At 43.6% G+C, this 51,526-nt stretch carries 47 protein-coding genes; 22 read left to right on the top strand and 25 right to left on the bottom strand.

Features of this window, described 5'->3' with window-relative positions; translation table 11 throughout:
* Positions 1-221: 221 nt before the first annotated feature.
* Positions 222-1,922, top strand: a complete 1,701-nt coding sequence (locus VPNCDNU1_RS19680; protein WP_104401912.1) for a glutamate decarboxylase — start codon at positions 222-224, stop codon at positions 1,920-1,922.
* A gap of 155 nt (positions 1,923-2,077) precedes the next feature.
* Here VPNCDNU1_RS19680 and VPNCDNU1_RS19675 read toward each other — a convergent pair whose 3' ends face one another.
* From VPNCDNU1_RS19675 to VPNCDNU1_RS19665, 3 genes are read right to left on the bottom strand one after another with little or no spacing between them, the layout of a single operon-like run.
* Complete coding sequence (locus VPNCDNU1_RS19675; protein WP_104401911.1) at positions 2,078-2,401, bottom strand: hypothetical protein; 324 nt, start codon at positions 2,399-2,401, stop codon at positions 2,078-2,080.
* Between the two features lie 42 nt (positions 2,402-2,443).
* Positions 2,444-2,785 (bottom strand): hypothetical protein, encoded by a 342-nt coding sequence (locus VPNCDNU1_RS19670; RefSeq protein ID WP_104401910.1) that lies wholly within the window; start codon positions 2,783-2,785, stop codon positions 2,444-2,446.
* A gap of 38 nt (positions 2,786-2,823) precedes the next feature.
* On the bottom strand, positions 2,824-3,144 hold the full coding sequence (locus tag VPNCDNU1_RS19665; RefSeq protein WP_104401909.1) for a hypothetical protein: 321 nt from the start codon (positions 3,142-3,144) through the stop codon (positions 2,824-2,826).
* 362 nt (positions 3,145-3,506) lie between these two features.
* Here VPNCDNU1_RS19665 and VPNCDNU1_RS19660 point away from each other — a divergent pair, with 362 nt between their 5' ends.
* Entirely contained in the window at positions 3,507-4,352 is an 846-nt protein-coding gene (locus tag VPNCDNU1_RS19660) for a hypothetical protein (RefSeq protein WP_104401908.1), read from the top strand.
* A 107-nt stretch (positions 4,353-4,459) separates the two neighbouring features.
* Here the strand turns inward: VPNCDNU1_RS19660 and VPNCDNU1_RS19655 are convergent, their stop codons facing one another.
* The 8 genes from VPNCDNU1_RS19655 to VPNCDNU1_RS19620 all read right to left on the bottom strand — a co-directional run bounded on the left by VPNCDNU1_RS19655 (position 4,460) and on the right by VPNCDNU1_RS19620 (position 11,616).
* Positions 4,460-4,936 carry a hypothetical protein gene (locus VPNCDNU1_RS19655; protein WP_104401907.1) on the bottom strand — a complete coding sequence of 159 codons (477 nt, stop codon included), beginning with the start codon at positions 4,934-4,936 and terminating at the stop codon, positions 4,460-4,462.
* Between the two features lie 8 nt (positions 4,937-4,944).
* Positions 4,945-5,439 (bottom strand): hypothetical protein, encoded by a 495-nt coding sequence (locus VPNCDNU1_RS19650; protein WP_104401906.1) that lies wholly within the window; start codon positions 5,437-5,439, stop codon positions 4,945-4,947.
* A gap of 221 nt (positions 5,440-5,660) precedes the next feature.
* A complete protein-coding gene (locus VPNCDNU1_RS19645) occupies positions 5,661-7,382 on the bottom strand; it encodes an ABC transporter substrate-binding protein (RefSeq protein WP_104401905.1) in 1,722 nt (573 codons plus the stop codon).
* An 80-nt stretch (positions 7,383-7,462) separates the two neighbouring features.
* Positions 7,463-7,735 carry a DUF2160 domain-containing protein gene (locus tag VPNCDNU1_RS19640; RefSeq protein WP_101111607.1) on the bottom strand — a complete coding sequence of 91 codons (273 nt, stop codon included), beginning with the start codon at positions 7,733-7,735 and terminating at the stop codon, positions 7,463-7,465.
* Positions 7,736-7,746: 11 nt separating this feature from the next.
* A complete protein-coding gene (locus VPNCDNU1_RS19635) occupies positions 7,747-8,547 on the bottom strand; it encodes a carbohydrate ABC transporter permease (protein ID WP_101111606.1) in 801 nt (266 codons plus the stop codon).
* Positions 8,548-8,558: 11 nt separating this feature from the next.
* Positions 8,559-9,422, bottom strand: a complete 864-nt coding sequence (locus VPNCDNU1_RS19630) for a carbohydrate ABC transporter permease (RefSeq protein WP_104401904.1) — start codon at positions 9,420-9,422, stop codon at positions 8,559-8,561.
* Positions 9,419-10,522: an ABC transporter ATP-binding protein gene (locus tag VPNCDNU1_RS19625; protein WP_104401903.1), complete on the bottom strand. Its 1,104-nt coding sequence runs from the start codon at positions 10,520-10,522 to the stop codon at positions 9,419-9,421. The genes VPNCDNU1_RS19630 and VPNCDNU1_RS19625 overlap by 4 nt, the downstream gene beginning before the upstream one ends.
* Before the next feature lie 5 nt (positions 10,523-10,527).
* The gene (locus VPNCDNU1_RS19620; RefSeq protein WP_101111603.1) at positions 10,528-11,616 is read right to left on the bottom strand and encodes an ABC transporter ATP-binding protein; all 1,089 of its coding nucleotides are present in this window, start codon (positions 11,614-11,616) and stop codon (positions 10,528-10,530) included.
* Positions 11,617-11,962: 346 nt separating this feature from the next.
* Here VPNCDNU1_RS19620 and VPNCDNU1_RS19615 point away from each other — a divergent pair, with 346 nt between their 5' ends.
* The 3 genes from VPNCDNU1_RS19615 (at position 11,963) to VPNCDNU1_RS19605 (ending at position 16,523) form a co-directional block, all read left to right on the top strand.
* Entirely contained in the window at positions 11,963-13,858 is a 1,896-nt protein-coding gene (locus VPNCDNU1_RS19615) for a sigma-54-dependent Fis family transcriptional regulator (RefSeq protein ID WP_104401902.1), read from the top strand.
* 355 nt (positions 13,859-14,213) lie between these two features.
* Positions 14,214-16,091: a S8 family serine peptidase gene (locus VPNCDNU1_RS19610; RefSeq protein ID WP_104401901.1), complete on the top strand. Its 1,878-nt coding sequence runs from the start codon at positions 14,214-14,216 to the stop codon at positions 16,089-16,091.
* Positions 16,092-16,175: 84 nt separating this feature from the next.
* A complete protein-coding gene (locus tag VPNCDNU1_RS19605) occupies positions 16,176-16,523 on the top strand; it encodes a hypothetical protein (RefSeq protein WP_145959474.1) in 348 nt (115 codons plus the stop codon).
* A gap of 14 nt (positions 16,524-16,537) precedes the next feature.
* On the opposite strand, the gene glpD is transcribed toward VPNCDNU1_RS19605, so the two are convergent.
* Positions 16,538-18,100 (bottom strand): glycerol-3-phosphate dehydrogenase, encoded by a 1,563-nt coding sequence (gene glpD / locus VPNCDNU1_RS19600; protein WP_104401899.1) that lies wholly within the window; start codon positions 18,098-18,100, stop codon positions 16,538-16,540.
* A 293-nt stretch (positions 18,101-18,393) separates the two neighbouring features.
* On the opposite strand from glpD, the gene glpK reads away from it, so the two are divergent.
* Positions 18,394-19,884 (top strand): glycerol kinase GlpK, encoded by a 1,491-nt coding sequence (gene glpK, locus VPNCDNU1_RS19595; RefSeq protein ID WP_104401898.1) that lies wholly within the window; start codon positions 18,394-18,396, stop codon positions 19,882-19,884.
* Positions 19,885-20,008: 124 nt separating this feature from the next.
* Here the strand turns inward: glpK and VPNCDNU1_RS19590 are convergent, their stop codons facing one another.
* Complete coding sequence (locus VPNCDNU1_RS19590) at positions 20,009-21,241, bottom strand: aspartyl protease family protein (RefSeq protein ID WP_104401897.1); 1,233 nt, start codon at positions 21,239-21,241, stop codon at positions 20,009-20,011.
* Between the two features lie 372 nt (positions 21,242-21,613).
* Between VPNCDNU1_RS19590 and VPNCDNU1_RS19585 the strand changes: the two genes are divergently transcribed.
* The 4 genes from VPNCDNU1_RS19585 (at position 21,614) to kdgR (ending at position 26,891) form a co-directional block, all read left to right on the top strand.
* Positions 21,614-22,621 carry an ABC transporter permease gene (locus VPNCDNU1_RS19585; RefSeq protein ID WP_104401896.1) on the top strand — a complete coding sequence of 336 codons (1,008 nt, stop codon included), beginning with the start codon at positions 21,614-21,616 and terminating at the stop codon, positions 22,619-22,621.
* 2 nt (positions 22,622-22,623) lie between these two features.
* Positions 22,624-23,787, top strand: coding sequence for an ABC transporter permease (locus VPNCDNU1_RS19580; RefSeq protein ID WP_104401895.1), 1,164 nt, complete (start codon positions 22,624-22,626; stop codon positions 23,785-23,787).
* Complete coding sequence (locus tag VPNCDNU1_RS19575) at positions 23,787-25,505, top strand: dipeptide ABC transporter ATP-binding protein (protein WP_104401894.1); 1,719 nt, start codon at positions 23,787-23,789, stop codon at positions 25,503-25,505. Before VPNCDNU1_RS19580 ends, VPNCDNU1_RS19575 begins: the two co-directional genes overlap by 1 nt.
* A 597-nt stretch (positions 25,506-26,102) precedes the next feature.
* Positions 26,103-26,891: a DNA-binding transcriptional regulator KdgR gene (kdgR, locus tag VPNCDNU1_RS19570; RefSeq protein WP_104401893.1), complete on the top strand. Its 789-nt coding sequence runs from the start codon at positions 26,103-26,105 to the stop codon at positions 26,889-26,891.
* Positions 26,892-28,091: 1,200 nt separating this feature from the next.
* Here kdgR and VPNCDNU1_RS19565 read toward each other — a convergent pair.
* Positions 28,092-28,988, bottom strand: coding sequence for a LysR substrate-binding domain-containing protein (locus VPNCDNU1_RS19565; RefSeq protein ID WP_104401892.1), 897 nt, complete (start codon positions 28,986-28,988; stop codon positions 28,092-28,094).
* Between the two features lie 559 nt (positions 28,989-29,547).
* On the opposite strand from VPNCDNU1_RS19565, the gene VPNCDNU1_RS19560 reads away from it, so the two are divergent.
* Entirely contained in the window at positions 29,548-30,591 is a 1,044-nt protein-coding gene (locus VPNCDNU1_RS19560) for a helix-turn-helix domain-containing protein (RefSeq protein WP_237324177.1), read from the top strand.
* Between the two features lie 49 nt (positions 30,592-30,640).
* Here the strand turns inward: VPNCDNU1_RS19560 and VPNCDNU1_RS19555 are convergent, their stop codons facing one another.
* The 6 genes from VPNCDNU1_RS19555 to VPNCDNU1_RS19530 all read right to left on the bottom strand — a co-directional run bounded on the left by VPNCDNU1_RS19555 (position 30,641) and on the right by VPNCDNU1_RS19530 (position 35,371).
* Positions 30,641-31,663: an alpha/beta hydrolase family protein gene (locus VPNCDNU1_RS19555; protein WP_104401890.1), complete on the bottom strand. Its 1,023-nt coding sequence runs from the start codon at positions 31,661-31,663 to the stop codon at positions 30,641-30,643.
* Between the two features lie 112 nt (positions 31,664-31,775).
* The gene (locus VPNCDNU1_RS19550) at positions 31,776-32,360 is read right to left on the bottom strand and encodes an NAD(P)H-dependent oxidoreductase (RefSeq protein ID WP_104401889.1); all 585 of its coding nucleotides are present in this window, start codon (positions 32,358-32,360) and stop codon (positions 31,776-31,778) included.
* 51 nt (positions 32,361-32,411) lie between these two features.
* Positions 32,412-32,945, bottom strand: a complete 534-nt coding sequence (locus VPNCDNU1_RS19545) for a cysteine hydrolase family protein (protein WP_104401888.1) — start codon at positions 32,943-32,945, stop codon at positions 32,412-32,414.
* Between the two features lie 14 nt (positions 32,946-32,959).
* Positions 32,960-33,373, bottom strand: coding sequence for a GFA family protein (locus tag VPNCDNU1_RS19540; RefSeq protein ID WP_104401887.1), 414 nt, complete (start codon positions 33,371-33,373; stop codon positions 32,960-32,962).
* Positions 33,374-33,390: 17 nt separating this feature from the next.
* Positions 33,391-33,993 carry a LysE/ArgO family amino acid transporter gene (locus VPNCDNU1_RS19535; protein WP_104401886.1) on the bottom strand — a complete coding sequence of 201 codons (603 nt, stop codon included), beginning with the start codon at positions 33,991-33,993 and terminating at the stop codon, positions 33,391-33,393.
* Between the two features lie 190 nt (positions 33,994-34,183).
* A complete protein-coding gene (locus VPNCDNU1_RS19530) occupies positions 34,184-35,371 on the bottom strand; it encodes an MFS transporter (RefSeq protein ID WP_104401885.1) in 1,188 nt (395 codons plus the stop codon).
* Positions 35,372-35,574: 203 nt separating this feature from the next.
* Here VPNCDNU1_RS19530 and VPNCDNU1_RS19525 point away from each other — a divergent pair, with 203 nt between their 5' ends.
* On the top strand, positions 35,575-36,456 hold the full coding sequence (locus VPNCDNU1_RS19525; protein ID WP_104401884.1) for a LysR family transcriptional regulator: 882 nt from the start codon (positions 35,575-35,577) through the stop codon (positions 36,454-36,456).
* Between the two features lie 32 nt (positions 36,457-36,488).
* Here VPNCDNU1_RS19525 and VPNCDNU1_RS19520 read toward each other — a convergent pair whose 3' ends face one another.
* From VPNCDNU1_RS19520 to VPNCDNU1_RS19500, 5 genes are all read right to left on the bottom strand, one after another.
* Positions 36,489-37,844 (bottom strand): histidine-type phosphatase, encoded by a 1,356-nt coding sequence (locus VPNCDNU1_RS19520; protein WP_104401883.1) that lies wholly within the window; start codon positions 37,842-37,844, stop codon positions 36,489-36,491.
* Positions 37,845-37,862: 18 nt separating this feature from the next.
* Complete coding sequence (locus VPNCDNU1_RS19515) at positions 37,863-38,939, bottom strand: ABC transporter ATP-binding protein (protein ID WP_167404843.1); 1,077 nt, start codon at positions 38,937-38,939, stop codon at positions 37,863-37,865.
* A 10-nt stretch (positions 38,940-38,949) separates the two neighbouring features.
* Positions 38,950-40,938: an ABC transporter permease gene (locus tag VPNCDNU1_RS19510; protein WP_104401882.1), complete on the bottom strand. Its 1,989-nt coding sequence runs from the start codon at positions 40,936-40,938 to the stop codon at positions 38,950-38,952.
* 139 nt (positions 40,939-41,077) lie between these two features.
* Positions 41,078-42,034 (bottom strand): extracellular solute-binding protein, encoded by a 957-nt coding sequence (locus VPNCDNU1_RS19505; RefSeq protein ID WP_104401881.1) that lies wholly within the window; start codon positions 42,032-42,034, stop codon positions 41,078-41,080.
* A gap of 449 nt (positions 42,035-42,483) precedes the next feature.
* Complete coding sequence (locus VPNCDNU1_RS19500; RefSeq protein WP_104401880.1) at positions 42,484-43,167, bottom strand: helix-turn-helix transcriptional regulator; 684 nt, start codon at positions 43,165-43,167, stop codon at positions 42,484-42,486.
* Between the two features lie 177 nt (positions 43,168-43,344).
* Here VPNCDNU1_RS19500 and VPNCDNU1_RS19495 point away from each other — a divergent pair, with 177 nt between their 5' ends.
* The 10 genes from VPNCDNU1_RS19495 to VPNCDNU1_RS19450 all read left to right on the top strand — a co-directional run bounded on the left by VPNCDNU1_RS19495 (position 43,345) and on the right by VPNCDNU1_RS19450 (position 51,477).
* Entirely contained in the window at positions 43,345-43,740 is a 396-nt protein-coding gene (locus tag VPNCDNU1_RS19495; protein WP_104401879.1) for a RidA family protein, read from the top strand.
* Positions 43,741-43,884: 144 nt separating this feature from the next.
* A complete protein-coding gene (locus VPNCDNU1_RS19490) occupies positions 43,885-44,019 on the top strand; it encodes an entericidin EcnAB (RefSeq protein WP_101111556.1) in 135 nt (44 codons plus the stop codon).
* A gap of 171 nt (positions 44,020-44,190) precedes the next feature.
* The gene (locus VPNCDNU1_RS19485) at positions 44,191-45,195 is read left to right on the top strand and encodes a Gfo/Idh/MocA family protein (RefSeq protein WP_104401878.1); all 1,005 of its coding nucleotides are present in this window, start codon (positions 44,191-44,193) and stop codon (positions 45,193-45,195) included.
* Positions 45,196-45,222: 27 nt separating this feature from the next.
* Positions 45,223-46,713, top strand: coding sequence for an SgrR family transcriptional regulator (locus tag VPNCDNU1_RS19480; protein ID WP_104401877.1), 1,491 nt, complete (start codon positions 45,223-45,225; stop codon positions 46,711-46,713).
* Positions 46,714-46,777: 64 nt separating this feature from the next.
* A complete protein-coding gene (locus tag VPNCDNU1_RS19475; protein WP_104401876.1) occupies positions 46,778-47,365 on the top strand; it encodes a Crp/Fnr family transcriptional regulator in 588 nt (195 codons plus the stop codon).
* Between the two features lie 65 nt (positions 47,366-47,430).
* Positions 47,431-47,877 (top strand): methyltransferase family protein, encoded by a 447-nt coding sequence (locus VPNCDNU1_RS19470; RefSeq protein WP_104401875.1) that lies wholly within the window; start codon positions 47,431-47,433, stop codon positions 47,875-47,877.
* 176 nt (positions 47,878-48,053) lie between these two features.
* On the top strand, positions 48,054-48,560 hold the full coding sequence (locus VPNCDNU1_RS19465) for a GNAT family N-acetyltransferase (RefSeq protein ID WP_104401874.1): 507 nt from the start codon (positions 48,054-48,056) through the stop codon (positions 48,558-48,560).
* 386 nt (positions 48,561-48,946) lie between these two features.
* Positions 48,947-49,960, top strand: coding sequence for an acyltransferase family protein (locus tag VPNCDNU1_RS19460; protein ID WP_104401873.1), 1,014 nt, complete (start codon positions 48,947-48,949; stop codon positions 49,958-49,960).
* A 241-nt stretch (positions 49,961-50,201) separates the two neighbouring features.
* On the top strand, positions 50,202-50,639 hold the full coding sequence (locus tag VPNCDNU1_RS19455) for a hypothetical protein (RefSeq protein WP_371410804.1): 438 nt from the start codon (positions 50,202-50,204) through the stop codon (positions 50,637-50,639).
* Between the two features lie 94 nt (positions 50,640-50,733).
* Positions 50,734-51,477 (top strand): sporulation protein, encoded by a 744-nt coding sequence (locus VPNCDNU1_RS19450; RefSeq protein WP_104401872.1) that lies wholly within the window; start codon positions 50,734-50,736, stop codon positions 51,475-51,477.
* Positions 51,478-51,526 lie beyond the last annotated feature (49 nt).

Here is a 51,526-nt window from a genome sequence, read left to right as displayed (position 1 = left end):
TGCCGGTGGATACTTTTTTTCTGATAAATGAAAAGCGATCGCTGCGAATAGGGGGATACAGCGACCTAACCTTCAGTCGGTCTTAATCTAAATCCTATTCTCTGGTTTTGAGATCAATTCTATGACTTAAAGAAATATCCCCATATGAGTTTGAACTCATACATTTCCTTTCCTACGCTAAGTTGAAATCTAATACACACAACGTAATCAGAGAGCTAGTGATGGGAAATCAAAAAGACATAAAATTCCAAACTGCAAATACACCAACATATGGTCGCAGCCTTTTCCGAGAGGAGACACCCAATAATAAAATGCCCGAGATGGAGCATGATCCTCAAGCGGTGTATCGCTTTATCCGAGATGAACTTCAATTGGATGGAAACCCAACATTGAATATGGCTTCTTTCGTGACGACAGTGATGGATGAAGAAGCCAACCAACTTATTAAAGACAACTTGGGTAAGAACTATATTGATGGTGAGGTGTACAACCGAACGTTGGAGATTGAACAGCGTTGTGTACGCATGTTGCTTGATTTGTTTAACGCACCCAACGACATGAAAACAGCGGAAGAGTTGGCACATAACAAAGATATTCCAAGTGGGTGGGGAACGGTGGCAATAGGCTCCTCAGAAGCCCTAATGTTGTGCGCGCTTTCTCATAAAGAACAATGGAAAAAAAACCGAAAAGAGAAAAACCTTTCCTATGATAAACCCAACATTGTCATTGGTTCAGATGTACATATTACGTGGGTAAAATACGCACAATACTTCGATGTGGACATCAAGTGGATTCCGATCACGGAAGAAACCAACTACGTCATTACCGCAGAAGAAGTCAGAAAGGCAGTGGATGAAAACACCACCTGCGTTGTTGCGGTGATGGGGACTTCATACACTGGGCAAAATGATCCAGTTGAAGCCATCAATAACGTGTTGGTCGAGCTTAAAAATGATCCACTTAACCCGTTAGATGTGCCATTGCATGTAGATGGAGCCAGTGGTGGATTTATCGAACCCTTCCGTGATCACAGTGAAACGCCCGAATTAAAATGGGACTTCAAACTAGAGCAGGTAAAAACCATCAATGTTTCCGGTCATAAATTTGGGCTAGTTTACCCAGGTGTAGGTTGGGCGCTTTGGAAAGACTTCCATGAGATCCCAGAAAAACTGTTCGTAACCACTAATGTGCTTGGATTTGATGAATCCACCTACAGCCTGAACTTCTCTCGTGGCAGCTCAATGGTGCTGGCGCAATACTACAACTTTCTTCGTTTAGGTAAGCATGGCTACAGTTCGGTGGTTCAGAACTTAATGTCTCTTGCTCAAGATTTATCGGCTGGGCTTCAATCGTTGCGATTGACGGTCACAGAGCAAGACAAAGAAGCTGGAGACAAGGCACCAGTGACGACAATATTCGAAAACAAGCCGATATTTAAAGTGGTTAATCACGCAGAATATTTCCCAGCATCAGCTGTTAGATTGAATCTAACTTATGATGATCAGCCATTAACAAATGACGATACCAAAAACTATATTTACTCCGTCCATGATGTTTCAGACAAGCTGAAACAGTTTGGGTGGGTGGTACCTGCATTTTCAATGCCTCTTGAAAAGCGCCCACCAACGCAAGAGCAAATAGTCGAAACACCGCAAATTGCTGTTATGCGTATGGTTGTGAAAGAAGGTATTAGCCGCGATATGGTCGGTATCCTAATCCAAAACTATATCGACTCGGTGATTAAGCTTGAAGAGCAAGTCAGATCGATTAAGGATTCGACTAAGACATACAAAGCGACGGTGACATTCGATGCTGACAGTGCTAAATCGTCTAGTGATCTGGTAGAAAAAGCGTGCGTTAAAGTGACTTACTTGCAGTTATCTGAATCCCGCGAACGCAGCGTAATTGCAGGTGCGAAGTAGCTCTAATTTAGAGGAAACGTGGCAATATTAAGACACTTAAGCCCCAAACATGTGTTTGGGGCTTTGTTCATTATTTTGATATTCAATCAGCCATTTCTTCAGCAGTGGTATAGCCCTTTAAACGAGAGCTATGCGCTGATTTTGGAGAGAGCGAATTAGTTTAGATACAGATCCTTTATTTTGAACCAGCCACCCTCACAGCCTTGTATTGTTACGGTCAGTTTATGCCCAGACGCCTTCGCGGTAAGGATCATAGATTTGATGACACCATCAGATGTAGCGACACCTGCCCATCCATTATTTCCAGGGCATTGATTGGAGCGAATTGCGTTGGGAAACCCTCCATTTAGTTGCAGCGCAATAGCACCATTGGGGTTAGCGAAGATCTTTCCCACCGTGTTGGTGTCTTGGGAATAAGGTGTTGCGTTCGCACTTCCAAAAAACAGTATTGTGGAAATACATAAAGCCTTTTTAAACATAGATCCTTCCGTAATTGATTGATTCACGAGTTTTTGAATGGTTTACCGTGAGTAAACGACGCTATACAGCTCGCATACTGAATTGCCAGAGCCCGCCCATTTCTTTTCAGGGTTGGCGTAAAGCGTGACAGGAGTGTTTGCCTGATATGCTGCTAGAAGCATGCTCAATGTTGATTCATATCCCGCGCTCGATTTGTCAATGAAGTAACCGTGCGAGCATGAGGTACTGTTTGCGTTTAGTTGAACGTATACATCCCCATTACCAAATTTGGTATAAGCAATGAGCCTTTTTATAGAACCAGTAGGCGATGCTTCTGGTGTAAATGCGTGAGCGATGTTAATTAAACTCATGGATATAAAGAGCGCAGATAGAATGGTTTTCATAGTAACGACCGTAAGATGGTTTGGTTCGATAAGTTGGTTTATTTCATTTGTACAACTGTGTAGTTAAAAGTCGGGTAGCTGCCATAGCATTGTTCGACTACACTAAACATCACTTTCTTTCCGGCTGCAGATGCCGTCATGAGCAAGCTTAACGTTTCCTTTCCTGAAGCAGCACTATCTTTATTCCAACGAATAGATGTCGAACGACATTTCGATGGACCCACTGCCGTATCCAAGGTTGCATAACAGGTCCCATCGTTAAGGTGGCATCCTAACTGAGTGATCTCGCGCCATCCAGAGTTGGCCGTTGCGAATTGGGATGTCAGAAGAAGCACAGATAGGGTCAAAAGTCGTTTCATAGGGTTACCTTAAAGGTTTAATTGATTGATTTAAATTATTGATAATATTGAAATTATCATAATTGTGATTGCTTTTGAGTATGCCACGGTAGATAGATGCTTTATGGTTATTGTTTAAGAAATTCAGCCTAAATCTCAGTTATTTATGAGAAAAACCAGATTTTTCTAACCGTATGTGTATGACGATCAGTCGATAGGTTTCAATTGACCTTTCTTCCCAATATAACCAGCGCTACCTCATCAGCATAAATTAGCAATGCTCAGTTATACCTACTAGAACTGATAGTTTTAATTATTTATAAAATAAATAGAATAACAACTCTTTAAAATATCAATAAATAGAGTTGTTAGATTATTAAGAAATGAGTATTAAAAGAATAGGGTTAATTATTGGATCCACTATAATAGTTCTACTAGCGATATATAGGGTAATAGATAATGATCGGTCGGGTTTATCACTGATTGATTGCAACCAAGATAAATATGTAGATACATCCATAAACTTTTATGTAGATGCAGATATTCTTAGTAATACGGAAGATACGATTATTAAGAAAAGACTTAGCAAGTTTGTTAAAGAATCAAACGAGATATTACGGAAATCTTGTATTCCGATAAAACGCCATGCTGGAGAAATAACATTCATTGATACCAGTATGGTGAATTTAAACGAAATACGTTTTAGTGATCCGGTAGCTATGGCAAAGAATATACTTGAATCTGCAGGGTACGAAGGCGTTATAGAGCAGCATGATCAACAGCCTGGTGTTTATTTAGCTATTGTTTATGGTAATAGATATAAATCGAGAACAGAAAATTTTGATGGGATGGTTAATTTCAACCTGAGTAAGAGTGCGTTTATACTATCATACAATGCTGCTAGTCATGTATTGGAGCACGAGCTTGGTCATTTAGCAGGAGCGCTGCATCAAAACTCTGATATTGAATATATTAAAAAACATTATATTCATGATGAAAGTTTTATTAAATCGTACACCGGTGGATATCAATGCTCAGGAAAAACGACATTAATTTATGTAGGTGTTGGGGGAAGTGGAACTTTCCTCGATAACCTGAAAGTATATTCAAGCCCTGATATAAAATTTAATGGAAAGCCTTGTGGTGATGAAGCTAATGGGGATAACAGAAGAATAATGATTGAGCATTCGATTGAAATAGATAATGCCAGACAAGCCTTAGGAAATTAGAGAGCCTCCTTTATCTTTTAGGTATTGAGCTTTGAGACGGGTCTGGATTTAGGGGGATACTACATATAAACATCCCCTTATAATGGATTTTAGATGGTTAATAGCGCTTATAAGAACTCAATATTGTTAATCAATCTTATAAACTCCACAAGACTTCTATGTGTGTCTAACGACGAATTGGCTTTTTTGTATATGAAGTGAAATGAAATAGAAGCATCTAAATGAGAAAAAGTTACTTCTGAAGTAAAGGTATTACTGTATGTTGGAGAATGTACCAACCAGCCTACAACATCATTTTTTTCAATTATAACTGAGCCATGGTTTTTCATTCTCTCATGAGTGTTGTACATATCTACGTCATCTTGTGAGACAACCAAACATGCTTTATCACATCGCTGTTCGGAAATGATCAAAGTTCCAAGTTCTGTTACATACGTCCAAGTCTGCTCGCCATTGTTACTTTGATAGGCAGGAATAGCGAAATGAGTGGGGATATCTATCTTGAATCGGTCTGTCCCGATAGCTGATGCAAACGAGGAAAAACTGATTAAATAGCATAAAGTTATAAGTAGTGATTTTGTCATTTCAAGGTCTAATCCGTAACGGTTAAGTATCCATATGTTGTGATGTTATAGACAGTTGTATCTTTTCTATGGGGGATTTCATTGTTTTGATAGCGAATCACTTTTTTTGTGCCTTTGGTTCTGATTAGCATCTGAACGTTATCCCAGAGGTCATACCCTTTCATAGTTGCTGCCGGTACAGACATATTATTTAAGTCGTGTGGAAATGGTCTAGCCATAATACAACCGTGACTTCCTGAGCTACGATGGTAGCCAAATCTAATTCCATCTCGCCATTTTCCGTTATCTTTGAACTGATCATTGACTTGTTTATCGACATAAAAAAGACCAAAATATTCTCTAAATCCACTTGGGTTCTCTGCGATGACCCATTTTCCTTTTGGAAGTGGATCATGCTCATCCCAGCCGCCTGAAGTGGCTGACATTTCTATCCGTTTTTGTGTTGCCGTATCCTTCACCACAACTTTTTTATTCTTAATACTAAACGTTACTTCTATTGGCATAAATTTACTCCTTTCATATAAATGCTATTTGTTTCATATTTATCTTTACAAGACATTTAAATAAAAAAGGTAGAATCAATCGCAATATAGTTATGTTAGCACCCAAAAAAAGCCAGCAATGCCCTACACATTGCTGGCTGGTTTGCTTCTAGATTCCCTGAGCCAGAAGCAAATAAGGTGATCTGAACTTCATATTCAGAAGCGACTTATCTAGCAGCCACTTACTTAGAAGCGATCAGATCTTTGTACGCCATGGTTTTACCCTGTGGTTTCTCGTTGGCCAATTTGGCTTTTGGAGAACCCGGTTGAGCTAACCAGTATTCCGCGCCTTTTTCTGGGTTGAGTTTAGGACCACACTCACCTTGAGCTTTACTACGCTCTAGGCGGCGAAGTACTTTGTCTTGTGCTTTCGCCAAGCCATTCAGTGCTTCTTGTGGTGTTTTCTCGCCGCTTGCTGCTTCCGAAACGTATTGCCACCAAAGCTGCGCCAGTTTTGGATAATCCGGTACATTTGTACCTGTTGGTGTCCATTGCTTACGAGCATCACTGCGGTAGAACTCGACCAAGCCACCCAAGTTAGGTGCTGCATCTGTCATCGCCTGAGAGTTGATGTCCGACTCACGAATTGGCGTTAGGCCAACCAATGTCTTCTTCAAGCTTACAGATTTAGACACAACAAACTGCGCGTACAGCCATGCTGCCTTACGGCGATCAAGTGGTGTACTGTTCAAGAAGGTCCAAGAACCTGCATCTTGGTAACCCAGCTTCATGCCGTCTTCCCAGTATGGACCGCGTGGCGAAGGTGCCATGCGCCATTTTGGTGTGCCGTCTTCGTTTACCACTGGCAAGCCCGGTTTGGTCATATCCGCAGTAAAGGCGGTGTACCAGAAGATTTGCTGCGCGATAGAACCTTGTGCCGGAACTGGGCCCGCTTCACCAAAGGTCATACCTTGAGCTTCTGGTGGCGCGTACTTCTTCAACCAATCCACGTATTTTGTCGTCGCGTAAACGGCTGCAGGACCATTCGTTGCACCACCGCGAGACACATCAGAACCAACAGGCTGACAGCCTTCAATACGAATGCCCCACTCATCGACAGGTAATCCATTTGGAATCCCTTTGTCGCCTGCACCGGCCATGGAGAACCAAGAATCGGTGAAACGCCAACCTAAGGATGGGTCTTTTTTACCGTAATCCATATGGCCGTATACGGGCTCGCCATCGATAGTTTTTACTTTGTCTGTAAAAAACTCAGCAATGTCTTCGTATGCTGACCAGTTAAGCGGTACACCCAACTCATAACCGTAAGCATCTTTAAACTTCGCTTTCAAATCCTCGCGCTCAAACCAGTCGGCACGGAACCAGTAAAGGTTGGCAAACTGCTGGTCTGGAAGTTGGTATATCTTGCCGTCTGGCCCCGTGGTAAAGCTCAGACCGATAAAGTCTTTCAGATCCAGCATTGGGTTAGTCACCACGGCACCTTCACCCGCAATGAAATCACTGATAGGGACCACTTTACCGTAACGGAAGTGTGTACCAATCAAGTCGGAGTCATTGACGTACGCATCGTAAATGTTACGGCCTGTTTGCATTTGGGTTTGCAGCTTTTCTACTACATCACCTTCTTGGATCAAGTCATGGTTAACTTTGATTCCTGTGATCTCGTAGAACGCTTTCGCCAAGACTTTCGCTTCGTACTCGTGAGTGGTAATGGTTTCGGAAGCAACATTGATCTCCATGCCTTTAAAAGGCTGAGCGGCATCAATGAACCATTGCATTTCTTCCTGTTGCTTATCAACAGAAAGGGTCGATGGCGTAAATTCAGACTCCAGCCACTTCTTTGCCGCTGCCATATCGGCAGACGCCATTGGTGATACGGCTGTCATCAGCAGAGCCAGAGACATACAACGTCCTAAGTAGGTTTTCTTCATATCCTTTTGCATTACTAATAACTCCTGTTATTTATATATTTCACGTTATAACGTTATGTTTTTACATACCTTTACGTATGCTTATCGCGTCATCATCCCCATTTCAGTACGGTACATAGCCAAATTACAGAGACAGTAAAAGGCACCCAAATATTGATTTCACTAAGCCCAACGAACCCCAAATGAATGAAAGCTCCGCTCAGTAACCCAATAAAAAGTCTGTCGCCACGTGTGGTCGAAATAGGCAAAAAGCCTTTGCGCTCTACACACGGGTATTTGATTTCCAAAATTGTCATAGTGATAAGGATCAAAGCGATCCCTGTAAAAAACAGTGCTGATGGAGTAGTCCATGCCATCCAATTCATGATGTGTCTCCTTAAACTCGTCCGAGGGCGAAGCCTTTCGCCACGTGGTTACGCACAAACCAAATTACTAAGATGCCCGGCAGAATAGTAAGCACACCCGCGGCAGCTAATACGCCCCAATCAATACCGGAGGCACTGACGGTTCGGGTCATTACGGCAGAAATTGGTTTGGCATCGACCGAGGTGAGCGTTCTTGCTAAGAGCAACTCGACCCAACTGAACATGAAGCAGAAGAAGGCGGAAACCCCAATGCCCGAGCGAATCATAGGTAAGAAAATCTTGACGAAGAATTTCGGGAAGGTGTAACCGTCTATGTAGGCGGTTTCATCAATTTCACGAGGTACGCTCGACATAAACCCTTCAAGGATCCAAACCGCCAAAGGCACGTTAAACAGACAGTGTGCGAGTGCGACGGCAATATGGGTGTCAAACAGCCCAACCGATGAATACAGCTGGAAAAATGGCAACAAGAAAACCGCAGGTGGTGCCATTCTGTTGGTCAGCAACCAGAAAAACAGGTGTTTATCGCCAACAAAGCGATAGCGTGAAAACGCATACGCAGCAGGTAAGGCGACGGCAAGCGTGATACACATATTCATCACCACGTAGATGATGGAGTTGATGTAGCCCATGTACCAGCTTGGGTCTTCAAAGATCACCTGATAATTACGAAACGTCCAAGTTTCAGGGAAAAAGCTCAAACCGCTCAGAATCTCCTGATTCTCTTTGAACGACATATTGAGCAACCAATAAATCGGCAGCAGCAGAAATATTACGTATGCGATGAGGCCGAATAGTTTTGATTTAGTCATGATTCAATCCTCTACTTGTTCTCTGTGTGCGTCATTGCGGTGTAGAACAACCAACTCACCAGCAAGATAATTAGGAAATAGATAATGGAGAACGCCGCAGCTGGACCAATATCGAACTGGCCAATGGCCATTTTAGTGAGTGCTTGGCTAAGAAACGTTGTGGAGTTACCTGGACCACCACCTGTTAGAACAAACGGTTCGGTGTAGATCATGAAGCTGTCCATAAAGCGGATCAGAATACCAATCAGCAGAACGCTTTTGAGCTTCGGAAGCTGAATGAATCGGAAAATAGCCCAATTAGAAGCGCGATCGATACGTGCAGCTTGGTAGTACGCATCTGGAATGGCGCGTAAGCCTGAGTAGCAAAGCAGCGCAATCAGTGATGTCCAATGCCATACATCCATAAGGAGCACGGTGAACCAAGCATCAACTGGATTCCCTGCGTAGTTGTAGTCGACGCCTAGGCTGGTGAGTGCCCACCCAAACAAGCCGATATCGGCACGGCCAAATATCTGCCAAATGGTGCCCACAACATTAAGTGGAATGAGTAGGGGTAGCGCTAGCACGATTAAGCAAAAAACTGAGCCTCTGCCTTTTGCTGGCATCGCTAGCGCCACCATGATTCCAAGCGGTACTTCAATCATTAAAATGGCGAATGAAAATCCAAACTGACGAAACAAAGCCCCTTGAAGACGCTCGTCGTTCAGCATTTCTTTGTACCATTCTGTTCCTACAAAGTAGGCGGTATTGGCATCAAAAATATCCTGCAATGAATAGTTCACGACCGTCATTAAAGGTACGACCGCACTAAAAGCCACCAGAAGGAATACTGGCAACACTAAAAACCAGGCTTTGTTGTTATTCACCTTGTTCATGAGTTTTCCCTCTCGCCAATTAAAAATTCATCCAAATACACCATGGTCCATTGCTCCGGAAAGCTGATATACGCGACATTCACAGGTACAGGCTGGTCTTCTTGTAACCGCGCTTTCACTTCTTGATTACCAACTTTGAGCGTAAGAATCTTGTAAGTTCCAAGGTCTTCCACATGGGAAACCTCGCTTCTAATGGCGGAGCTGTTTTCTTTCTCCCACACATGCACAAATTCAGGGCGAATACCGATCTTGATGTTATGGGTGTTGGCGCTTTGAACCTTTTCTTTGAGGGAAGCAGAAAGCGGGAGGTCAATGTCGTCGAAACGCACACCATGTTTTGTTGGGATCACCTCAATAAGATTCATGCCGGGGCTGCCAATGAAGTAGCCCACAAACGTATGGTTGGGTTTTTCGAACAATTCCCGTGGTGTACCAAATTGCACAATTTGCCCTTCGTACATCACCGCAATTTTGTCGGCAAAGGTTGAGGCTTCGAGCTGATCATGGGTTACGTAAACCATGGTGATGTTGAATTGCTGGTGGATCTGCTTGAGCTTACGGCGAAGTTTCCACTTCAATTGTGGGTCGATAACCGTGAGCGGCTCATCGAACAGAATCGCAGAAACATCATCCCGAACTAGCCCGCGGCCCATGGATACTTTTTGTTTTTCATCGGCTGTAAGGTGTTCAGCACGTTTTTTCAGAACAGGGGTGAGTTCTAGGATCTCGGCTATTTCGGTCACTTTAGAGTGAATTTTGGCGCTGTTCACTTTCATATTACGAAGAGGGAATGCCAAGTTGTCGTACACCGACATGGTGTCGTAAATCACCGGAAACTGGAAAACCTGTGCGATGTTTCTGTCTTGCGGTGGAATGTCGTTCACCTTTACACCATCAAACAGCACTTCGCCGTCGGATGGGCTCATCAAGCCAGAGATAATGTTCAACAACGTAGATTTACCGCAACCCGATGGGCCAAGTAAGGCAAATGCGCCACCTTGGTGCCAAGTGTGCGTCATTTCTTGGATCGCGTAGGTTGAATCCGGTCCTTTCTTTTTGTCGTATGTATGCGCTAACGCATTTAGAGTTATCTGAACCATTTCAATTACCCCAGAAGATGATGACTAGGGGCATGGATCAATTCTTCATCCATGCCGAACACGTAAAACTTATGAATAGGGATGTAAATCTTGATGGATTCATCAACGTCATAACTGTGTACGCCGGGTAAATGCAGCACCATTTCAAAATGGTTATTGCACACGTGAAGGAAGGTTTCCGATCCGCTGATCTCGGCGACTTCTACCTGAACAGACAGCTCGATATCGTCATCGTTTTTAGGCAATAAGCTGAGATGGCTTGGGCGAATACCAAAAATATACTCACCTTGTCCAAGATGCTTTAAAGACTGGTTAAGTGGGAAATGGGCTTTCTCGTCAAAACACACTTCGCTGTCGGTGACTTTGCCAGGCATAAGGTTAATAGGTGGCTCGCTGAACAAGGTTGCGGATTCTACCGAGCTAGGCTTGTGATAAACCTCTGCAGTGTTACCCGATTGCACCACGCTGCCTTCATGCAGAATTGTGGTGGTTCCACCTAGCGCAAGCGCTTCGTTTGGTTCTGTCGTGGCATAAATTGCAATGGTATGGCGAGTTTGGAAAAGTTCCCGCATCTCTTGGCGCAGTTCTTCGCGCAATTTGTAGTCTAGGTTGACTAAGGGTTCATCAAATAAAATGATCTCGGCGTCTTTCACCAAAGCTCTTGCCATAGCGGTACGCTGCTGTTGACCCCCTGAAAGCTCTAACGGCACTCGTTTTAAGAAATCGGTAATGCGCAGCATATCGGCGGTGGCGTGAACACGTTCCTGAATTTCCTTCTCCGCCATGCCAGCCAAACGTAAAGGTGAAGCGATGTTCTCAAATACGGTTAGATTGGGGTAGTTAATGAATTGCTGGTATACCATAGAAATATTGCGCTCACGTACAGGCATGCCTGTTACGTCGACACCATTGACCAGAATTCTTCCGGATGTGGGCTTATCCAACCCAGCGATTAATCGCATCAATGAAGTTTTACCTGCGAGCGTTCTCCCCAACAGGACGTTAAACGACCCCGGTTCAAACGTGAGGCTGGCTTCATTGATGTGGACTTCGTTGTCCACAATTTTGCTTACCTGCTCAAGTGTTAATGACACTAAGTTCTCCTTAACTTCGAAATTATGTCTAATTCTTGGATACAAAAAATTTTCGATAATGTTCGTTATTGCTAGAAATGTGCCAATTTGTTGTTAAACGAAAATATTGACCGTTTTAAACACTTTAACTCTTGAATAAACAATGAATTAATAGAATTATCACTTTAACTTTATGAGATTTAGCGGATTTTAGTGTTAACAGCGCAAGATCACATTTGTTAACGAAATGTGTTCAAAGTGTTCAGTTTGTGCTAATTTGAGTTGAACACTGATTGAACATTACTTTCGTTTTCGAACATTTTTGCTCGCACTTTCGAGCTTTTGCTTAGCTGTATATGTGGATTTCATGGACGAATATAAAAACAATGATCGTTCCCATCAGTCGATCATAGAGAGCTCGTGGCGACGTTGCCGCGATGCTGGGCTGGCGCATACCAGCACCCCACAAATAGAAATGAGCAGCGAATCAGACTTTGGTCTCTCGCTGGATAAACACCATGGGCTGCTGCAAACGACGCAGCAAAAAGTGCTGCCTTTTTATGACAACCTTCTGTCCAACAGTAATTGTCTAGTGATGTTGGCGGACACGACGGGGCAAGTGCTCAGTAGTTGGGGGGAGCAGCGCTTCTTCCAAGAGAACCAGCCTCATGTGTTTGATCATGGTGTTCATTGGCAAGAAGGGCTTATTGGGACGAATGCGATAGGCACGGCACTGGAAACAGGTTCTATTGTTCAAGTCTTTCATGATGAACACTTCCTCGCATCAAATCGTTTTATGACTGGGTCGGCTGCGCCTCTGTTTGATGCTGAAAGACGCATGACTGGAGTGCTGTCGATTTCCAGTGATACCTACATGCCCACAGCCCATACGCTTGGCATGGTAAAACTGATGTCACAAGCTATCGAAAATCAGTTGATCGTGTCGCGCTTTAACTCTGATCATTTTTTGTTTTGGTTCAACACCAGTGAAGAGAACATTGATAGTCAATGGTCTTCACTCTTGGTATTCAATGAGCAAGGGACAATCGTGTCGGCAAACCGACGTGCAGAAGTTGTGCTCGGTTGTGACTTAGCGCTGCAAAATCTCGATCAATTATTCGATGTTCGAATGGATCAATTGCTTGCTCACCCTGCTTATACTCCACTGGTTTTGCGCTCAAAGCACAATTTCAACTTTCATGGCATCGTGATGCCACCCAAGATCCCAAAAGGTCGTTCGTTGGATTTTCGCAACGTACCTAAACCATCCTCCGTTAAAGGCGTCGCGAAAGACGATGTATTGGACTTGGATCGTCTAAACATGGGCGACCCAAGGTTGTCGAAAGCAATCACTCAATCCAGCAAGATCCTGAACACCGACATTCCTATTTTGATTAATGGTGAAACAGGTGTAGGTAAAGAAGTGTTTGTAAACGCGCTTCATCTTTCTAGTGAGCGGGCGAGTGCCCCGTTAATTGCAGTAAACTGCGCGGCGATCCCTTCTGAATTGGTTGAATCCGAATTGTTCGGCTACGAAAAAGGCGCGTTTACGGGGGCGCACACAAAAGGGTATATCGGGCTGATTCGAAAAGCCGATAAAGGCACCCTGTTCTTAGACGAACTCGGAGATATGCCGCTCAATGTGCAAGCTCGCTTGTTACGTGTTCTCCAAGAAAGAAAAGTGACTCCCCTTGGTTCAACCACATCTTATCCCGTCGATTTCAAGCTGGTGTCTGCCACCAACCGACATCTCAAACAAGATGTGGAAGCAGGAAAATTTCGCCAAGACTTATACTATCGAGTTTCGGGGCTAAACATTACTTTGCCACCACTGCGTGAGCGAACAGATAAAGACGCGTTAGTCCAATACCTACTGAGTAAATTCTCTTCCAACGAACAACCTGGGCAGATTTCAATGGAAGTGCTCTCTTTGTTTAAATCTCATCCTTGGCCGGGCAACATTCGGCAAATGGTGAGTGTGATTCAGATCGCCCTTGCTATGGCAGAGCCTGATGCCATACAAATTGATGACCTGCCAGATGACTTCTTGTCTGATGTACATATCAACCCACCTCAAGAGTCGAATATTCGTCCATTTGTTGCACCGCACAATGAGTTAATCGCCGAAAATGAACTCAAAGAAAAAGAAGATTGGTTGGAAGCTTATGAACGGATGAATCGCAATATTTCTAAAACCGCGAAAGAGCTAAATATTAGCCGAAATACGTTATATAAACGCCTAAGGGAAAGTGGCTTAAAATGAGGTGTTGACCATCTTGCGATCAGTTTGTGGTTTGTTTGATTGGTTTGTGGTTTCTATTTGATCGTTTTGATTCTAATTAATCCATCTTAGTTGCATGGTTTTATGTGGTGAAACTGAATGTATAAGCAGAATGTTACTATTAACATATTGAATTATAAGGTATTCTGTTTAATTTTTTGATGTTAACTCAAAATGTTGGAAGTGTGAGTGCAATCCATTGCACTAAATTTAAATTTATAAATTATTTGCTCAAATTGTAAGCGTTGACTTATAGCGGGTCAGCTTTTGGAAAGCATCTTATAGGACGCCTTCAAGAGCGATTTGCATAAATGCTTATTATTAAGGAAATGAGTAAATGATGAAGTTACACAAGAAAAATATTGGGATTTTCAAACCCACAGTGTTGGCTTTGGCGATGTTCACTTCCAGCTATGTTGTAGCCGATGAATTTAGTGGTAATTCAGAGGCAGAGCTGCCAGTAAAATATTTAGTCAAGTTTAAGAATGACCTTTCAAGCACCCCTGAAAAATATGGGCTAAGCCCGTTTTCAGGCGCACGAATGATTCAAGAGTCTGTATTGGATCGTGTTAACGCACAGCAGATCGATAAGATCGGCAACCGTTCAATCTACAGTGTTGAATTAAGCGACACTAGCCTTAAAGCCCTTCAGCAAAATCTAGATGTTGAATATGTAGAAATTGACGAGCCTAGATTCCTGCTCAGTGAAGTCACTCCATGGGGACAAGACTCCGTAGGTGCTACTTTGCTCGCCGATACCAATGCAGGCAATCGTACTGTTTGTATTATCGATTCAGGATACGATGTTGCGCATAACGATTTGGCGACCAACCAAGTAACAGGAACCAATGATACAGGGACTGGTGATTGGAGTATCCCCGGTGCAGGTAACGCGCATGGTACACACGTAGCAGGTACGATAGCAGCCATTGCAAACAATGCAGGTGTTGTGGGTGTAATGCCCAATCAAAATGTGAATTTGCACATTGTTAAAGTCTTTAAAGATGGCAAGTGGGCGTATTCTTCCGATCTTGTAAAAGCCGTTGATACTTGTGCAAGTAACGGGGCAAACGTTGTGAACATGAGCTTGGGGGGTAAGAGCTCAAACGCAACAGAAAAAGCCGCATTTAGTCGTCATCAGAAAAACGGTGTTCTGCTCATTGCTGCGGCAGGTAACGCAGGTAATACTGCTCACAGCTACCCAGCTTCATACGACTCGGTTGTTTCCGTAGCCGCAGTGGATACTGCTCTTGACCATGCCGATTTCTCACAAGCGACAAATCAAGTTGAAGTGTCTGCACCAGGTGTATCTGTGTTGTCTACAGTGACTATGGGCGAAGGGATCTTGGCGGATATCCAGCTAAACGGACAAAGTTTCTATGCTCGCGGTATTGTTCCACACAATCGCTATATCAAAAATGCGCTGTCTAAATTCGTTCCCAGCCCAATCGATGGCTCTCAGACGCTCGCTTTAGCAGCGTGTGATATCAGCACTGGCAAATACGTTTGTGGTGATATGAAAAACAAAGTCTGTTTGGTTGAGCGAATCGAAAACCAAAAAGGCACTTATCGCCCAGAAATCAATGCTGTAAAAGCGTGTAATAGTGCAGGTGCATCGGCTGCAATTGTTTACAGTAATACTGAGCTGACAGGGCTTCAAAACCCATTCTTGGTCGATGAGAAAAACGAAGCACCGATCGTTTCTGTTTCTGTAGACCGTACGCTTGGTCAAGAACTTGCGGGTTCGGTGGGTCAGCCTATTACGGTTAGCGTAACGAAAGGTGAGGACTACCAATACTACAACGGTACATCAATGGCGACGCCACATGTTGCTGGTGTCGCGGCACTTGTTTGGAGCTACCATCCACAATGTACTGCTGCAGATGTACGTAAAGCGCTTGCTAAAACAGCAACAGATATTGATGCCGTTGGTAAAGACAACCGCACTGGTCACGGCTTGGTAAATGCAGTAGCAGCTAAAGAATACTTAGATCTTGGCTGTAATGGTGGTGAGCCAATTCCTGATCCTGCTGTTTGTGACGCTGCGGGTGTGAATGTTTACCCAGATTGGCCACAAGTTGATTGGGCAGGTAACCCAAACCACGCTGGTGCTGGTGACAAACTGGTTCACAATGGTGCGGTTTACCAAGCAATTTGGTGGACACGTTCAGTACCAGGAAGCGACAACAGCTGGTCGCACGTATGTGATTTGTAAGTAGTTTTAGTGCCTCTTCGGAGGCACTCTATTTTTCGTATCCAAAACTTTTAATGCTCGAACCCTAATTAGGTGGAAAACATATTGAGCCAGTATCTTAAGCTAGGAATGGTAACTATTGGGTTGTTGATGAACGTAACCGCGAGCGCACACAACTCGGTAAGTAATGACAAAGAAAATAATGGCAGAGAGGGTATTAAGCTACCAGAAAAATACTATGTGAAGTTCGCAACTAGCTGTAAAGATGATGTTTTTTCAAAACTGCAATCCAAAAACATTGAAGTGATCAGTGAGTTGGTTCATGACAACGTGTTCATTGTTAAGATGAAATCAGATCAAGTAAAAAATGTTGCGAGTGAACCTTGTGTCGATCATATAGAACCCGTACCGAAACGACAAATGCATGAAGATACCGACCCGTTCGCAAACTGATCGGTATCGAATAATTAGCCAGCTCGTTGAATAGGCAATGCCTCTCCATTTTTTGCTAAATATTGAGTCAATTTTTCTACGTCCAGTTCACTAAACTCTATACCAAGCTTTGAACGCCGCCATAAGATATCACCGGCTGTGGTTGCCCATTCGTGTTGCACTAGGTAATCGACTTCGGCTTGATATAAACCATGCCCGAAATCGGTGCCCATCTCTTCTACGCAAGTTCTTTGCCCGATGATACGGTGGCTTAGTGTTCCATAAGCGCGTACCCAGCGACGGATGATGTCTTGGTTGAGCCATGGGTAACTATGCTGGAGTGCAGTTGAAAGCTGCTCGCGATTTGAAAAATCACCACCTGGAAGTATGGCTGACTTTGTCCACTCCTCTTTCATTTTAGGGAAGAATGGTGCGAGCTTGTTCACTGCGGCTTGCCCTAACTTTCGGTAAGTGGTGAGCTTACCGCCGAAGATAGACAACAAGGGGGCATCATCAAACATATCATCCAGCTCGATGGTGTAATCACGCGTTACCGCTTGCGCGTCTGAAGATTCGTCGTCACAAAGTGGGCGCACACCCGACCAAGTATTAATCACATCATCTGGAGAGACTTTTTCCACAAAATGCTGGTTCACAATGTCACACAGATAAGTGACTTCATCTTGGCTGATCTCTACTTTCGAAGGATCGCCTTGATATTCCACATCGGTCGTACCAATGCAGGAGTATTTATCTTGGTATGGGATAACAAACACGATGCGATTGTCTTCATTTTGCAAGATAAAGGCATGGTTTTCAGGGTACAAACGAGGAACAACAATGTGGCTGCCTTTCACCAAACGAATACCACGAGGAGAACGCATCTTAAGTTGGCTATCAAAAAAGCGATCAACCCAAGGTCCCGCGGCGTTAACAAGTGCTTTTGCGGTCACGGTTTTCACCGAGTGATCTTGTGTGTTTTCGATTTCGATTTCCCAACCGTCAGCGCTGCGAGTAGCGTCGATGCATCGAGAACGGGTTTCCACGGTTGCACCAAACTGCTTCGCCATTTGAGCGTTTGCAACCACTAAACGAGCATCGTCGACCGCGCAATCTGAATATTCAAATCCAACCTTCATCTCTGGCAGTAAAGGGCTGGATTGAGCAAAGTTAACACCGTGGCTTGCGGGTAGAGAGACACGTTTGCCAATGTGATCGTAAAGAAACAAACCAGCTCGGATCATCCATGCAGGGCGAAGGTGAGGGCGGTGAGGCAACTGGAAACGCATAGGGGCAACAAGATGCGGCGCATTTTTTAATAACACTTCACGTTCTGCTAGTGCTTCACTCACCAAGCGGAATTCGTAATGCTCAAGGTAGCGTAAACCACCATGAATGAGTTTACTGCTTGCAGACGATGTCGCTGAAGCGAGATCCGACATTTCGTAAAGTCCAACTTTTAACCCACGACCTGCCGCATCCGCAGCGATTGCTACACCATTGATCCCGCCACCAATGACCACGACGTCATATTCTTCACTCTTGCTTGAGTGATGTTTAGCAGAAGTCGTTTTATCGAATTCAGCTTGCGTTGACATAGTTCTCTACCTTCGTAAATGTTCGTTTGTTTTCGTTATTGCGCAGTATATACACAAACTTATTAGTAGGTCGAGTAAAAAACCAACAAAATAATTCAACGAAGCTCTTGTAACCTATCGAATACTGACCTTGAATTGTAATGTTACGGCAATACAAACGTTATGATGTTTAGGTTTAACCAAGCTCACAGTTATGCATTTACATCTAATTAACCTTTGAGTGTTTTGTTGCGAAAACGAACATTTGATGGAAGAATGCAGTTAATTTAATCAAAAAGGGTCACGGAGCATTCATGGAAGTACGCAACAAAGTCATCGTTGCCTTGGATCAGGGAACAACCAGCTCTCGCGCTATCATCTTCGATCAGAGTGCTAATATTTTGAGCACAACACAGCGTGAATTTAGCCAGATCTATCCGAAAGGTGGGTGGGTTGAACACGATCCAATGGAAATTTGGGGAACGCAGCGTTCTTCCTTAACTGAAGTATTAGCTCAATCGGACATTGATAATGAGCAAGTCGCCGCAATCGGTATTACCAACCAACGTGAAACCACCATTGTTTGGGACAAAAACACCGGACACCCTGTTTACAATGCGATTGTTTGGCAATGCCGCCGCACAGCTGAAACTTGTGATGCAATTAAAGCGCAAGGCTGGGGAGACTACATCCAACAAACCACGGGGTTAGTGATAGATGCGTACTTCTCTGGTTCTAAGATTCAGTGGATTCTGGATAACGTAGAAGGTGTGCGAGAGAGAGCTGAAAAAGGGGAGCTCTTATTTGGAACGGTCGATACTTGGTTGATCTGGAAGCTCACCAATGGCAAATCCCATGTGACCGATGTATCGAATGCTTCTCGCTCTATGCTATTCAACATTCATACATTGGAATGGGATAACAAGCTGCTGGAGCTGTTTAATATTCCGCGCAGCATGATGCCTGAAGTGAAGTCGAGCAGCGAGATATATGGCTATGCGAACATAGGAGGTGGGACAGAAATCCCTATCTCCGGCATTGCTGGTGACCAGCAAGCGGCGATGATAGGTCAGCAGTGCTTTACCAAGGGCATGGTGAAAAATACCTACGGAACAGGTTGCTTCTTGTTGATGAACACGGGCGATCAAGCCATTCAGTCTAAGCACGGGTTGCTGACCACCATCGCGTATAAAATAGGCGATGAAATAGCGTATGCCTTGGAAGGCAGTGTCTTTATGGGCGGAGCAACCGTTCAGTGGCTGCGTGATGAGCTGGGTTTGATCCGTGATGCCTCCGACACTCAATACTTTGCAGAGAAAGTAGAGGATTCGAATGGTGTTTATCTAGTGCCTGCATTTGTAGGGCTTGGAGCACCGTATTGGGACCCACATGCCAGAGGCACACTGACTGGGATCACACGAGGCACTAACCGAAACCACATCATACGCGCCACATTGGAATCTATTGCCTACCAAAGCCGTGATGTGCTTGAAGCCATGGAAGAAGACGCTGGTATAAAGCTAAATCAGGTTCGTGTAGATGGTGGTGCCGTTGCGAATGATTTCCTCATGCAATTTCAATCCGACATTATGCATACCAAAGTGGTGCGCCCTTCGGTAACAGAATCAACAGCATTAGGTGCCGCTATACTCGCGGGGTTAGCTGTCGGTTTTTGGCAAGATAAGAAAGAGTTAGACGATAAGCGCCAAGTGGATAAAGTGTTCTCACCACAGATGAAGCGAGAAGAGCAATCACGTCTCTATGAAGGGTGGAAGCAAGCGATACGTCAAACTCAAGCGAAGTAAGTTCAAGAATAAATAAGTTCAAAAATAAAGTAGGTTATTTAGGTATAGAACCATCCATTGTCTCCATAGTGAAAACGGATGGTTCTATTAATTATCCATTGCTTCTCTATTGAATTTTGACTGCTTATCGCTCCATTCGAATGATTTTATGATCATCACCACGCAGTACTTTTAGCTCAAGATTTTGACCATCATATGCTCTGGGTAGCCAGCGAAGTATTTCGCAGTGCTTTTCCGGTGCGATATAGGTGGTATCTCGGTAGCTCACTTTTAGAACTCGGTCGCCCAATTGAAGCCCTGCATTTTCAGCAATTGAAGGGGACTCCAGAAAACTCACGTTAAGGGCGTTTAATTCGCCGATACTGGTTCGAAAGCCCCAATTGACAGGCTCCTTAGCGCTCTCTTTGTCTTTTTTTCTTTCGTGAAGTGAATAGAAATATGCATTTCTATTTGGGTAGTCCAGTGTGACTATATGGTCTTCCAGCAGTTTTGCACCAATCAGTGTTGGTGTGGTTGTGCGGCTCCAAGCGTAGAAATTTTCCAGCTCCAATCCACCGATACTCATACTTTCAATGGAGGCTTGATAATACGTGGTTGGTTCTGCTTCTCCACCTGCTGATTCGCCAAATGAACCATGCCCCTCAACTTTGGGGTTAGGAATCACTCCGTCAGTGATCATTTGTTGCAATGCCAGTGGGTTAAGGTTTAGGAGCTCGGTATTACCTGTATCAAACAGGGCATTGTCCGAAAATTTCCCGTTGATTCGGTGTTCAAAAATAGGCGCGTGTGGGTAGCCACCCTGCTTAAGACGTGCGCGGGATGCGGTGTTAATGTATTCCAGTTTCCTCCTGTCACTGGTTATGACAATCTCACTATCGTAGAAATTGAGTTGCCATGTTGCTAGTGGAAGAATTTCAGAACCTATAACGCCGCCTTCGAGGTAGCATGAAGCACCTGGCAGGTGTGATGGGTCGAATATAAAGACAGGGACATTACGAAAATTGACATCACCAATCGATATTGAATCTGCAATCGACAAATCCATGGAAACAAGGTTTCCATTAGCATCTTTTCCCTTGTTGGTTCCCATCACTTCTAACCCGAGATCAGTAGCGACTTGTTTTGTCAGAATCGTGGGTGAACCTGTGTCAAAGATAAAGCTATAACGTTTCCCATTGACGCTGGCGTAAAGATAAATCTTATTATCAATAGTGAGCACAGGAACAACTGAGTGGAAACGGCTGGTTTCCGTGTATGGTTTGGTCAGTAAAACCTCATGTAGACCGTTTTGTGGGGTGTTGCTTGTGCAGCCAAGCAAAAGTACGACGCTGATAAATATTATATTAAGTTTTTTCATAGTAGTTCCTGATGATTCCGTATCGGGAAGGTACGTAACTTGTTTTACAGCAATCACTCGATAATTAATGTCGCAAAATTGATACTGCTAATATAATTGACTTTCCTCTTACAAAACTTCCCTTCTGTAAATCATTACTGATACAAATATTTGGCGTTGATCACGCTTCATAGTATTTTTGCTGACTGGACTGGCAAAAATATGAAAAAGCGTTTCAAAAATATTATTCGATACGTTCTAATAAAAATGCACAAGGGGAAAGGACGCTTTTCAATGTGTATTTAGAGACGTGTATCTCTTTGCTCAGCATTCCGTTTATGAGCAATAGAATGATCAACAGCCACAATGGGTTTCGAAGTTAAGGAACAATGAATGAACAGTTTTTTTCTGTTTGCTGGTAAGCGGCTGGTGTCGATTCTCGTCACCATCTTTGCCGTTTCCATTGTCGTGTTTGCGGTGATCGATTTACCGCCCGGCGACTTTGCCTCATCTAAAATTGCAGAACTTCAAGCGATGGGTCAAACCGTCGATCCGCAGATGATTTACACACTCCGTGAAATGTATGGGCTAGATAAGCCACTGCTTGAACGGTATGCCAACTGGATGATGGGGTTAATAACCGGTGACTTAGGCATTTCACTCACCAATAGCCAGCCAGTATGGGACACGATAGAGCCTCGAGTATGGCCGACAGTATGCCTTGCGCTTGCCGTTTTCTTTTTTCAATTTTTAGTCGCTATTCCTATTGGGATGTATTCCGCACTTCGTCAGTATTCCTTTGGTGACTACATCGCCACCATATTTGGCTTTATTGGTATGGCAACGCCAAATTTCGTTATCGCGATCGTTGCGTTGCTGATTGGCTACTACAGTTTCGATACGGTTGTGTCTGGGCTGTATTCGGAAGCGTATCTCGACCAACCTATGTCGTGGGCGAAGTTCATGGACGCCGCTTCTCGCAGTTGGATCTACATTTTGGTGGTGGGTACAGCAGGTCTTGCAGGCATCATCCGAATCATGCGAGCGAACCTTCTTGATGAATTGAAAAAGCCTTATGTGAAAACGGCGCGTGCGAAAGGGCAGTCCGAAGCTCGCCTCATAATGAGATACCCTGTTCGAATCGCCATTTTGCCTATTGTTTCTACGATTGGTTGGATGCTTCCTGCGTTGTTGGGGGCGGATATTATCGTTAGCCAAGTCATGAACATCCCTACTTTAGGGCCGTTAATGCTGTCGGCACTGCGCTCTCAGGACATGTATGTCGCTGGCGACGTGCTTCTTATTATGTCCATTCTTACCATTATCGGTACCCTGATTTCTGACCTGCTGCTGTACTGGGTAGATCCCCGTGTACGCGTTGGCGTGTCTAAGGAGTTTTAATCATGACAACGTCTACAATGAACTGGTTCGGTCGCCTACTTGGCAGAAAGAAAAAGCAGCCACTTGATTTGAGCACCGCAACACAGTGGCAGCTGATTGGCATTAAGTTACGTCAGCACAAATTGGCTTGGTACAGCATTTGGTTTTTAGCCCTGATTTACTTTGTAGCGATTTTTGCCGAGTTTTTTGCCCCTTTTGACCCAAGCGACAACTGGCGCCGCTACACCTATGCACCACCTCAGTCTGTTAGCTTATTTGAAAGTACCGATGATGGCTGGCGCTGGGCACCGCACTTGGAATTTTACAAAAGTAAAACGGACCTGCGAACGTTGAAGCGTCATTACACGCTCGATGAAAATAAGAAAGTGTATTTTGAGTTTTTCGGTAAAACGGATCGCTACGAACTGATGGGATTTATCCCGATGAGTTATAAATTCCTCGTGCCAGAAAACAAGAGGCAGCCGTTCTTTATTTTTGGCTCCGATAGAATGGGGCGCGACATGCTTTCCCGTCTTATTTATGGCGCTAGAATCTCGTTGTCTGTTGGTCTGATGGGGGTGTTTACGACCTTTGTTCTCGGGATTTTGATTGGTGGTATTTCCGGATACTTTGGCGGAACCATCGACAATTTCATTCAACGAAGCATCGAATTTATGAAGTCGATACCTACTTTACCGTTGTGGATGGCGCTGTCGGCTTCACTGCCTTCAGAGTGGAGCTCGCTTACGAAATACTTTTTGATCACCATCATTCTCGGGCTAGTTTCTTGGCCAGATATGGCGCGAGTGGTGCGCAGCCGATTTATGTCTTTGAGAAGTGAAGAGTATGTTGCGGCTGCTTGGTTGGATGGGAATACCCCCTTTGAGATCATTCGCCGATACATGGTGCCTAACTTCTTAAGCCACATTATTGCCGTGGTGACATTGGCGATTCCGGCCATGATTTTGGGTGAAACCGCGTTGAGTTTCCTAGGGTTGGGTTTACAAGCGCCAATGGTTAGCTGGGGCGTGTTACTGCAAGAAGCGCAAAATATTCGAGCACTAGCAGAAGCCTCTTGGCTGCTGATTCCAGCGGCGGCAGTTGTTGTTGTGATTTTGGCAATGAACTTCGTCGGCGATGGTCTGCGTGATGCATGCGACCCATACCATGATCAGGGAGCAAAATAATGGCTGAGAAAATTCTACAAGTTAAAAACTTAAACGTAAGCTTCCCGACCAGTACCGAGCATTTTCATGCGGTTAAAGGCGTATCGTTTGACCTCTACAAAGGCGAAACACTTTCGGTTATCGGTGAATCGGGCTCTGGTAAATCGGTCACATCAAGTGCCATCATGCAGTTGTTGGATCGCCCCGGTCGAATCGATTCAGGTGAAATATTACTCACCACTGATTCTGGGCAAATCATCGATATTACTCAGATTGATCCTCGCAGCAAAGAGATGCGAGCCTTAAGGTGTTTTAACTTTTCTCTGGTTTCACAAGAGCCGATGGCTGCACTGAGCCCAGTGCATACCGTTGGCGACCAAATTAAAGAGGTGCTGTGTTTGGTTGACCCCAGCATCAGCAAAAAATCCGCTCACGAACAAACGGTTGAACTGCTGACTCAAGTACAAATGCCAGAGCCAGAGAGCCTCATCAACAAATACTCATTTGAATTGTCCGGCGGGCAACGTCAACGTGTCGTTATTGCCATGGCCATTGCCAGTCGCCCCGACATATTGATTGCCGATGAGCCGACCACGGCTTTGGATGTAACGACTCAAGCCGAAATATTGGAGCTGTTTTCGCAACTTCAAAAAGAGATCGGAATGGCGATTTTGTTCATTACTCATGACTTAGGTGTTGTGGCTCAAATTTCCGATCGTGTGGCCGTTATGGAAAAGGGAGTATTGGTGGAGTGTGGCAGTGTACGCCAGATATTTGAGCAACCAGAGCACTCATATACCATTAAGTTGATGCATGCGACCCGAGCGCTAGAGAAGCCATCAAAAGTTAAAAAACCATTTTCATTGATTGAAGGTGAGAATGATCAACCGATATTGGACGTTATTTCGGTAACAAAGCAATTTGAAAAACCGGCAAAAATGTTCCAGAAAAAGCAGATCATGACGGCGGTAGACGATGCAAATCTAGTGCTTCATCCAGGGGAGTCGCTGGGTATTGTTGGAGAATCGGGATCAGGAAAAAGCACTTTAGGGCGAGCGATTTTAGGGATGGCGCCAGCCAGTTCCGGCTCTATTCAATATGTCGATAAACAAGGCAAAGTCGAATTGGAGCTGTCGGACTACAAACGAATTAAGCGAGATCCGCTGTTCGCTGATTTGCGTTTGATCTTTCAAGACCCTTGGTCGTCGCTTAACCCGAGAATGACGGTATTCGATATCATAGAAGAGCCGCTAAAACTGCTGCGATCTGAAATGAGTGGTAAGCAGAGAGAAGAGCGCGTTAGGAATATGATGAAGTGGGTCGGTCTACCACCGGAATTCTCCAGCCGTTTTCCACATGCTTTTTCTGGTGGTCAGCGCCAGCGGATTGTTATCGCTCGTGCTCTGGTTACTCTACCAAAAGTGGTGATTGCCGATGAAGCCACAGCGGCGTTAGATGTGTCCCTGCGCTCACAGGTGTTGGATTTACTGATCGAGTTCCAAAACACCTATGGGACGGCGTTTATTCTGATAACACACGATATTGCGACGGTGAAATACTTTTGTGACCGTGTGATTGTGCTTCAACATGGAAAGATTGTGGAACAAGGAAGCGTAAACGAGGTAATTCACAATCCGCGGCAGCCATACACTCGCGAATTAATCTCTGCCGTTCCAGTTGCCGAGCTGCCTCCAGAAACTGAGCTTTCTCCGAAAAAAGGGGTACAAGCCTCAGCGTAGTCAAAGTAAGATCTAAATTTCGCCTCCTTCTTAGGAGGCGTTTTTCCTTTTCGCGCTCTGCGCAACGCTTTATGTATAAGTAGAAAAATCATAAAGTTATGCGATTTTATTGGTTTTAAATTCAGTGAGATAAAATAAAAATGCAATTAATATTGAGTTAATCGATTTCATTGTGAATGCTTATTTTCTCGGTAGCTTTATAACAAAGATTAAATATCAATTAGTTTATAAAACTAATACTATTTATTTCTGAGCTTTCATTTAATTGAGCTGGATGTGTAGGTTTAATATTCGTTGCAGCAGTGAAACAAGACGACTAAAATCTGTAAGCGAAGGTAACTAATTCCAGATAATTCATTTGTTTAAAGAAAAATTTTGAACGTCAACCTAGGCTGAGTTCAAAAAAAAAGTTTAACGCTCTTTTTTTTTATAGAACATTATTTTAAATTGATTACATGATTTTGGGAATAGTGGCAAATCTATCATTTTGGTCTGTTTTGTTTCTATTAAAACGTAACGGAATGGCAATTTCGCCACTGGCTTTGGCAGGGGACGCTAGAGCTTTTTACCCATCACCAAGCTATTTGTGGAGTAATAATGACAACAACAAAGCAACCTGAATCCGTATCTTCGGTTCTGAAAACATTTGGTATCTTGCAAGCGCTGAGCACACAAAAGGATATTGGCATCAGTGAATTAGCTCAGCGTCTTATGATGTCTAAGAGCACGGTTTACCGCTTTCTACAAACCATGAAAACGCTTGGCTATGTATCTCAGGAAGGCGAAAGTGAAAACTATTCGTTAACGCTGAAGTTATTTGAGCTTGGTGCAAGCGCGTTGGAATATGTTGATTTGGTGGATTTGGCGGACATTGAAATGCGCCGAATTTCCGATCTTACTAACGAGGCTTTGCACTTAGGTGCGCTTGATGGTGATGGCATCATCTATATTCATAAAATTGACTCGAAATATAACCTTCGTATGCAGTCGCGCATTGGTCGTCGTAACCCGCTTCACACCACCGCCATTGGTAAGGTGTTATTAGCGGAGCGAGAAGAAGAAGACATTCGCCATATTCTGTCGGCTGTGGAATTCACTAAGTCGACCGAAAAAACGCATGAGAATGTTGAATCGCTCCTTGGCGAACTTCCTATAGTGAAAGAGCAAGGTTTCGGTGAAGATAACGAAGAACAGGAAGTAGGGCTGCGCTGTCTCGCTGTGCCAGTCTACGATCGCTTTAATCAAGTCGTTGCGGGCATGAGTGTTTCCTTGCCAACAATTCGCTTCACTGAAGAGAAGAAAACAGAGTATATCGCCGAGCTTCATGCTGCCGCGGCTCGAATTTCTCTAAAACTTGGCTGTAAAGCGTACCCTCACGGGAAGTAACGATTTTGCATTGATAAAAATGCTCAGGGTCTCTGGTGTCATTAAAAGAATGTTGCCATTTGGGACGGTGCAACTTGAAAGGAAGGTGAGCTCGCCTTCCTTTTTTGGTTTCTACAGATTTTGATTTTTACGAATTAGCTTTTAATGGCGCTGGCAATAAATGCTCTTTCAACAGGGCTAAGAAACCGCTGATTCTTTTCGAGCTTTCTTGCTCAGTTGTATTCAAAAGCGCAATGAAATCTGCTCTTGGCAATTCATCACGTATTACATGATAAGTATTCCCCTGCAACGGCCTCTATGTATCGTCAATTCATCTATGCGGCTGGGATTACGGCGAACCAGATCCCTAGAGTACAATCATTGCTTTTAGGTGGCGTGTACTATTTTTTGATTTGGTGATGGCGAAAGTTGGCGTTTGCCAACTCAATGACATTGCCATGTCCGTTGTAACCACCGTGATCGGTCATAACATGAAAAAGGTTGGTTAACTCTCGCTGAACCTAGCATCTTGAGGTTACTTGGGTATAAGGGTATTGGTGGAAAATTAAATTTGCATTTCTTGGATGAATTGTTTAGGTGATTAATATATTTATAGCTAGAAAAGTTTGAATTTTGAGGGTGGCAAATGAAATCAATTGAATACATTATCAATTATAAGACGCGAGAACTTTTGATTTACATTTTACCGACATTAATTTTACGACTGATTTAAAATTTTTTAAAAGTAATCGTTTGCTTTTTTATTTGTTTAATTAAGAAATGTCTTAAATAATAATCATATTACTTAAAACAGATTTCAGTTTTTACCTATTATCTAATTCCCTCTTATTCGATATTATGATTTTGCTAGGTCGAGGGTGACATATCTATTGATTGTGAATGAGTCCACAATTAAATGGGTATTCACTATTCATCCTCATAATTCATAATAAAACAATTCGTCAGGAGGTACTTTATGGTATTTAAGGTACTGCACATAAGCAGTACACAATTGCTAAACATAATAAGAAATACAATTGCGTTGTGCCTAAAAACCATTAATAGGTTTTGTATATAAAGTAAGCAATTATGCTTATCCATTTTCCACCGTGACAGGAAGAATGGATGTAAACTTTCAACTATCGCGCCACTACTAAAACAGGTTCCCGCAAAGGCTTTGTTCTTCGTTCAGGTCCTTGAATCATCAACCTTGCTGGTGATTTAATGCAAAGCCTTTGCTTTTTTTCCTTCCGGTTTAAAAAAGGTCTTTAATGCTTCAAGCATAACATCGACTTTTTTAGGTACAGCTCGGCTAATGGTTAGAGCTTGCACTTTAATTTCGGGCCATGTCATATGATTTAAAACACAAGTTAGCTCTCCACGCCTTAAGTCATCTTCTACAAAAGGTAGGGGTAGTAGGACTAATCCGTGCCCAGATATGGCAAATGAACGTGCCGTCATTTCGTTATTGACTTTACATCGAATCTTTAAGTTAGATTTCTCTTCGAACTCTGCAGTTTTACAGACAACTTCCACAGTGTCGCTGTCCGAATTGACTATCCAATGATGGTTTATCAAATCCGAACCCAACTGCGGTATGCCAAAGGTAGAAAGATAGTGTTCAGAGGCACACAGTACTCGTGGAATACTGCCTAAAGGGCGATAAACTAAGTTGCAGTCTTTTGTTTCCCCGAGCGTAATCGCGATATCAATGTTCTCTTGAACGATGTCCCTCATTTTGTCATCTGCAACGAGATTTAGCCGAATATCTGGGTAACTAGAAAGGCAAGGGGAAAGAGCATTAGCAATAGTCGCTTGTGCTAGACCAGTGCTACACGTTATACGCACATCGCCTTTTACACCTTCACGGCAATCGGACAATTTTTGCTCTAAGCTTTCAAAGTGCGAGCGCATTTGACCGTAACCTTGCAATAATATTTGCCCAGCTTCGCTTACGGATAATCCACGGGTTGAACGGTGTAATAATGTCACCCCAAGGGCGTTTTCAAGTTGAGATATATTTTGACTGATTGCAGACGGTGACATCCCTAATCTTTTAGACGCTGCTGTCATACTTCCAGCACTGGCAACAACAGAAAAAATACAGTATCGCTTCATATTTTCCAAAGCACTTCTCCATATATGAAAGTTTATCAACGAAATAATAAGAAATATTTCTTGAAGTTTTTTAAAATAATTTTATTAAATCAATGGCTATGAAAAAGTTCATAAAGGTATATATGAGTAAGTAGGAAATGAGTATGGAAAGTGAACGGTCACCATGGTTAGCTTTTCCTAGAAAGATATTGTGTTTCTTATTTTTAGTACATACATCTTATAAATTTTATAGAATTATTATCAAGTCAATTTTCTGAAAGAAAGTTGTATTTTTCAGTTATTTATTTGCATAAAGAATACAGTCCGTTTCATTGCATAAAATAACTGGAATGGGGGTCACTTTTTGTGTTGGGATTGTGTGTATTTCATTCAGATTAAGTGCTTTCATCTTCCTCAATTACATGGCCACAATATGTAACAATATATTAATGTGTGTGCAGTTCGAGATAGTTTGTATCACGACTATTCAATGGCTAAGTCAACAGATCCTAGTATCTTGCAGTGACATGGGTATATGCTTGATGCATCTTCACCGTTCTCTAAAGGACATTTCTCCAACATGCCATCCATTCCACTCCCGTTTGTTGTCGTTATACTCCTATTAGTGTTGTTTACTGTGTTACTTAAGCGACACGACAAATCTTATTATCCGGCACTGGCTTTTATTTTATGTAGCGCATTGACCATCAGTCTAGTTGGCGCAAGATGGACAACGGAATGGTCATGGGTGAGGAGCATTCAGCCTATTGTGGCTTCGCTCGTTCCTCCTTTGACGTGGTGGTGTTACTCCCATGCTATGAGCAATAAAAGTCACTGGAGGCTTATCCACGTTGCTGTCGTGGCTTTGGTAAGCATTGGCATCAGCCAGTTCGATGAAATGCGTGATTTTATCGACTTTTACATTATTGGTACTTATGTTGGGTACGCAATTGCTTTGTTTAAGCTGACTCAACTCTCTCCAGATGAATGGAAAGGGGTGAAATTTTCGCAAGTCGATGCGTTTAAAACGTCACTCTATTTTACGTCGGGCTTATTGTTGTTTTCTGCGGTTGTTGATGTGGGAATCGTGCTGGATTTTGCTTTATCTGAAGGTAAAAATATCACAACCATTTTGTCGGTAGGACACATCTTAATTCTTCCTGTTCTTGCTTATGCCGTAAGCATTGCGGGCGGGACTATTTCGCTGGAATCGAATTCCGAACCCGTTAAGAAAAAAGAAGAGGTCACACAGGAAGCTTCGACAACAGACAGCGAAGAGGATACGCATATTCAGGTATTGGACACTGTCGAGAATTTACTGCTCGCATCTCAATTGCACCTTGATCCCAACCTAAATTTAAACCGATTGGCGCGAAAGTCCGGTATCCCTGCGCGAAACATATCTATTGCTGTAAACACATTGAAAGGGAAGAACGTTTCCCAATTTATCAATGAATACCGAATCCAGAACGCCATGAACTTACTGGAAACCTCCAATCACTCCATTACTGACATTTATGAAATGGTTGGCTTTCACAGTAAGTCCAATTTCAACCGTGAATTCAGCCGAATTACAGATTCGACGCCAAGTAAATACCGCCAGATGAACCGATCCAAAGAGTAATTAAACCGATCCAGCGATTAATCTGGCGGTTGATTAAGCGGTGTCTTACTTAGTGGGTGAGTGACACTTCAAGAAAACCTTTAATCGACTCCGCCATTGCTGCATGCAGTTCTTGCCGAGTTCGTTTCATTCCATCATCACAAACCATGCCGTCGCCTTTGTGCTCTTCTTCGATAATAGCTCGTCCACCAGGCTTACAAAGCTGCATAAAGCTGAAATGTGTCGCGTCTTGAATCAATTCATAGCGTGTTGTTTTTGCTGGGAGTATTGAAGCGAGATATCCCGACTCCAATTCATGGGGTAAATACGCCGTGTTGGTACCTGCTGCTTGGATCAAAACCGGTATGTCTACTTGTTGCAAACTATCAGGCGTAAAGCCTCTCGCCAGACCGAGATCGAGCGACACTACCGCTTTAATTCGTTCATCGATTAAATGGCTGTGTTGTTTTGTTGGTTTATCCAACCCCATCTCAGGGAGCAGTTTGCAAACTTGTGGGTTAGGGTGAGCCAAGCATTCTTGTTTAATTTGAGTCGAATCTGTTTTACCCCCCGCAAGGTTTATCACAGTCCATCCGCCCATAGAGTGTCCAATGGCAGCGATATTTTTCCTATCAACGACCGAGTGAAATTCAGAGTCTGTCAGCATCCAATCGATTGCTCGGCTGATGTCTCTTGGGCGTTCCCACCACATCGCTGCTTGTTCCTGAGAAGGGTTAAATGTGGTGGTTCCAGGGTGATCGGGTGCTGCCACGATGTAGCCGGAATCCACCAAATATTCTGCTAACCAATTCAGGTTACGCCAACTGCCTCGATAACCGTGAGAGAGCATGACGAGCGGACGCTTTTCATGGTGAATTTGAGCATTTTTTCTTACCGAGATACCTTCGAAAGCGATATTGTCAGCCACTTTCACTTTCAGCGCCGTGTTATCACGTGTTGGATACCAAATGGTCAGGTTGAAAGGGCGAGTGTCTGACTCGATGGATGTTTGTAGAAAGCCGATGTCTTCGCTATTCGACAGTGAAGGGAACAAAAGACAGGCGAGTAAAAAGAGTGAATAAGGCTTTATCATGACGATTTCTCATTAAGTGGATAGAGAAATCATTTTGTGGAAAATCTAGGCTGGGCGCGTCCTAGAACACGATCGAGGACGCCCTAAAACCTGATTTGCTACTACTGGCTTGCTACAGAATATTGCTTTTTACCTTGTTTAAAAACTTGGTCACTTGGTTTTGTTTGGCAACTTCACTTTGGTAAAGAGAAAACATTTGGAACGAACAGTTTTTAGTACAAGCCCCAAGCAAGGCAAATTTAAGAATTTTGTAAACGGGACGACGCAGTACAAAGCGATCAACCCACCATGGCGAACCCAGTGTAGTGATTGCAGTAACTTTCTTTAAATTTCCCAAATTAGGGGTAATGGCTTTCATATCTTCGGAATGGTTGTACGCCCTTCCCGGCACCCATACTCGGTCAAACCAACCTTTCAATATAGCCGGAAAGTTAAACCACCAAGTAGGAAACACCAAAACTAAGTGTTCTGTGTTTTCGAGTTGCTCAATATCAGATTGCGTTTTAGAAGCATCGAAATGATCGGCGTAATAGCTTTGGCGTTCGTTTTCACTCAATACTGGGTCGAATTGTTCTTTGTACAAATCTTTAACCGTAACCAAATGCCCTTTCGATTCGAGGTGTTCAATGACTTCTTTAGCCAAGTGTTGGCAGAGGCTCGATTGAATAGGGTGCGTTACAACAACCAATGTATTCACAATGTCTCCTTAGGGGGAATTGAGTAAGGGTCAATAGAGTCAGGGGATACCTTATGAAACTAACTCAGCCGTAGGAATAGCCGCTAACTTAACGCCAAAGCTTTGAATCGCGGGAAGTGTGCAGTTGTGATGTTCTCGAATGGTACTTCCGCTCGCGTGAGGCTTATCATGCGTGGTATGAGCATCTGAAATCAGTGTTACCGGATAGCCCAAACCTGCAGCGCGTCGAGTGGTTGTGTCTACGCAAAACTCTGTGGCGTAACCGCATACGTAGAGATGTTGGATTTGGTGTTCGTCGAGTAAGGTTTGAAGATGGGTGTTGTGGAATGAATCGGGCGTGGTTTTGTTGATGTAAGAATCCGATTCAACCTGCTCCAAATCTTGGTGTACTTGCCAGCCCTCACTGCCCATTTCAACGATGGAATTCGGGGCTTCATGGCGCACAAATATGACGGGAATGTCTTTCGCTCTCGCCCAGCTTGTTGCTTGGTTGATTCGGTTTATGACTTTCTCTGTTTCATACGGTTGCGGTTTGGGTTCCATTAAACCTTGTTGTACGTCTATCACAAGGAGCGCTGATTTCATTCTATTGTGTCCTTTCATTCACTCGCATCAGTAGAGTGTTGTAGTCGAGAATCATTGATTGATAGCCAATGGGCTTTTGATTCTAAATGTATGTGCTTCTGCTTTTCTCTTTCAAAGGGAGTATCAAGTAATGCCAGAGCAAAGGTTGTCCATTCACTGCTAAATGTTCCTGAATCCTCCCAGAGAACAGTCGCCCCGCAGTGTGTACAGAAAGATCGTGTCACGTCTTTAGAAGATCGAAAGCGAGCGAGATGCCCTTTTCCTAGCAGAGAAAAATGTTCTTTTCGAGTGGCTGCGTATGTAGCGAATGCCGCCCCGTGAGACTTTTGGCACATCTTGCAATGACAGTGCGTAACCGCCTTGATATCACCCACAATTTCAAAAGAGACCTTTTTGCAAAGGCATGAGCCTGTATGTTTTTGCAACATTCACTTAGTCCAATTGATTATCCGAAGAGTAAACTAACCGCGATAAGTAGCATCATAACGCCGACGAGAAACTCCAGTATTTTCCATGAAGAAGGTTTTTGAAACAAGGGTTTAAGTAACCGAGCGCCATACCCGAGGCTAAAAAAGAAAACAAACGATGCACTGACAGCGCCGAGCCCAAAGTAAAATTTGGTGGCTTCATACTGAGTAGAGATGGAACCTAGTAGCACCACTGTATCCAAATAAACATGAGGGTTGAGCCACGTAAACGCGAGGCATATCAGCACTGTTTTCTTCCATGATGTTTCGGATTCACCAGCAAGGTTCATGGCATGAGATTCTTTAAATGCGGATTTGAAACTCAAAAAAGAATACACCAGCAAAAATGCTGCTCCACCAAAACGCGCGAATTGCTCAATTGCGGGGAATTCTTGAACCAGAGCTCCGAAGCCGGATACCCCCATCGAGATTAGAATGGCATCGGATGTGCCACACACTAAGCACACCAGAAAGACATGTTGTTTCTTTATTCCTTGCTTAATCACAAACGCATTTTGCGAACCAATAGCCAGAATAAGCGAAAGGCTAAGACTAAAACCGGCTATGTAAGTTGATAACATTCAAATTCCTTTTACGTCATTAATGAGAAATCCTTAAATAAGCATGCCTGAAAAGTGACTCTTTACTCAAATAGTTATTCTGATGACGTATAAGTAGCACTGAAGAGAGGATTTGATAGGAGGGCATATGATTGAAATGAAAAGCGACCAATACGCCGGAGTATTCGGCGTATTGATCGTGGCTCTGTTGCTAAACCGTCTGCTTGGTGAGCTCGAATTCTTGATTTTTGTCTAACTTCCCACTGAATCGAGTGAGCGCAATGGCTATAACAACGATAACGGCACCCACCCAAGGTGTATGCATTAATCCCGCTTCTGCCACAATAAGCCCGCCACCCCAAGCACCTAAAGCAATGCCGACATTAAATGCAGCGATGTTCAACCCAGATGCGACATCGACCGCGTCAGGTGTGTGTTTCTCTGCCAAGTTGACCACATAGACTTGCAACCCAGGTACGTTACCGAATGCAAATGCGCCCCAAATTAAAATGGTTGCAGTCGCGGCAATTGGGTTAACCGCCGTAAAGTTAAAGACGACCAAAATAGTCGCGAGACCAGAAAAGATAATAGTGAGGGCTTTGATTGGCCCCATTTTGTCGGCCATTTTCCCACCCCAAATATTACCCACTGCCACTGAAACGCCGTACACCAACATGATCAAACCAATGGCGCTTGAGCTAAAACCAGAGACTTGCTCAAGAATAGGAGCTAAGAAAGTGAACGCGGTAAAGGTGCCGCCATATCCCAAAGCGGTAATGGCATAGACAAGCAATAGGCGAGGATGAGTGAGCACTCGAAGTTGCGAAGACAGCTTGGTGGCTGGTGGTTGCTTTAAATTGTTTGGCACAAGGAGCAAACTGAAAATCAATGCAATTAAGCCAAGCACGGCGACAGTTAAGAAAGTGGCTTGCCAGCCAAAAGTTTGGCCAATATAGGTACCCAAAGGTACGCCTGTTACTAGAGCTACGGTTAAACCTGTAAACATAATGGCTATCGCGCTGGCGGCTTTTTCTTTTGGTACTAACCCCGTGGCAATGGTCGAACCTATCGAGAAAAATACCCCATGAGCCAGCCCCGTCAATATGCGAGCAACGATCAACGTATCGTAGTTTGGCGCTTGCCAAGCCACCAAGTTTCCGGTCACAAACAAGCTCATCACGAAAAGAAGCACGTGTTTGCGATTCCATTTTCCAGTAAGTGCGGTTAAAACGGGTGCGCCGATCGCGACGCCGAGCGCATATAGGCTAACTAATAATCCAGCAGAGGGTAAGGAAACCTGTAAATCGGCAGCCATTGTAGGAATGAGCCCTACAATGACAAATTCGGTGGTCCCGATAGCAAAAGCGCTGAGCGTTAATGCGAGAAGGGCTAAAGGCATAGTGTTGTTCTCTCCATGACAGTTCTGAGAATGATAGTTCTGAGAAGCACGTATCGTTCGATAGTGGTGTGTTTCGTACTTGTCCCAATGAATAGAGGCGAATTATGCGGAATCTAATAATTGTTAAAAATAGAGGTTTTAACAAATGACTTTTGTGGAATATGCAATAAAATGATTTCAGCTTATGAATGTAGAGAGTAGACATGCTAACCCGATCGGATGATTTAGAAATGTTACTGGCGGTGGTGGATTCAGGGGGATTTTCAGCCGCAGCCGAAGCATTAAACATACAGGTGGCACGTGTGTCGCGTGCGGTGAGTAAGGTTGAGCGTCAGCTTAATGTCTCCATTTTTAATCGAACGACACGTCGGGTAGAGCTTACAGAAGAAGGACGTCAGTTTGTCGATACGGTTAGGCTAGGTTTGATGCAAATCCAACAAGCAGAAGAAGAGGTCATTTCCCGTGGCGATCTGCCCAAAGGTCGGTTGCGGGTCGACGCAGCAAGCCCATTTGTTTTCCATCAATTAGTGCCATTGGTTAAGCCATTTAACGACGCGTTTCCTAACATCCAGTTGGAATTGACGTCGAATGAAGGGTTTGTGGATTTATTAGAGAAGAAAACCGACTTGGCGATTCGGATTGGGCAGCTAAACGACTCTACACTTCACGCGAAACCGCTGGGTAAAAGTGCGTTGTACATTGTTGCTTCGCCTGACTACCTCGCCCGACGTGGTATTCCCCAAAAAAATAGTGACCTTTCTGCCCACGACATCATCGGGTTTTCAGGGCCCAAAGTATTAAATCATTGGCCGTTAAAAGGGTTTGAGACGTTAAAACCGAACTTTGTATCCAGTAATGGCGAGACGGTTCGCCAGCTAACTTTAGCGGGGAACGGTATATCCTGCCTATCTGGCTTTATGGTGAAGAAAGACATCGAGGAAGGCCGGCTCATTCCATTGCTTGAATCCGAAAAAATCCCTAACACTGAAAGAGAAAAGATCAATGCTGTGTATTATCGATCGTCGTCCGTCGCTAAGCGTATTTCGGTGTTCATCGATTTTATTCAGCCAAAGCTAACTTTATAAGATAACGGTCGAGTCAATATGGCTTAATTTTTTCATTCTAGGGTTAGGTTTACGCGCCCTAACATATCAGCAAAACTTTGATGATCAGGTATTGCTGACAGCACAGCTTTGTAGTGTTCTTGAAACTGTATGAGGGGTATACCCGTTGCGAGGTCGTGTTGAACAAAAGGCCATGGCACTAAGCGCTCATTCACTAACAATCTAACAAAGTGCTGTCTAGATTCATCGGTTATGAGCTGGACACAAATATTTGCGCCCATCGTGATATGCCCGTAATCTCTCCAGCTTTTCATTCTATGAGTGTCGTAACCTTGCTCGGAAAGCAGCCCAAGTACGGAAAGTAAACCCGCCACCGCACCATCATGACCAAAATAAGCTGTGATGCCCGTATTAACATTCGAATGAAGAGTTTCGACCATATCGAATAGAATGGGCTGACACAGCACAGGCTGACAATTTTGATTTTGGTGAGCATTCCCAAAATAGTAATAGTATTCCCAGAGCACCATATCACGCAGCCAGCTATAGATCTCGGTCCCTTTTTCCTTCAACAATGCCTGTGCAAAGACGCCGGCTATTTTTCCATCGTCTTCAGTGATCGAGTCTTTCTCTATGAAGAGTTCTTTCTCTAAGGTCATTTCTTCTTGCTGAACCAAGCGATACAAGCAATACAGAAATTCGCTGGCATCTTCTTTTGAATCCACGTCTATAAAATGACGAGCCATGTTTACGACTCGGTTAGGGGATAAAGTGGAATGAAACTCAAGATCTGGTTGCCGAGCCCGATTAATTGCGGGTTTAAGGTAACGATGAAAGAACAAGTTGAGGTGGTTACTCTCGTGTTCATCGTGAGGGTTAACAAAGAAGCGAGCTGATGTGCCTTTATCGTGATGAGTGAATCGTCTGTTTTTAGCTGCGCCTTCACAAAAGGCATCTTGAGTTTGATTCGCCCGAAATACCTGCGAAGTCCCTGTTGTTAACTCGATCGAATGATTTCTGAAGCTACCCGCAATTCGATATCCAATGCCGAGAGCCTCCGTATACCCTCTCGAAGACAGCTGCCCTTCTTTATCTTTTGGGTATTTTTCAATGAATGCCTGGATGTACGCCCAAAGCTGGCACCCTTGTTTTGTTAAAGGGTGAGAATGAAAAAGGGGCTTAAGCCTGTTAAACCAAGTTTCTGGGTATTCGTGGTGCTCGGCAGCATACCTACACCCGTGTCGTCCAAAAAAATAGCAGTGTTGCAGCGTGTGTGTTTCTGGAATAGCCAGTTGGGAAGGATAAACCCCAGTATGAACAGGGTAAGGCATGTTATTAGCCAAAACATAGTGCCAATGAAAATGCTTGCCAGCCCATGCTGGAAGTATTGGATTGTTTTGCATGCTCATACTTACTTTATCCCGAGGTTAAGAAAAATCTTGAGGCATTTGATGGAAGCCAGTCAGCTTCTTAAAAGCAAGCCCGATGACTTGTTTTTCCGGGAATTGTTCTTGTGTTTCAACAATCACCTCCTGACTGTCTGATAATTCAACGAGGTATTGATAAAAATTGCCCAAATAAGAAACGGACTGGATGATGGCAGTGAAGTTAGCTTCTGTTTCTGGGACAACTTTCAACTCTTCAGGGCGGCAGAATACACAGCAAATATCTTCAAGATTGCCGTTAAGTTTTGCAGGGAAAGACGTGTGTATTTTATCCCCGTTCGTGAGCTCTATAGTCGATTTATCGAGCAGTTTTCCCCGTATAAACACCGCTCTGCCAATGAAGTCGGCAACAAATGCATTAATGGGCTCTTGATAAATGTTTTCGGGAGTGCCGACTTGGACGATGCTCCCTTTGTACATCACTGCAATGCGGTGAGAAATATCCAGTGCTTCTTCTTGGTCATGGGTAACATAAATTGCTGTAATACCTAGACGCCGTTGAATATCCCTTATCCCTCTGCGCAGGCTAACCCTAAGCTTTGCATCTAGATTACACAGGGGCTCATCTAACAAGAGTAAAGGTGGATCAATTACTAATGCTCTGGCTAAGGCGGCTCTTTGCTGCATACCGCCAGAGAGCTGTGAAGGGAATTGATGAATGGAATCCGATAACCCCACTAAATCCAGCACTTCGGCTACTCGGCGAGTGACTTCCTGTTTACTTACTTTTCTTTGATGTAGACCGTAAGCGACATTGTTGAATATGTTTTTTGTCGGCCACAGTGCGTAGTTTTGAAAGACGAACCCTATGTCTCTTTTCCAAGCAGGAATATGAATAACGTTTTTTTGATTAAAACGGATCTCACCATTAGACACGGTGTTGAAACCCGCGATAGCTCTTAACAGTGTTGTTTTGCCACAACCAGAGGGACCTAAAAGTGTAAACAACTCGCCGGGGTCTATGGTTAGTTCAACATTTTCTATGGCAGGAACGCCATCAAATTCAACGGAAGTGTTGTCAATCGTTACTCTCAATGGTTGAACAGCTTGATGAGGCATAGGGATATTCCTAACGTTTTTTGAACACAAAGTAGAGTGGGAAATAAATGATGACCATCATGATGACGGCGAGCGATGCTGCGATGCCAAAGTTGCTTCCTGGTGCCACGGTGTATTCAAACAACACAGCAGACATGGGGCGCCAAGGAGGACGAAACAAGAGAATAGTGGCACTAAGCTCTGTCACAGATTGCATGAACACGAGCGTAGCGCCAGTGACAGCACCACTTAAAATCATAGGGACAACTATTGTGTAGAAAACTTTTACAGGGTGCGCGCCAAGGCTGGTTGCGGCCTCTTCAAGTGATGGGTGTACTTGATAGAGAGTCGACTCTCCCATTTTAATGGCATAGGGCAGTTTCCTAATTAAGTACGCAATAGTCAGTATCCACCAAGTGCCAGTAAGGGTTAATACCCCGTCGTTAAATGAGTATATGTAGCCGATGGCAAAGACAGTCCCAGGAATAATGTAGGGCAGCATGGTCAGGTTATTGATGACAGGGCTGATAATAGGAAAGCGCTTTCTGACGATAATGTAGGCAATGGTGCTACCGAAAAACAGTGCCATAACAGTAGCAGCACCAGCAGTAGATAAACTGACCCATATTGAATTGAGTTGAGTGTCGTATACGTCATAATAGTTTTGCAGAGTGAATATGCTGGTCACCATCCCTGCTTGCCACTTTAAAAATGAAACAATCAACACAGTGACATGAGGGAGAAAAGCCATGGCAATCATGAAAGTGGCGAGCCCATAAGCAATGCCTTTAATTTTGGGTGTGACGTCTAACAGCGGCGCTTTTTTAACAGAAACAGACGAGAAAGTTTTGGATGCCAGTATCAATCGCTGAAAAGTCAGAAAAAGCGTGGCAACCACCACCATAACAACACTCGCAACACTGGCAATGCTCGTATTACCGCCCACCTCGTTCAGAAACTCTTTGTAGATCAACATTGGGAGGACCTCCATATCGAGTGACAATATGAACGGTGTACCAAAGTCGGAAAAAGCAACCATAGCGGACATATACAAGCCCGTAATCACACCGGGTAAGCAAGAAGGCACCTCAACGGTTAAGAAAGCTTTAAAGTTAGACGCTCCAAGGCTTAATGCTGATTCTCTTAATGATGCGTCTAATCCTTCAAATGAATCAAGAGTGGTTAAAAAAACAATAGGGAAGGCTAACCATATAACGACCCAGATAACGCCGTGTAATCCCATGATCGACCAATCCAAACCAAGCAGTTCGGTGAGCAGTCCTTGTGAACCCAAAAGCATTCTCCAAGAATATGCCCCCAAGAATGGTGGAGCGACGGAAGCCATCGCTATGGCTATGATGATTAGCTTTCTGTACTTCAAGTTGTACCTTGCGACTAACCAAGCAAGGGGAACCGCTAACGCAGTCGCAAAGAAGGCAGAAACAAAGGTAACGATAAGGCTATTAGATAGCGCACTTAGGTATCGAGATTTACCAAAAAAATCTGAATAAGCCTGCAATGACCAACTTTCCATTTGGTCGCTAAACGTTAAATACGCATCTTCTTGGTGAGAAATCAAAACGCGTTGTTTTGCCACTTCAATCTCGAAAGGCACCTTACGTTTCAATTCTTGCCCAAAATTGAGTTGGTTGACCACGGTTTGTTTAATAACAAATTGCCCTGAAGGGCTCACTAAGAACAGGCTTCTTTGTCCCGTTTTTTTCGCAGATTCTATCGGTTCGTTTAACGTAAGTTGAGTCTGTGTTTCCGTTAATCTTTCAATGTCTATTTTCAGCTCATTTCTAGCGAGAGAAATAGCGGTGTTAGTTGATGATAATTTCTGAAATTGCTCTAAATCGTCATTTACCAATGCAAGTTTTGTCGGGGTTACTTCAATGGTAAAAACCCCGCCGTCCCGTTGGAACGACGTCGTTAATATCCATAGTTGAGGCAACACGATAAATACTATCGCCCCAAAAATGCAGAAGTATGTATAGGTTTTCCATGCCGTTATCTTCATTACACCAATTACACCAATTACACCAATTACACCAATTACACCGCTATTACGTCTGGACTAGAAATGCGCAAATATCTATTTCTCAAGAGCTTCAATTCTCAAGAGCTTCAATTCTCAAGAGCTTGAATTCTCAAGCGCCTTATTTCTCAAGAATTTTGGTGAACCGCGCGTTCACTATGCTTTGAGGTTCCTTCGCAGGAAACAAAGGTAACTCACCAAGTTTAGGAAGACCGACAGGGGGTTTTACATCTGTTCTGACTGAACGGCGATTGATGGTTTTAACTGCGATTTCTTGCCCCTTAACACTGCCAATGAACGCCATCAGTTTTTTAGCATCTTGAGCATTAGGTGCGTTTTGAACTAACCCGTATGCATCAACTTGAACCGTTAAAGCATCCGTTGGATAAATCATTTTTACGGGCAGACCTTGTGCTTCCCATTTTGCGCCGAGATCTTCATTGATCCATCCCGCTGCGGCTTCCCCATCCTTCACACCATTGAACATAGGTGTCGACCCAGGTACTGCTTTAGCCGTTTTAATTAATTGAGTGGTGAAATCCCAACCCATTCCGTTGGCAAGACCAGCGACAATGGAGTATCCCGTGCCTGAATGGTTAGGGTTGGCGAGCAGTAATCCGCCTTTTTTAGACCAATCTGTATCGAGCAAAGAGGCGACAGTAGTAGGGTATTCAGAAGGTTTGACTAAGTGGGTGTTTACCAATAACGGCTGGGTAAATACCGTAAATGCGTGCCATCGGCTGTCGCCATCTTTGATCATGGCCATTTTGTCAGCGTCCAGCGTAGAGGCTTGATATAAATCGGCATTAATGTCGTAACTTTGAACGGGTCCGCCAAACGTTAAATCGGCAGCGGGGTTGGATTGTTCAGCCCGAACTCGCTGGAACATTTCTCCCGTTCCCAACACAACAACATCGATTTTGATATCGCCATTTATTTTTCGAAACTCCTTAAAAAGTGGTTCGTATATTTCTGGTCCGTGCGCGGTGTAAACAACAACGTTTCCACCAACAGATATCGCTGAATAAAAAAATAACAGCGAGGTGAGTATCTTGGTCATTAAGTGTGTCTTTTCCATGTGGCTCTATCCTTAATCTTCCGTTTTCATGATCAATGCGAATAGGGCGGAGTATTTCCAGACGAATTCACATTGTTAGGGGCATTCCATTCAAACTTATGAGCTACAACACAACTGCTTTAATTTAGCCATATCAAATATGATTACACGGTTCAATAAGACGAAGAGTGCATATTGATATACTGTGAATTGCTCAATAATTGAACGCTCGCAAGCGATTAAATCACATCAATGGATTTAATCTGACACACGAATATTTCGCATTTGTGTGATTTTTATTATGTGTTTCTCACAATTAAGTCAGATAAAAGAGAAAGGAGGTGGAGGCATTGGGTAGAAAGCGCTGCGCTAATTTTTGCTGCTGTACTCTTCAGATAAGAGTGAGAGTAGAGCAGCTAAAGGGGGATCAAAGCAGAATATTCCGAGTAATTTCTATGGTAATTTTGGGCTTAGCAACGCTGATCTTGTATTTGGTACGCCGTGAAATTTTTATCCTCTTCATCTTCAAAATATTCATCACTTAACACCATAGATTGAATGCGATCGAGGCGGAAATGGCGGAAGTCTTTCCTTTTTTCGCACCAGCTAACCAATAGCCAAACGGGGCTAAAAAATATAAGCGCAAGCGGGCGTAGCGTTCGGGAAGTTGTTTTTTTGTTATCGTCGCAGTAGTGGATGTCGATTTTTCGTTTTTCGCGTATGCACTCGCGGAGGTCGGAGAAACTGATGCTCCACGGGAGAATCGCTTCACTTGGCATGGAGTAGGTGGTGATTTGTTGATATTCGCCTTGAAGCTGAGCCGGTAAGATCGCCTGAATTTTTTCAAGAGCGCTCGTCGCTTTCAATGCAAAGGGATCATCGGTCCATTGACGTACCATACTGATGCCAAGACCAATCGCTTCCAGCTCATCAATATCAAAGGTAACAGGGGGCAGGTAGTATTTCTTATCGATGATGTACCCCACACCCGCTTCGCCATAAATCGGTGCGCCCGACGTGACCAGATCTTGAATGTCTCGGTAAACAGTGCGAGTACAGATTTGAAATTCCTCAGCAATTTGCTGTGCAGTGACGGCGCGATGGCGGCTTCTAAGATAATGAGCCATTTTTAATAGCCTATCTGCTCGTCTCATTCTTTTGCTCCTGCGTAGAAATAGTCTTTATCGCGATCATTGAACTTTGCCTTGAGGAATTAGCTCAGTAATGCACCCTTGGGTAGGTGAGTATATTAAATTAACCCTACTGACACCATGCTGTCAGTAGGGTGTCGTTATGCTCTATTCCACTCACCCAAAATAGGAATAGAAGTGATGAAAAGAACAGCCGTTAACCCATGGAATTGGTCTCTGAATTTTGGTTACAGCCAAGCGGAAATTATTGAGGGCGTAGCCCGTCAGCTAAATTGTGCAGGACAAACCGCCGTGGATGCAGAAGGTGCGCCGCAACACATTGGGGATATGCGGAATCAGATCGCATTGGCAATGGATAACCTTGAAACGGTACTAAAAGCAGCAGATATGGGGCTTGAAAATATTACTCAACTGCGCGTCTATACCACTGATGTGGATGAAGCGATGAAACATTTCGATATTCTCGGAATGCGAATGGGGCCAGTAAACGCAGCGCCCCCGATGACGCTATTAGGTGTTACCCGACTTGCGCTGCCTGAGCTGCTATTTGAAATAGAAGCAATAGCCGCAGACTAATGTTTCTGGCAGTAGGCTATTGAATAACAGCCAAAACATTCTCATTGCTAAGCAAACCAATATCAATTGAATCGCAGAGTAGGCATTGCTTTTCCTTCTTTGTTAGAATCCACAACAAGATATTAACGAGCAAGGGTTTACATTATGAGAATGTCTTTTTTGATTGTCGCCATGAGTTTTGTACTTGGCGGCTGTGCCAAAACGTGGGAAGGCGTTAAAGACGATTCGTCCGAGATTTGGAAAGAGACAAAAGAAACCATCCACGAAGCGACTGAATAACAGGCTCGTTTTCAATTGGATTATCATAAAGCAGCGTATTTTGAATACGCTGCTTTTTTGTTGGAAAACATTTCTGAGAGAAAAACACAGAACAAGTCAGCGGCTTTGTTCCATATTAAATAGCGTTGTCTCTCGCTACACTGCTGCGCATTATACTAACGGAGTTAAACAATGAGCGCATCAGACATTAAGATAAAATGGGGCATTGCAGGGTTAGGAAATATCGCGACGCGCTTTGCTACCGCCTTAACACAGCATTGTGATAATGCAGAACTGTATGCAGTGGCAGCCAGAGACCAAAATCGAGCTCAAGGCTTTGGAGAGAAATATGGTTGTGATACATGTTATGGCAGCTACGAAGCGTTAGCAAAAGATCCGAACGTACAAGCCATTTATGTGGCGACGGTCCACCCCTACCATCAACCTTTAACAGAATTGTTCCTTAAACATAGAAAACATGTCCTAGTGGAAAAACCGGCTTTTACGAATGTGGCAGATTGGCTTGCCATGAGCGCATTAGCAAAACAACAGGGCGTTTTGCTATTAGAAGCCATGAAAACGGTGGCGTTTCCCGCATACCAAGAGTTGAAGAACTATCTAGTAGATAACCAAATTCAACTTACTTCGATAGAAGCGGGTTTTGGTAATGAGCACGATTTTGATCCAGACTTGTTCATTTTCAATCACGAGCTGGCGGGTGGGACGACATTGGATGTAGGCGTTTACGGTTTATGGCTGTTCTGCGACTTGTGTGACACACTCAATGTTAAGATTTCCGCACCAGCCGTTAAAATGTTTACCTCTTTTGCGCAGTCCAAAGTGGATGAAGATGCACTCTTCCAATTTGATGGTGCGATAAGCGGGATGATCTCTGCTTCCATTGTAAAAAATCTACCCCGTGATGCGGTATTAAAAGGCAGGAATGTGACTATTACCATTCACGACAAATGGTGGAACCCGAGCCATATCAGTATCGAAACTCAAAATGAGCGTTTTTCTATAGACCACCCTATAAAAGGGAATGGGTTTGAATACGAGATAGAACACTTTTCACAGCTCTTGTTAGATGGAATGATGGAGTCTGCGATTTTAAAACCACACGTGACCGAGCAGGTTCTGTCGATTATGGATCATGGTTTAGTAGACGCGGGTTACGCGCACTTAACGCAGAGATGAAGCCTGTAATACAAAGAAAAAGATGGAATGGAAAACCTTAAACGCAAACTCGATATCTACGAACGGCTATTTAGCACTTATGGTCCTGGAGTGTCGGAATGTCAGATAAGTGAACTGGCGGCTCTCTTGCACGTCAGTGAGCGGCACGTTCAAACGCTGTTGAAAAAAATGGTGGCGGCAAGGTGGATCGAGTGGGCAGCGCAATCTGGTCGAAACAAAAAAGCGCAGCTATCTTGCCTTATTGAACCGATAGAAGCGTGTTATGAAATTGCGACTCCTTTGGCTGATTCCGGTAACGTAGAGCAGCTTCTTAATGTGCTGTCTTTCGGGGGCAGAGATCCTCAAAAAGAGCTGGAAGCTTACCTAGCGCAATCGCAAGAAGCCATTCAACGCATCGCTTATATCCCTTTTCATCGAGAGCTAGAAAGGTTACACCCGTTCAGTTCTTTGCGCCGTACGGAACGTTTTTTGGTGACTCAAATCTGCCAGCGATTAACGTCTACCCACAACGGCAAGTTAGAAGGTGACCTTGCCTATCAATGGCGTAGCAATTCCAGCGCAACATGCTGGCATTTTCAAGTTCGCAGCGGTGTACATTTTCATGATGGAAGTTTGCTGAGTGCTCAAGATGTGGTGACATGTTTGCAAGCTCTCGTTTCAACTCAATATTGGGCGCGTTTGTATCGGCACATAGCGAGTGTGAAGGCGACATCGAACGAGCTAATAGAAATCACGCTGAGTGAGGCAGATTGGCATTTACCTCGGTTGCTTTCACGAGCGGAAGCATCAATATTTAAGCTGCCTTCCAGTGAACGCTTGGTAGGGTCTGGCGCTTTTTCTCTTGATGTATTTTCATCGAAAATGCTTAGGCTTGGTCGGAATGACCGATACAGTCACAGCACAGCCATACTGAAACGAGTAGAGTTGTGGGTTTATCCAGATTGGGCGAAAAGCAAAAGCTGCGCAGTAAACCAAGTGTGCCTACAAATGCCTGATCAAACCCAATCCATTGAAAGCCAAAAACCGTCTACATTTTTAAAAGTTAAAAACACCTCGGAAGACCGACTCTTCAGTGAAGGTTCGAAAATCAGCAGCGAAGATACATCGGAATGCCAAGCGCTAAGTTTTGCTGTTTTAAACACAAACGGTGAAAATCACACAGTTGAAGTTGTTCCATATGGGCATTACCACCAAGATTTCGAACAGGCTTTTTGCAGCATTATTGATGAGAACGATACGTTTATTTCGTGGTTGTCTTTCTTCTGTTTATACCCATTTCGCTTAGATTGTTTTCAGAACGATATTGACGGAATACGTTCGCAAGCAAATCATGCCGAAGCACTGGAAGAGTTAGAAGCGCTAAAAGCCAAAGCAAAAGCACTCGGAATGGTGGTGGAATTGAAGCAAGAATCGTTCAGTTTAGCGGTTTCTAAAAACATTAAGAATACACAAGTGAACGGGTTTGGCTGGTGTGAGCTGGGCGATATCTGGATTTCGGATCTGCCGTTAGAATGGTAGATAGACATAGCCTCTTCGTTATACATATCCTATCCGTCATACGGAATTTAAGGCAGTAGGGAAAATGAACGATTCATCTGAACAGCGATTAAAACACTTTCTGGAGCGAGTCGTGCCGAATATTCAGTACGACACCCATGATCTTCAGCAGTTTTCCTTTGCTGATTACCAAGAGAAACAGTCGATTTTTTCGGTGGGTGATAACGTTACGGATGTACATTTTTTACTGCAGGGTGTTGGTCGTTATTATTATCTCGATTTGGAAGGGGTGGAGCGAAATAAATCCCTAGTGAAAGCGGGCGGCGCATTTACTAGTGTTAGCTCGTTGGTCGCGAATGCCCCAAGCCCTTTTTACGCTGAAACCATCACACCATGCAGCCTAGCCTCTATCCCTTATTCTTCCCTTGTATCTTTGTCGGAAAAACATCCCTATTGGAACGCCTTTGTAAGAAAAATCTATGAGCAATTGGTTCTGAAGAAAGAACGTCGAGAGGCGGAATTTTTGCTATTGGATGCTAAAACACGCTACCAAAACTTCCTAAGCGAGTTTTCGGAAGAAAGCCATCTTATTCCATTACGTCATGTTGCTATGTACCTAGGTATTACGGACGTGACGCTTTCACGGATCCGCAGAGAATTGGGCTTAACATAAGTTAAGGCTTGCCACTTTTCTAACAAGTAGACTGCAACTCCTCATTGAATTTTTAGGATACGCAGATGAAAAAGCTACTTCCCCCCTATTTATTTGTGCTGACGGTTTTCGCGATGGGTGCTGTTTGTTGGTACTCAAATTCACCTCACTTAATCGCCATGCCTTATTCATTTCTAGGTTTATTGTTTGTTGCTTTTGGTATTGCCCTCGCGGGTAGAAGTAGCGCTTTGTTTCGCAAAGTTGGAACCAACATAATGACGTTTGATGAACCGGGAAAGCTGGTAACAACGGGCGCATTCAAATTCACCCGAAACCCTATGTACCTTGGGTTCTCCATTGCGTTATTTGGATTTGCTGTTTTATTCGGCGCGGCCATCTCATCTTTTGTGTTGGTTGTGTTCTATGTGGTTGTTTCGGATCGGTGGTATATCGCTTATGAAGAGCGAGAAATGGTCAAGAAATTTGGTGAAGAATACAGCCTATATCGAAATTCTGTGAGGCGTTGGATCTAACCCGAGCTCTGGTTAACCCAAAAAGTTGCTGATTTAGCGTGTAAGAAATACGGGGAAAATGCGTGCCACTTCATGCTAATCCCCTCAGTTTGCATGAATTATTCTGTTAAGGTTTACCAGCTTATTTGGTGAGTAAACAGGTAAGTTTTAAGAAAAAGAAGTACTGAGAAAACACAATGACTGTAGAGATAAGATCCGCATTATTAAAAGATATAAACCAAATTGCCCAAATACATGTGGATTCTTGGGGCGTGGCGTTTGAAGGCTTAATGCCTCAAGGGTACATATCGGGTTATACCCTTGATGTGAGAAGAAAAGAATGGAGAAGCATTATTCAAACGGAAAGTGAATGCGTTATTGTTGCTGAGCGTGACCAGCAAGTGGTCGGCTTTTTATCCTACTACATCAATCCCACCCATTCGGACGTTATCGAATTAAGCAAGCTCTACCTTTCCCCTTATCTATACCGACAAGGTGTCGGAACACAGTTGATGAATGCGTTTAATCAAGTGGTAAAAGCAGAGGCTATCAAACGTATCTCTCTTTACGTTCTAGACAGTAACCAATCGGCAATGAAGTTCTATCAAAAGCTTGGTTTTGTTGAAACTGGTGAATTCGAAAAAACGGAATACGACGGAGAAACCATCATTGATATTCGGCTTATGAAAACGTTAACGAGTTAAGTTTTATCGTTATTTTAAGAGGCAAGCTAAATTGAAATAGTAACCCCCCTCTGTATCGAGGTTGTTAAACATACCCCTCCCCAATTTAAGAACCAGCCGAGCTCTTTAGGTATCCAATTTAACGCGAATACTGAAACTTCAGGCTGTGAAGCTGGTTCAAATCCCGTTGAGCTAATGCTGCAATGGCTACAAGTGTCACCTATTTAAGTTGTTGAAAATATTTACTTTTGTTTTGTTTCTGTAGTTTTACTGTTATGAGCTGTAAGGAAAAGGTCAAGTCGTCTCAAATAAGAGTCATGCGTTTAAGGCATTATTTGAGGGATTTTGGCGAGCTTTAACAGATCGTCGTAACTCAGCCAATAAGCAAAAACAAAATAGGGTAGGACGTGGAAAATAGAACGGATTGGGTCGATTACGCAAAAGGTATAGGTATTCTACTTGTAGTGTATGGGCATGTGGCGAGAGGGTTGTTCAACGCCAATATAGATATGCCTACTGCGTTTTACCATATGGCAGACAGCGTGGTTTATAGCTTTCACATGCCGCTATTTTTCTTTTTGTCAGGGTTGTTTTTTTACCGTTCGTTTTCCAAGCGAGGTGCTAAGAAACTGATGTTCAGCAAGGTGGACACCATTTTCTACCCGTACGTTTTGTGGTCTTTATTGCAAGGCAGTATTGAAGCCGTTTTATCGAACTACACTAACGGGAATGTGTCTTTCAGTGATGTATTTGCGTTGCTTTGGGAGCCAAGAGCCCAGTTTTGGTTCTTGTATGCGCTTTTCTTTGTGTTTCTAGTCAGCTCTGTCGTGTATTCCATCGGCTCTAAAGCGTTGGGGATGGGGCTTTTTGTCGTCACGGTATTGCTGTATGTATTTGCTTCATTTTTGCCAGACGTCACTCTTATTAACTTCTTAACTCAAAATCTAGTGTTCTTCTTTTTAGGAATAATCTTCACTCAGTACGCTTTAGATCGCTTCTTTAAATCTGGTGCGGCACTGGGCGTTACGTTAATTTTATTTGCCTTTATTCAGTGGGTGTATCACGGCTTATGGGGTATGGATTACAGTCAGAGAGGGGCAGAATCACTGATTGTTGCTATTTGCTCGATAGCGTTTGTCACGTCACTATCCATCACGATATCTAAAGGATCCTTTGGGTTTTTGAAAACGCTAGGAGTAGCGTCGATGTCGATTTATGTTATGCATATATTGGCCGGCAGTGGCGTGAGAGTGGTGTTAACAAAAGGGATGGGTATTGAGTCTGCACCGGTGCATTTGATTGTTGGTATGGCAGTGGCCACATTGGCTCCTTTAATTGCGCACAAAGTCATTGAGGCGTTTCGTATTCCTTATATCTTGTCTGCACCTATTTCTCGCCGTTTTCAACCCCGTAATCATTGAGGCGTTTTGTCACACGAAAACCCAGCAAAACCAATTTCGCAGGTATTAACGTTATTGATAGATGTAAATAAAAACACGCTCAATATGCAGGATTCAGAGCTTTAGCTCCTTCTCTATTTTAAAGAGTGATTTTGCTGGCCATTTCCTACTGAGAAGCGAATCGCAAGGTTTATATGGATTTACCCAATTCCGTTTTTTATTCCATATAATTCATTTAGTTACTACTTCTTGGTTGCACTGAATGATGAAAAAAATAGCGGCGTATACACTGACTTTTTCCTTTGTGGCTTTTCTGCTGGTGGGGAGCAAACTTGATTGGTTTGCATCAAGTAACCCAGATTCGTTTCCTAAATTGCCTGAAGCGCCTGATTTTAGTGTATCGAGTGAATTTGATGGGAAATGGGTAGGGCGTCGGATCAACGAATCGAACAGCAGCTTATGCGAGCCAACAACAATAGAAGGCGAAGTGGTTGATGGGCTGGTCACCTTTGTTCTCACATACAACGGAACACCGCTCAAAGGCTGGGTATCAGACAACAAAGATCTGACATTGTATGCAAGCCATAGCCAATGGGATTATCGATTTTCTGGCAAGGTCACGAGCGACAAAATTCAAGGGAAATGGAATCTGAACAATGGTCCTTGCCACGGAGTTTGGTATCTCGAAAAGATCGCATAATTGCTTAAGCTTGCCCTTTCGCTCACTCAATGCTTGAATCTACGCGCCACAACCCATATCTAATCTTTGTCTCAACACATAATAAGGAATACAGATGTTTGGAAAGTTAAAGGCGTCATTAGGTATTGGTGCAGCGAAAGTGGATACGGTGTTGCACAACATGAGCCTTTCTCAAGGTGAAACGTTAGAAGGGACCGTTCATATTCAAGGCGGTGATGTTGAGCAACAAATTGATGCGATAAAACTGAAACTTTGCACACAAGTAAAAGTGGAATCAGACAGCGGCACAAGCTACCCATCATTTGTGTTGGGGCATCTCCAAGCGGTGGAGCCTTTTGTTATTGGCCCGGGTGAAGAGAAACAAGTCAATTTTGAACTTAAGCTTCACGACGAAACGCCAGTGACTGCGTTGAATGCACTAAACAACCTATGTCATGTTTGGGTTGAAACAACGTTGGATATTGATTTTGCTATCGACCCTAAAGACCGAGATCTTGTGGAAGTGAAACCTCTTCCAGTCGTGTCTAGCGTGATATCTGCTATTGAATCAGCAGGGTTTACGATGGTAAAAGCAGACGTTGAAAAAGGTCATTTACGCGCGAACACATTCCAGTCGCACTCCGGTTGTTATCAGGAAATTGAATTTCGCAACAATGGATTTGTGACCAGCAAAGAGATCGAACTTTCATTTATTCTAGACGGCAACGTAGTTCATTGTTTAGCGGAAGTTGACCGCGCAATGAGCCTTCGTGGGGATCAATATGTGTCCTTCACCCTAAACCGAAACGCTTCCGCACAAGAAGTGCAAGCTGCAGTATCGCGCGTTCTTTCTGTGTAGTTAGGCATGGGCGAAAAAGACAAGGCTTAATTATACCAATCGTAGTAAG

This window comes from Vibrio penaeicida, assembly GCF_002933855.1.
In the GTDB taxonomy this organism is placed as follows: Bacteria; Pseudomonadota; Gammaproteobacteria; order Enterobacterales; family Vibrionaceae; genus Vibrio; species Vibrio penaeicida_A.
Note: the sequence above shows the minus strand (reverse complement) of the source record. Positions and strands in the feature narration are given on the sequence as shown.

Excerpts from the sequence above, each read along its gene's own strand:
- VPNCDNU1_RS19680 (WP_104401912.1), top strand. The coding sequence starts at position 222 with ATGGGAAATCAAAAAGACATAAAATTCCAAACTGCAAATACACCAACA.
- VPNCDNU1_RS19675 (WP_104401911.1), bottom strand. The coding sequence starts at position 2,401 with ATGTTTAAAAAGGCTTTATGTATTTCCACAATACTGTTTTTTGGAAGT.
- VPNCDNU1_RS19670 (WP_104401910.1), bottom strand. The coding sequence starts at position 2,785 with ATGAAAACCATTCTATCTGCGCTCTTTATATCCATGAGTTTAATTAAC.
- VPNCDNU1_RS19665 (WP_104401909.1), bottom strand. The coding sequence starts at position 3,144 with ATGAAACGACTTTTGACCCTATCTGTGCTTCTTCTGACATCCCAATTC.
- VPNCDNU1_RS19660 (WP_104401908.1), top strand. The coding sequence starts at position 3,507 with ATGAGTATTAAAAGAATAGGGTTAATTATTGGATCCACTATAATAGTT.
- VPNCDNU1_RS19655 (WP_104401907.1), bottom strand. The coding sequence starts at position 4,936 with ATGACAAAATCACTACTTATAACTTTATGCTATTTAATCAGTTTTTCC.
- VPNCDNU1_RS19650 (WP_104401906.1), bottom strand. The coding sequence starts at position 5,439 with ATGCCAATAGAAGTAACGTTTAGTATTAAGAATAAAAAAGTTGTGGTG.
- VPNCDNU1_RS19645 (WP_104401905.1), bottom strand. The coding sequence starts at position 7,382 with ATGCAAAAGGATATGAAGAAAACCTACTTAGGACGTTGTATGTCTCTG.
- VPNCDNU1_RS19640 (WP_101111607.1), bottom strand. The coding sequence starts at position 7,735 with ATGAATTGGATGGCATGGACTACTCCATCAGCACTGTTTTTTACAGGG.
- VPNCDNU1_RS19635 (WP_101111606.1), bottom strand. The coding sequence starts at position 8,547 with ATGACTAAATCAAAACTATTCGGCCTCATCGCATACGTAATATTTCTG.
- VPNCDNU1_RS19630 (WP_104401904.1), bottom strand. The coding sequence starts at position 9,422 with ATGAACAAGGTGAATAACAACAAAGCCTGGTTTTTAGTGTTGCCAGTA.
- VPNCDNU1_RS19625 (WP_104401903.1), bottom strand. The coding sequence starts at position 10,522 with ATGGTTCAGATAACTCTAAATGCGTTAGCGCATACATACGACAAAAAG.
- VPNCDNU1_RS19615 (WP_104401902.1), top strand. The coding sequence starts at position 11,963 with ATGGACGAATATAAAAACAATGATCGTTCCCATCAGTCGATCATAGAG.
- VPNCDNU1_RS19610 (WP_104401901.1), top strand. The coding sequence starts at position 14,214 with ATGATGAAGTTACACAAGAAAAATATTGGGATTTTCAAACCCACAGTG.
- glpD (WP_104401899.1), bottom strand. The coding sequence starts at position 18,100 with ATGTCAACGCAAGCTGAATTCGATAAAACGACTTCTGCTAAACATCAC.
- glpK (WP_104401898.1), top strand. The coding sequence starts at position 18,394 with ATGGAAGTACGCAACAAAGTCATCGTTGCCTTGGATCAGGGAACAACC.
- VPNCDNU1_RS19590 (WP_104401897.1), bottom strand. The coding sequence starts at position 21,241 with ATGAAAAAACTTAATATAATATTTATCAGCGTCGTACTTTTGCTTGGC.
- VPNCDNU1_RS19585 (WP_104401896.1), top strand. The coding sequence starts at position 21,614 with ATGAACAGTTTTTTTCTGTTTGCTGGTAAGCGGCTGGTGTCGATTCTC.
- VPNCDNU1_RS19580 (WP_104401895.1), top strand. The coding sequence starts at position 22,624 with ATGACAACGTCTACAATGAACTGGTTCGGTCGCCTACTTGGCAGAAAG.
- VPNCDNU1_RS19575 (WP_104401894.1), top strand. The coding sequence starts at position 23,787 with ATGGCTGAGAAAATTCTACAAGTTAAAAACTTAAACGTAAGCTTCCCG.
- kdgR (WP_104401893.1), top strand. The coding sequence starts at position 26,103 with ATGACAACAACAAAGCAACCTGAATCCGTATCTTCGGTTCTGAAAACA.
- VPNCDNU1_RS19565 (WP_104401892.1), bottom strand. The coding sequence starts at position 28,988 with ATGAAGCGATACTGTATTTTTTCTGTTGTTGCCAGTGCTGGAAGTATG.
- VPNCDNU1_RS19560 (WP_237324177.1), top strand. The coding sequence starts at position 29,548 with ATGCCATCCATTCCACTCCCGTTTGTTGTCGTTATACTCCTATTAGTG.
- VPNCDNU1_RS19555 (WP_104401890.1), bottom strand. The coding sequence starts at position 31,663 with ATGATAAAGCCTTATTCACTCTTTTTACTCGCCTGTCTTTTGTTCCCT.
- VPNCDNU1_RS19545 (WP_104401888.1), bottom strand. The coding sequence starts at position 32,945 with ATGAAATCAGCGCTCCTTGTGATAGACGTACAACAAGGTTTAATGGAA.
- VPNCDNU1_RS19540 (WP_104401887.1), bottom strand. The coding sequence starts at position 33,373 with ATGTTGCAAAAACATACAGGCTCATGCCTTTGCAAAAAGGTCTCTTTT.
- VPNCDNU1_RS19535 (WP_104401886.1), bottom strand. The coding sequence starts at position 33,993 with ATGTTATCAACTTACATAGCCGGTTTTAGTCTTAGCCTTTCGCTTATT.
- VPNCDNU1_RS19530 (WP_104401885.1), bottom strand. The coding sequence starts at position 35,371 with ATGCCTTTAGCCCTTCTCGCATTAACGCTCAGCGCTTTTGCTATCGGG.
- VPNCDNU1_RS19525 (WP_104401884.1), top strand. The coding sequence starts at position 35,575 with ATGCTAACCCGATCGGATGATTTAGAAATGTTACTGGCGGTGGTGGAT.
- VPNCDNU1_RS19520 (WP_104401883.1), bottom strand. The coding sequence starts at position 37,844 with ATGAGCATGCAAAACAATCCAATACTTCCAGCATGGGCTGGCAAGCAT.
- VPNCDNU1_RS19515 (WP_167404843.1), bottom strand. The coding sequence starts at position 38,939 with ATGCCTCATCAAGCTGTTCAACCATTGAGAGTAACGATTGACAACACT.
- VPNCDNU1_RS19510 (WP_104401882.1), bottom strand. The coding sequence starts at position 40,938 with ATGAAGATAACGGCATGGAAAACCTATACATACTTCTGCATTTTTGGG.
- VPNCDNU1_RS19505 (WP_104401881.1), bottom strand. The coding sequence starts at position 42,034 with ATGGAAAAGACACACTTAATGACCAAGATACTCACCTCGCTGTTATTT.
- VPNCDNU1_RS19500 (WP_104401880.1), bottom strand. The coding sequence starts at position 43,167 with ATGAGACGAGCAGATAGGCTATTAAAAATGGCTCATTATCTTAGAAGC.
- VPNCDNU1_RS19495 (WP_104401879.1), top strand. The coding sequence starts at position 43,345 with ATGAAAAGAACAGCCGTTAACCCATGGAATTGGTCTCTGAATTTTGGT.
- VPNCDNU1_RS19490 (WP_101111556.1), top strand. The coding sequence starts at position 43,885 with ATGAGAATGTCTTTTTTGATTGTCGCCATGAGTTTTGTACTTGGCGGC.
- VPNCDNU1_RS19485 (WP_104401878.1), top strand. The coding sequence starts at position 44,191 with ATGAGCGCATCAGACATTAAGATAAAATGGGGCATTGCAGGGTTAGGA.
- VPNCDNU1_RS19480 (WP_104401877.1), top strand. The coding sequence starts at position 45,223 with ATGGAAAACCTTAAACGCAAACTCGATATCTACGAACGGCTATTTAGC.
- VPNCDNU1_RS19475 (WP_104401876.1), top strand. The coding sequence starts at position 46,778 with ATGAACGATTCATCTGAACAGCGATTAAAACACTTTCTGGAGCGAGTC.
- VPNCDNU1_RS19470 (WP_104401875.1), top strand. The coding sequence starts at position 47,431 with ATGAAAAAGCTACTTCCCCCCTATTTATTTGTGCTGACGGTTTTCGCG.
- VPNCDNU1_RS19465 (WP_104401874.1), top strand. The coding sequence starts at position 48,054 with ATGACTGTAGAGATAAGATCCGCATTATTAAAAGATATAAACCAAATT.
- VPNCDNU1_RS19455 (WP_371410804.1), top strand. The coding sequence starts at position 50,202 with ATGATGAAAAAAATAGCGGCGTATACACTGACTTTTTCCTTTGTGGCT.
- VPNCDNU1_RS19450 (WP_104401872.1), top strand. The coding sequence starts at position 50,734 with ATGTTTGGAAAGTTAAAGGCGTCATTAGGTATTGGTGCAGCGAAAGTG.